Raw genomic sequence first — 57671 nt, forward strand, 5'->3', positions numbered from 1 at the left:
AACTATCTATCAAGTTTAAATATCTTGTGTAGAAATATTAACGCCCATTTGTCGTAAATATTTATACCTTTCTCTCGCTGCTTGTTTAAGGTTTGTATCGCTAGGAACAAAATCAAAAACTTGACTAAATCTGTTTATAAAATCAGGCACTTTAGTTGCCAAATTAATTAAAATTCTTCTATTGCCAACAGGAGTTGAATCACCGATTTCTACCGGAGCCCCATTTGCAGGACCTTCACCTTGAAGGTTATGTGGTACAAAGCTGTTTGCTTCAAAAGACCACAAATACTCATCTATAATGTGAGAGTCGTTTTTATCATTTGTATAAATAAAAACACGCTTTCCTTGCCTAAATTGATCCGCGGCCAAGCGTGCAGCGAGATCAAAATGAGCCGGAATATCTATTTCCTGCTCAGGTTTGTCTAGCGCTTCGTTGTGTTTTAAAACGTAAAAAATAGCGTTCATAACAGTCTTTTTATTTAAGCAATGGCGTATTCTATAAAAACTAATCCCCTATCGCAAAAGCGAAAGGGGATTTATTTTTAAATCTTGATATATTTTTAAGCTTAAAAGTTCAAAAGTAATTAAATTCTAAACTTAAAGCATTGATATCGCAGCTAAGCTTCTGGCGTTTGAACTTCTTCTGCTTTGTTTAATAAATATTGGGCGAGCATAGGAACAGGTCGACCGGTCGCACCCTTGTTTGCGCCACTTTTCCATGCAGTACCTGCGATGTCTAAATGTGCCCAGTTATACTTTTTAGTAAACTTAGATAAGAAACATGCTGCGGTAATTGTGCCAGCGGCTTTGCCACCTAAATTAGTAAAGTCAGCAAACGGGCTTGCAAGTTGTTCTTGGTAATCATCCCATAAAGGTAATTGCCACGCTCTATCACCACTTTGCTCGGATGCTTTTAGAATATCGTGTGCTAATGGATTATGGTTTGCTAAAACGCCAGTTGCATGATGTCCTAATGCAACAATGACAGCACCCGTTAGTGTTGCAACATCAATTACAAGTTCAGGATCAAAACTTTCAACATACGTAAGTGCATCACATAATACTAATCGACCTTCGGCATCTGTATTTAATACTTCTACAGTTTGGCCTGACATCGTTGTTAAAACATCACCAGGACGATAAGCATTTGAGCCAGGCATATTTTCACAGCCAGCAAGTACACCAATTACATTTATAGGTAGGTTCATTTGCGCTAATGTGCGCATAGTACCAATAACACCCGCAGCACCGCCCATATCATATTTCATTTCGTCCATGCCTTCGCCTGGTTTTAATGAAATACCACCTGAGTCAAATGTCAGACCTTTACCAACTAAAACGATTGGCGCTTGATCTTCTGGGGCACCGTTATAATGAATAACAGACATAACAGATTCATTTTCACTACCACGACCTACCGCTAAGTATGAGTTCATACCAAGCTCAGCCATTTCTTTTTCGCCTACTAGATTAACTGTGACTTTATCAAATTCAGCTGCAATTTTTTGCGATTCTTCGCCTAAATATGCTGGATTACAGATATTTGGCGGCATATTAGCGACGTCTTTACATAGCTTCATACCTTCAGCGATTGCAAGACCATGGTCGATTGCATTCTCACCGATTGTCAGTTCACGGCGTGTTGGTACATTAAATACGATTTTACGTAATGGACGTCTGGTATCGCTTTTTTTACTTTTAAGCTGATCAAATGTATATAAGCTGTCTTGTGTTGTCTCAACTGCTTGACGTACTTTCCAGTATGTATCTCTGCCTTTAACATGTTGTTCAGTTAAAAAGCATACAGCTTCCATTGAACCTGTTTCATTTAAAGTACTTATTGTTTTAGAGATGATTTGCTTGTATTGCTTGTCATCTAATTCACGTTCTTTACCACAACCAACAAGTAATATGCGTTCACTCAGTACATTTGGTACATGGTGTAGCAATAACATTTGTCCTGGTTTGCCTTCTAAATCTCCACGGCGTAATAAATTTGAGATATAGCCATCGCTGATGCGATCTAATTGCTCACCAATTGGAGATAAACGTCGCGGTTCGTATACACCTACAACAATACAAGCACTTCTTTGCTTTTCCGGACTTCCGCTTTTTACGCTAAATTCCATAGCGACACCTGCCTTTAATCTGCTTTCTATTGCCGCTGATTACAACTTTTTGTGTACCTTCAGCGCCAATGACATATAATTAACTTCTAAAAATAACAAGTTTACTCGAAATTCCACACTATTCCAGTGAAAAGAGATGTTTATAGGGGCATAGATTGCTAATTTTTCGTTATTTGACTGCTGAGGTACTAAAATCTCAATTTGCAGTCTTCTTTACTTTGATGACTATTTTTGTAAGTGAAAAGTTTGTTCGGATATTAACTTCTGCTTCAGAAGGCGGGATCCCAGGCAAATTAGTGATGTCATTTTTGGCACTTAAGTTACCTCAATTAGCTTCTTTAATTTTACCTTTGAGTATATTTCTCGGTATTATTTTAGCTTATAGTCGGATTTATGCTGATAGTGAAATGACGGTATTAAAGGCGTGTGGCGTAAGTGAGTGGTATGTCACACGAGTGACTTTAGTTTCAAGTTTTATCATGGCGATATTCGCAGGTATTGTCACTTTATATCTGGCGCCCTGGGCTGCAGAACAAGAATATCAGTTAAAGGAGCAAGCTGAGGCAGACGCGGGGTTATCTTCTTTGAGAGCGGGACGTTTTCAACAAACCGAAAATGGTAAAGCGGTTGTTTTTATTCATGATATAAATCAAGGTGGCAGTGAGTTAAATCGTGTTTTTGTCGCACAGTTGCCAGAATCCGAAAACGAAAATGAATTAACACCGATTGATAACAAAAAAGCACAACTTGTTTATGCTGATAAAGGCACTGTTGTTGAAGATGTATCCGGGGAGCAAAAACTCATATTAAGTGATGGTAAAAGATATGAAATTAAAAATAAGAGCCAAGCATTAACCTATACCCAATTTGAAGGTTATCAAGTTCAAATTCAAGAACAAGCAATAGAACACAAAAGACGAAAGCTTAAAGCGGTGCCAAGTCATGATCTTGCTGTTATGGATAATAATGAAGCTAGAGCTGAGTTCCAGTGGCGTATTGCGATCCCATTGTCTATTCCTATTTTAACATTACTAGCAGTACCTTTAAGTGTGGTTAATCCTCGCCAAGGGAAGTTTGCTAAGTTAGTGCCTGCACTTGGTTTATATCTTGGATATTTCATATTTTTAAATGCAGCTAAGTTTGCCTTAGCTGATGGAAAAATACCGCAATCACTTGGTTTGTGGTGGATTCATTTATCAGCGTTATTTATTGGTTCCTTATTGATTTTAAAAGGCAGGCCCATAGGTTCATTTATTTTTTCTAAGTTTAGAAAAACAGCTAGTTGATTGAAAAATTAGTTAATATTAAAAATTAGAATCGTTTATTTTAAGCATTATTAAAAAGGCATGATGAGTTGAAAACACTTGATTGGTATCTAGGTCGTAGCATTATTCAAACCACAGGGTTTGCATTAATGGTGTTAGTTGGTCTCAATACCTTAATTAAATTTATTGATCAGCTACGTTCAGTTGGTCGTGGTACTTATGACTTAGCGGCTGCAGGGCTTTATACTTTATATAGTATGCCTGGTGACTTAGTATTATTTTTTCCTATGGCTGCGCTTATAGGTGGTTTAACGGGTTTAGGGGCGCTTGCGTCTAATAGTGAGCTTGTGGTAATGCAGTCTGCGGGCATGTCACGTTTACAAATTATTATATCGGTAATGAAAACCGCTTTATTTTTAGCGCTGTGTATGATGGCACTAGGTGAGTGGGGCGTACCAGAAGCGCAAAAAAAAGCAAAAGAGCTACGTGCATCGGCCATATCGGGTGGCAGTGTTTTTAATGCTAAAAAAGGCATTTGGGCAAAGGATGGTGATGTATTTATAAATATAGAGAATGTGGATTCATCAGGGCGATTAAATGGCCTTAATATGTATAACTTTGATAAAGAAACTTTAGAGCTAAAGCAGGTTACTCAGGCAAAAACTGCAATACCTCACTCACAAGGTTGGATGTTAAGTGATGTCAACCGCATCAATTTAGGTGAAGATAAAGTTACGTCTGAAAAGCTAGCACAATCACTTTACCACTCGGATTTAACACCAGAAAAACTAGGCGTTGTTTCAGTAAAACCTGAGGCTTTGGCATTTACTGGTTTAGTGTCTTATTTAAATTACTTAAAGCAAAATGATCAAGATACCAGTAATTATGAGTTGGCTTTATGGCGTAAGGTTATGCAACCGGTATCGATTGCTGTGATGTTACTTGTTGCTTTATCCTTCATTTTTGGGCCGTTACGAACAGTCACTATGGGTGCAAGAATCATAATGGGTGTTGTTACAGGCATTGTATTTAACTTAATAGATAAGATTTTTGGACCAATAGTATTGGTTTATGAAATACCTCCAGTGATAGGCGCTATTGTACCAAGCCTTCTATTTATTGCATTTGCCACTTATTTACTTAATAAGAGAAGCTAATTACAGTAATCACCCTCAGGATTTTCTGAGGGTGATGAAAGGTATGCTTAAACCTCTTCTACATTAGCATCTGAAATTAAGTTTATTAACTCATCTTGAAACTCAAACAATTCCGGCTCAATATCTTGTATCGAAGCACCTTTCTTTAGTGATAATTCCATTGTTTCGGCTAGATTTTTAAGTTTTGGCACGCCCGTATAACAGCATGCACCATGAAACTTATGTATAATTTGCAGGATTTTTTCACGCTCTCTATCTATATAGGCTTGCTCTAAGGTTTTTTGTGTTTCAGGGATGCTCAGCATTAACATATTAAGCATTTCATGGGCAAGTTCACTTTTTCCGCCTGCACGCTCTAAAGCTAACTTCCAATCAACAATACTGCTTCTAAAGGGGGCATTGGGTGAGTTTAATATGTGTGAATTTGTTTTAGCTTTAGGTATTTTTAACTGGGCTTTAGGCATGTTATGTTCACCATATTCATGAATTGCTTGGCGTAACATATCTTCATCTAATGGTTTAGTTAAATATCCTCTAAAACCAATCTTTAATAGGTGTTCTTTTTCACTGGCCAGTGCATGGGCTGTAACGGCAATAATCGGGGTATCTTCATTTAAAGAAGAATCTAAAATCATTTTACAGGCGGTAATGCCATCCATAATAGGCATTTGAATATCTAAAAAGATTAAATCATATTTATGAGTTTTAGCTAAACTTAGCGCTTGAGCACCGTTATGTGCGGTATCTAAATTTTCAATTTGCTCTTCTAATAATGTACAGATCAACTTAAGGTTGGCGGCGTTATCATCAACAACTAATGCTTTTAAAGGTAAAATTTTATCGCAGGTGGTCGGAGTATGAATAGATGGATGATCTAACCTGTATGGCGCTGCTAACGTTTCACATAGTTTCTTATGGTTAACAGGTTTACTTAAACAAGCATCAGCACCAATACCAACAAGCGCTTCACGCATATTATGAGAAATAGTATTGACCATTAAATAAAGGTAGTCAGTGTGCTCACGAGTCATACTGACCAAAGTACGTATATCTTTCATAGTATCTGGTGATGCACTATGGCCGATTATTGAGATATCGAAATTAAATTCTTGATTCAATGCAGTTTCAAGCTCATCTATGGTTTTACATGCCTCAACATGAATACCCCAATTTTCTAATATTGTTAAAGTTGCATCATGAGAATGTTCATGTGGTTCAAAATATAAAACCCGTTTCTGTTTTAAACTATTAATTGGTAATATTTCTATATGGTTATGTTCAGGTAGTTCAAACATGGCATTAAATGTAAAGCAGCTGCCTTTACCTAAAGCTGAATTTAATGAAATTCCGCCCTTCATTGCTTCAACAATATGTTTAGTAATAATTAAACCTAAACCTGTACCGCCAAATTTCCTGGTAATGCTTGAATCTGCTTGGCCAAATGCCATAAACAAAGAATCTTGCTTATCGGCACTAATGCCATGACCTGTATCTTTAATCGCAACCAATAAAGAGGTGTGTTTTATATCGAAAAGTCGGCATTCTATATCAACAGTAATGCTGCCTGATTCGGTAAATTTAATTGCATTACTTATCAGGTTTATTAATATTTGTTTAAATCGTGTAGGGTCGCCAATTAAGTTTTCAGGCACTTTATCTTGGATATAAATTGATAACTCTAATGACTTTTCATGGGCGCTTGGTGCTAATAAAGTGAGCACTTCATTTACGGTATCTCGTAATTGAAAATGTATTTTTTCTAATTCCATCGCGCCGGCTTCAAGTTTAGAAAAGTCTAAAATGTCACTAATAATACTTAATAAACTATTAGCAGATAACTCAATAGTATCGAGATAATCAATTTGATTTTTATTTAAAGGAGTTTTATAAAGTTGTCTGGTAAAACCAATTACGCCATTTAATGGTGTTCTAAGTTCATGACTCATTTTTGCTAAAAAGTCGGATTTTACTTTATTGGCATCTTGCGCTTCTTGTTTGGCGATATTTAATTGAATATTTTGTGTTTCATATTGTTCAAATGTTTCTCTATTATCACTGAGCGCTTGATCAATATGTTTTTGCATTTCATCTTTTTGCATCACCATATTATGAGATATGTTATTTAAACCTTGCCTAATTAGTTCAAACTCGCCGCCCATAGGTCTATCTATGGAAATATCTTGATTGCCACTTTTTAATGTATCTATTGCCAATACTATTTTTTTAAGGGGTTGAGATAATCTTTGACTTAACTTTAAGGCAAAGGTTAGCGCAAAAATTAAAGTTGATAAAATAACCAAAAGACTAAAGAACGCTGATTGTTGTTTTGCCATAATGGCTTGATCTTTATTGATTTGGATTGCAACAAACCCAATAATAGGCAAGGCTTGAGTTAAGCTAGAATTATCACTAGAAACATTATGATCAAAAATAGGCGTATGGAAAACGATATAATTATCGTAAAATGTAACAAGAGTACTTTTGCTTGAATTTGTTTTTTGTTCTAGCTGTGAAAAGTGGCGATGGTAGTTACTGGTAACAACTAAGTTATAATCATGATCGAATATGGCGATGCTTTTTATTAAAGGCGATTGTTTATTATGACTATGGCTAATTAAACGATTTAACGTATTTTTATTTTTATTGACTAAGGCATCTTCAGCCGAAATAGCTAAAGGTTCAATGATATTAGTGCCTTGTTCAACTAAAAAGTCATTTAATTCCAAATAACGATTTATAGTAAAATAAGATCCGAGTACTAAACCTATGATCATTGCGGGTACTAAAGTGAGTAATAAAACCCATTCTTTTAAACCTAATTTAGTCATATAAAGTAATTTATTAATATTTTTTTAATTGAATTACTAAGAGTAAAGCTTAAGTTTTGCTTAATCAATCATTGTGCTTTTATTTATTGAATTTAAAGTGCAATTTAGTTTACTGACGACACAATCAAGGCATTATTAATGGCACAATTTTTCAAGCCACAGAAAAAAACAGTTGCAAAAGGAAAGCAGCAATTGACTATCGATACTTTAAACCATGAAGGGGTAGGTATAACGAGAGTAAATAACAAAGTGGGTTTTGTTGAAGGTGCTTTGCCTAGAGAAGTTGTTTTGGCAAGTCCAACACAAACTAAAGCGAAGTTTGAGCGCTTTTCAGTAAGCAAAGTTATTAAGCCAAGTGAGTTCAGAGTTAAACCATTTTGTACTCATTACAATATATGTGGTGGCTGTCAGTTACAGCACTTAGCGCCCGAACAACAGCTAGTAGAAAAACAAAAAGCGGTTAACTCATTATTTGAAAAGTTTTTAGGTGATGCAAATACAGATTTAAATTGGCAATCAGCTATAGATAGCCAACCTTTAACGTATCGCCGTACAGCGCGTATCGCTGTTTTTTACGATAAAAATAAAAAAGAATATTTATTTGGTTATCGTCAAAAAGGTTCAAAAAAGATAATCAACATTAATAACTGCCAAGTTTTAGAGTCATGTTTTAGTAATATATTTGAAGTATTCCATCCACTTCTAAAAAGGCTTAAAACAGGTCAATCAATTACTCACTTACAGTTATATAGAACCCAAGACCAAGCTTTAATTATAATTCGTCATATTAGAGCTTTAAGTGAAAACGATATTAATTTACTGTCATCTGAGGCGGATAAAAATGGCTGGAAAATAGTATTAGAAGGCGAAACTGGTCAATATGAATTTAGTGATAAACATGCAAGTACCCAAGCTGTTATTAATAATAAAAATATTCATCTTCTGCATTATGATATAAATGAATTTAATCTTAAGTTTAATTTTTCATTCGATAACTTTATTCAAGTGAATCATAAAGTTAATGGATTGATGTTAAAACAGGCAATTGATTGGTTAAATTTAAAAAGTGATGAAAAAATACTGGACTTATTTTGTGGTATTGGTAATTTTAGTTTGCCTATGGCTCAAAGAGCAAGCTCGGTGGTTGGCATTGAAGGTGTTGCTTCCTCTGTTGAGATGGCAAAATTTAATGCCAAGAATAATCAAATAGAAAATGCGCGGTTTTTTTGTCAAGACCTCAATGAATCGATGGCAAAGGCAAAATGGTTTAATGAAGAATACGATGTGCTTGTATTAGACCCATCAAGAGCGGGGGCATTCGATATTTTATCTCAGCTTAAACTTAAACGTTTTGCACGTATTTTGTATGTATCTTGCGACCCAGTAACTTTAGCAAGAGATAGTAAATTAATTATAGATGCTGGTTTTAAAATAAGTAAAACTGGTTTAATGAACATGTTTCCGCACACTGGACATGTTGAAACTATGGCGTTGTTTACAAAGTCATAGTAGGTATTAGTCGCTAAAAGGAAGTGTTTTATGGTTTCAATTCGTCAATCACATATAAATGATGATACAGAGACTCATTGGCTAGAATTAATTGATTTGAATGATGAACAGCTAGATGCCATGCGTTTAGCGATTGAGTTTTGTCAGGATTTAGATGAAAACTTACCATTTGAGCAATCAAAGGAAATGGTTGAAATATTAGCTGAGCTTAATATGGATCCTGAAACACTTGCGACCGCCTATTTAACACCTTTTTATTTAAGAAAAGTCATCACTATTGAAGATGTTGAAGAAAAACTAGGAAAGTCTTTAGCAACTTTGCTTAAAGGTGTTTTTCAAATGGCGACAATCAGTACCTTAGCACACCAAAATAAAGGTACAATACAGATAGATAATATCAGACGTATGCTTTTAGCTATGGTGGAAGATGTACGTGCTGTTGTCATTAAACTTGCTGAACAAGTATGTCATTTACGCAGTGTCAAAAATGCCAGTGAAGAAGAGCGTGTAATTGCTGCTAAAGAAACCAGCAGTATTTTTGCACCCTTAGCAAACCGTTTAGGCATTGGTCAAATAAAGTGGGAATTAGAAGATCTTTCTTTTCGTTACTTGCATCCCGAGTATTATAAAAAAATAGCCAAGTTATTAGATGATAAACGTTTAGACCGTGAATCTTATATGACTAATATGGTCGCGTCTATTCAATCTAAATTAGATGAAGCAAATGTAGATGCACAAGTCGAAGGGCGTCCTAAGCATATTTTTAGCATTTATAAAAAAATGTATAAAAAGAATTACGATTTTGAACAGCTATTCGATATTCGCGCAATAAGGGTTGTGGTTGATCATATTCAAGACTGTTATGCCGCTTTAGGGATAGTGCATACCAACTGGCAGCATTTACATAAAGAATTTGATGATTATGTTGCCACGCCTAAACCTAATGGCTATCAATCAATTCATACAGTTGTGCTTGGCCCTGAAGGTAAAACAGTTGAAGTGCAAATTCGAACCCAAGGCATGCATGAAGATGCTGAATTGGGTGTTGCTGCCCATTGGAAATATAAAGAGGGATCATTACCAAGTAAAAAATCAGGGTATGATCAAAAAATAAATTGGTTGCGCTCTTTATTACAATGGCAAGAAGAAGTCGTTGATGATTCAAGTCTTGCCGATGATCAAGAACTTGCTGAAGAGCTAAAAAATCAAGTTATTGAAGACCGTGCTTATGTATTTACCCCTTCTGGTGATATTGTTGATTTACCTATGGGGTCTACGCCACTAGATTTTGCTTATTATATTCATTCTAATGTCGGTCATAGATGTATAGGCGCTAAAATATTTGGCAAAATAGTGCCATTTACGCATCAGTTAGTGACGGGAGATCAAATAGAGATCCTCACTAAAAAAGAGCCTAGCCCAAGTAGAGATTGGTTAAACCCATCACTTGGTTATATCAAGTCATCTAGGGCGCGCGCTAAAATACATCATTGGTTTAAGCAACAAGATAGAGATAAAAACTTAGCTGCAGGCAAAGAGATTGCAGATGCTGAACTGGTAAAACATGATTTAACTATTAAAGAATTAGACGGGGCGGTAAAGCGTTTTAATTTCAATCAAGTTGATGAGTTATTAGTTGCAATTGGTGCGGGTGATGTGCGTTTAGCGCAATTTATAAATTATCTACAAAGCAAACAAATAAAAGATGATATCCCTAAATTTAAACATCATCATAAAGCAGTATCAACGAAAGGTGATAAAAACGGCATTATAGTTGATGGTGTCGGCAGCTTAATGAGTCATGTTGCTGGTTGTTGCCAACCAGTACCAGGTGATGTGATATCAGGCTATATTACCTTAGGTAGAGGCATTGCGGTTCATAGAAGTGACTGTGAGCAATTTGTTCAACTAAGTAACTCAACACCAGAACGTGTCACCGATGTTAGCTGGGCTGCAGATGTGCAAACAAGCTATGCTTTAACAATACGCATAGAGGCTAATGATAGACCTGCACTGATGCGAGATATTAGCTCGGTATTGGCAAATGAAAAAATCAATGTATTAAATATGAGCTTAAATACCCAACCTCAAAAGCAGTTAGCGATATTTGATATGAAGCTTGAAATTACAGATTTATCTACAATGAATCGCGTCTTGACAAAAGTACAGCAAATTGAAGGCGTATATGAAGCCAGACGTCATCATTAATAACAACTAAATAATATGAAAAGGCGAAGTATATCTTCGCCTTTTCCATATCTAGAAGGTAATAAAATTTGAGCCAGTCAATAGAAAATTTAATTAACATCATGCAGAAGCTACGTACTCCTAATACAGGCTGCCCATGGGATTTAAAACAAACCTATCAATCAATTGTACCACATACAATAGAAGAAGCTTATGAAGTTGCCGATGCGATAGAGCAAGGGGATATGGATGAGCTTAAAAAGGAGCTAGGTGACTTGTTATTTCAAGTAGTTTTTTATGCACAATTGGCCACTGAAGATAAGCTTTTTGACTTTAATGATGTTGTTGATGCTGTGTGTGAAAAGCTGACACGTCGCCACCCACATGTTTTTGGTGAAGAAAAATTTGAAGATGAGCATAAAATAAAGCAAAACTGGGAAAATGAGAAAGCCAAAGAAAGACAGATTAAAGCAGGGGAGGCGATTTCTGTTTTAGCTGATATTCCTAAAAACTTACCAGCATTGAGCCAAGCAAATAAAATACAAAAACGTGTTGCCCATATTGGGTTTGATTGGCCTGAAATATCTGGTGCATGGGAAAAAGTAAAAGAAGAAGTCATAGAAGTAGAGGAAGAGTTAGAATTAGATTCAAACTCAGATAAAACTGCTGAAGAAATAGGTGACTTAATGTTTGCTTTGGTAAATGTTGCCAGACATGCAAAACGAGACCCTGAGCAATTATTGCGTCAAGCAAATCAAAAGTTTACTAATAGGTTTATGCAAGTGGAATATCACCTTAATAATCACAAGATTAAATTTGAAGATGCTACATTGGCGCAGATGGAGCAAGCATGGGATCAAGTGAAGATAAATGAGAAAAAGAAATAATCATATTTTTTATAATTCTCATTGAGAAAAGACGAGCTTTTTAGTATAATTTTTTCCCGTCTTGATTTCGTTTTTTCTCACATTTAGGGTTCTCATGAGTACAAAATTTATCTTCGTAACGGGTGGCGTTGTTTCATCTTTGGGTAAAGGTATTGCTGCTGCATCATTAGCTGCAATTTTAGAAGCGCGCGGCTTAAAAGTGACAATTCTAAAACTAGACCCATATATCAATGTTGACCCTGGTACTATGAGTCCAATTCAACATGGTGAGGTTTTTGTTACTGAAGATGGTGCAGAAACAGATCTAGATTTAGGTCACTACGAACGTTTTATTCGCACCAAAATGACTAAGAAAAACAACTTTACACAAGGCCGTGTTTTTGAAGATGTTTTACGTCGTGAGCGTAAAGGTGAGTACTTAGGTGCTACCATCCAAGTGATCCCACATATTACAAATGACATCAAACGTCGCGTAATTGAAGGTGCTGAAGGTTATGATATTGCTATGGTAGAAATTGGCGGTACAGTAGGTGATATTGAATCACTGCCTTTCCTTGAAGCAATTCGTCAATTAGGTACTGAACTTGGTCGTGAATCTGCATTATTCATGCATTTAACACTTTTACCTTACTTAGGTGCTGCTGGTGAACTTAAAACTAAGCCAACGCAACACTCTGTAAAAGAGCTTCGTTCAATAGGTATTCAACCTGACGTATTAGTATGTCGTTCAAATCGCACAATTCCTGCAAATGAACGCGCTAAGATTTCATTATTTACTAATGTTGAAGAAAAAGCGGTTATCTCATTAAAAGATGTACCGAGCATTTACCAAATTCCAGCATTATTAAAATCTCAAGGTTTAGATGATTTAGTATGTCGTCGCTTCCATTTAGATTGCCCAGAAGCAAATCTTGAAGAGTGGGAACAGGTTCTTTATCAAGAGTCTAACCCAACAACAGAATTAACGATTGGTATGGTTGGTAAATACATTGAATTACCAGATGCATATAAATCAGTAAATGAAGCATTAAAACACGCAGGTCTTAAAAACCGTGTCACAGTTAACATTCAATATGTTGACTCTCAAGACGTAGAAAGCAAAGGCGTAGAAGTATTAGCTGGTTTAGACGCGATACTTGTACCAGGTGGTTTTGGCGGCCGAGGTGTTGAAGGTAAAATCCGTACAGCACAATACGCGCGTGAAAATAAAGTACCTTACTTAGGCATCTGTTTAGGTATGCAGGTTGCTTTAATTGAGTACGCTCGTAATGTTGCAGGTCTTGAAGATGCAAACTCAACTGAGTTTGATTCAAACTCTAGCGCACCAGTTGTAGGCCTTATCACAGAATGGTTAGATTCAGAAGGTAAAGTTGAGCAACGTGATGAAGCGTCTGATTTAGGTGGCACGATGCGTTTAGGTTCGCAAAAATGTCATTTAACGCCGGGTTCTAAAGTACGTGAAGTATACGGTTCAGATGAAATATTTGAGCGTCATCGTCATCGTTATGAAGTTAACAATAACTTCATTGAAAAATTAGAAGCGGCTGGTCTTGCTTTCACTGGTTTATCTGAAGATAAAAAATTAGTAGAAATCATTGAAAATAAAGATCATCCTTGGTTTATTGCTGCTCAGTTCCACCCTGAGTTCACTTCAACGCCTCGTGATGGACACCCATTATTTGAAGGTTTTGTTGCAGCAGCCAAAGAATATCAAAAATCATCATTACCATCGTAATGACATAATAGAAGCCGTGCATTGACACGGCTTTTTTATTGCTAAAAATTAATACTGTTCTATTGAATGAGTATTAATATCCACGAATTACTAAAACTATCATTGGGAAGAGGAACTAAAATGTCAAAAATAGTAAAAATCATTGGTCGTGAAATAATGGATTCACGCGGTAATCCAACTGTTGAAGCAGATGTACATTTAGATAACGGTCTTTGGGGCCGTGCATGTGCACCATCTGGCGCATCAACAGGTAGCCGTGAAGCATTAGAATTACGCGATGGTGATAAATCACGTTATTTAGGCAAAGGTGTTCTAACAGCAGTAAATTACATTAATGGCGAACTTGGCCAAGCTTTAATTGGTCAGAATCCAGTTGAGCAAGCTAAAATTGATGCCATTATGATTGAGCTTGATGGTACAGAAAATAAAGAAAAATTTGGCGCAAACTCTATTCTAGCTGTGTCATTAGCAGTTGCTAAAGCTGCAGCACTTGATAAAGGTGTTGAGCTTTACGAACATATCGCTGATTTAAATGGCACTTCAGGCCAATATTCTATGCCAGTACCTATGATGAATATCATCAACGGTGGTGAGCATGCTGATAACAACGTTGATATTCAAGAGTTCATGATCCAGCCAGTAGGCGCATCAACTTTCACTGAAGCTTTACGTATGGGTGCTGAAATTTTCCATACACTTAAAAAAGTATTAAGTGATCGTGGTTTAAGCACTGCAGTTGGTGATGAAGGTGGTTTTGCACCAGATTTAGCATCAAATGAAGAAGCACTTGCTATCATTACTGAAGCTGTAACACTTGCTGGTTACGAAATGAATAAAGATATCACATTAGCATTAGATTGTGCTGCATCTGAATTCTTCGTAGACGGTAAATACGACCTTAAAGGTGAAGGTAAAGTATTTGATTCAGCTGGTTTCGCTGATTACTTAGCGGGTCTTTCTGAGCGCCACCCAATTGTTTCAATTGAAGATGGCTTAGACGAAAGTGATTGGGCTGGTTGGAAAATCTTAACTGATAAAATCGGTGAGAAAGTACAATTAGTAGGTGATGATTTATTTGTTACTAATACTAAAATCCTTAAGCGTGGTATTGATGAAAACATAGGTAACTCTATCTTAATCAAATTCAACCAAATTGGTTCGCTTACTGAAACTTTAGAAGCAATCAAAATGGCTAAAGATGCTGGTTTTACAGTTGTTATTTCACATCGTTCAGGTGAAACTGAAGATGCAACAATTGCTGATTTAGCGGTAGGTACTGCTGCAGGTCAAATCAAAACTGGTTCACTATGTCGTTCTGACCGTGTTTCTAAATATAACCAATTACTTCGTATTGAAGGTACTTTAGGCGATAAAGTTGCTTATAAAGGCCGTAGCGAAATTAAAGGTCAATAATAAATCTGCTCACTAGCATGATTTAAATAAAAGGTTTGGTTTTATACCAAACCTTTTCCATATTTGAAAATAACCTACCTATTAACTCTAAAATAATTCTAACATCTTTAAAAATCACTCAAAGCTTTTCATAACTCATTTATATTAAAGTTAACTATAAGTGATTTTCCGTGGCTATTAAATTAAAAGAACATGAAAATTCAACAACACAAGCACTGACTGAAGTAGCACTTGCTTTATCTATGGCATTTTTTGCACTGCTGATTTTGGCTTTAATATCTATGGGTGTGCCAGCAGAATCAAAACAGGTATCAGAGTTAGCTAAATCAAAAATAATAGAAGTTACTAAAGAAAATACAGACAAAGAAAAGCAAACAAAAGGGGAAGCGCTTAAATATGTGATTTATTATCATGGTCTTTTTTATGATACAGATCTGAATTCAATTAAAGCTAACAGTTTTAACCCTCAAGATAAGCTTATTTTAGCTATCGAAAGTAATTTGCCTATTTCTAAGGTTATTACACTTAAAACACAAATAAACAGCTCAAACCTTTCCATAACAACCTTAAACGAGCAATGGTTGTCACGTCTGGAGGAAATATAATGGTTTCAATAATCAAAATGTGTAATAGGAGCATAAGGAATATAGCTAATATTATTAAAGCCAGTTTTATCTTTATGTTATTACTGTGTGCTACTCATAATGCGCAAGCGTCATATCAATCTGAAAAATTAAAAGTGATGAATACTATCATTGAAAAGTCGATAGCATATGATCTAGACCCAATTTTGGCATTGTCAGTTGCCAAGGTAGAATCTAACTTTGAAGGCGATGCCTTAAGCCATGCTGGGGCGAGAGGTGTGATGCAAATTATGCCTGCAACAGCTATGGGGGAGTTTAATGTATCAGCAGCACAGCTTTATGATATCTCAACTAATATAGATATAGGCATTCGGTATTTAAAGCAGTTAATGAATATGTACGACCAAAGGTTAGATATTGCTTTATCTCATTACAATGGTGGCTCAGCTGTTAGGCAGTATGATGGCAGTTTAAAAGTGATCCCTGTAACACATAAGTATGTACGTAAAGTTATATCAACGAGCAAAAATTTTAAAAACCATGTATTTGTAAATAAACTAATAAAAAAACATATTAATGAATACTTTGCTAAAAAGAGTGACAGCGAAGCGGTATTGGATGAAAGTGATGACTATAAGTATTTATCAGAAGATGAATTAGCTAAATTAAGCCATATAAGAAAGATCAGACGTCACAATTTAACCCGCAATAAAAAATATAGAGCGCCGCAGCAAAGTAAAGAATCAAATATAAATAAACAAAGTAATCATGTTGAAGACATTAGCATGTTGACACGTAAGCAAAAAGTAAGACAATGGGAGTCAATTTACAAACCTAATGGTCAATTATCTAATTAGTGGTAATTTAGTTACTCATAATTGAATAAAGCATAAAAAGGTTAAGGAAAATAGAACAAAATAATGTAGGGCCTACAAATATCAATGAAAACCAAACACTTAAAGTTAAAAGTGAGTTGAGGTTTCTGTATGCAAAAATTATAGATATATTAACACATAAAGGTGAAATCTCCGGTGGTGACAAACAGGAGTTAAACACTTTAGCTCATGTTGCTGGGTTAGACGAAACGGCTTTAATGTGTTTTATTTCTGAGATAGAGCTCAGTATAAGAGAGCAACTAATACCGTTGAAAAATTGGTTAGCTAGCTTAGAAAAGCATATTTCAGTTATTGAAACAGATAATAAATTAAAAAAAGCATTAATTGAATCAGGCAAGGAAATTGGTTTAACGCAGCTACAGATCACTGATTTTTTTAAAGATAAGCTGCAAGAATTGAAATCAAATCCTACAAAACCAAATGAACAGAAAACAAGCAGGAACAACTCTGAAAACATTCAAAAATATTTAAAATCAATCATTCAAGTTTGCCAAGCCTATAAAAATAAAATAATTATAATAATAACCCTAATCGCTTTAACATTCACAGCGATAAGCTGGATTGAACATTTTCAATTAGAAGAAAATGCTTGGGAGAAAGCTAAAGAAACAAATGATATAGATAGTTATGAACGCTTTAGCCAATCTTTCTCTAATGGTGAGTATGATGAATTGGCGCAATCCAGAGCTGATGAAATTATTCATGATAAGTGGACTGCGGCTAAAGTTGAAAATTCAGAATTTGTTTATAAAAACTATATCGAAAAGAATCCTCAAAGCCCTTATCTAAAACAAGCGAAAGATAATTTAAATCAATTAATAACAGATAAAAAAGCTAAGTTTAATCAAGAAGATGATACTGTTTGGCAGCAAGCTAAATTAACTAATACAGAAGCAGCATATAAAAACTACTTATTAAAAATAAAACAAGGTAAGTATGTTAAACAGGCTCAAGATAAATTATCAAACCTCATTTTAACTCGTAAAAATAAAGCGATTGAATCAGATACTAAAGCGTGGGAATTAGCGAGTAAAAACGATACTGAGCAAAGTTATCGTGATTACTTACAAAACCAAGTTCAAGGTGAGTATATCGCTCAAGCATCAGAAAAAATGGCTAAATTAGAAAATAAACGTACATTTTTACACTCTTTTGATGTGCAATTTATAACGATCCCTTCAGGTGACTTTATGATGGGTGTAAAAAATATTTCTAGTTATGAAGTACCTGTGCATAAGGTAAAAGTTGCGACTTTTAAGCTTATGGCTACAGAAGTCACATTTGCATTATGGCAAGCATGTTATCAAGACAAAGCCTGTTTACATAAGCCTAAAGGTTTTATAAATAGTAAAAATAAACCTGTGGTTAATATCAGTTGGAATGAAATAACCAAACAATTTATACCTTGGTTTAATAAAAAAACAGGGCGAAAATATCGTTTACCTAGCGAAGCTGAATGGGAGTATGCAGCAAGAGCGGGAAGTTATGATAAATATACATGGGGCGACCGTATCAATTGCTCACAAGCGCGATTTGGGTATTATTCAAATCAGTGTGAAAAACAAAAGTATCCTGACGATGTTAAAACATATCCTAAAAATAGTTTTGGTTTATATGATATGCACGGTAATGTGAAAGAACTCGTGCAAGACTGTTGGAATGATAATTTTAAGAATGCACCCAATGATGGCTCTGCTTGGTTAACAGGGCGTTGTAGAAAGGCCGTATTAAAAGATGGCTCCTACAAAAGCAAACAAAGCCAATTACGTTTAGGTGTGAGATATCGTCACGATAAAAATGCACGTTTTGATGATGATGGTTTTAGATTAGCGCAAGATTTATAAACAGAGGAAGTGATATTTTGCAAAAAATGACAAGTGTGATCACTAACTTTGGTGTTAGTGATGAGCTGCAAGGCATCTTTTATTCTTTAAGAGAAATGCCGTCATTACATAACAGTGAACAAACAAAATTTAAAAAACATGAAATAGATAGCTTATCGCAAAATATAGTCTGTCGAAATTATGGCAGGCTTTGCTTAGAGTTAAGTTATCTATGTTTTGCTATCATCAATTATCAGGCGCCTGAAAAGAATGAAAATACACGTCGTTTTTCACCATTATTAAGCTACTTTTGGCAAAATGAGTTTTTATCACAAGCACATGTTAAAAATCACTTTCAAAACAAGTTTAGTAGTAATGAATATGAGATATTAATTACTGATAACCTACTGCGTGTAAACCTTAAAAGCACACAATTTGATATATCAATTTCTAGAGTAGGTTTACTCGCTGCACTTTTGGAGTTTATTGTTTATGTAGACCCTAATTTAATCAATGAATTTGAATTAAATTTAGTATCCGCAGACGCATCAAAAATAAAAGAAATCACATCTGACTTACAAAAAAAGATATATCAATTTTTAACGCAACATTTGTCATCAGCGCAAGAGCAGCGACGCTTTCGTTTTATGGCAAGCTTTTTAGATAATCAGACTACTTCAGAAAGTAAACTTGATAGCACGTCATGGCTAACCGATGAATATATTTTAAACTTTTGGTTTAATGCCAGTGAAGAGGGCAATAATTTAGGTTTTAAGTTATTTTCTAGCTGTTTCTATGAGTTGGTTTCATTTCATCATGCTTTATCTGTTTCTTATTCAAAAATAAATGCACGTTCATCTTTATCAATCGGTGAAAACATTGAAGCAGGAGAAGTCTCGGCAGACTTATTAGAGCAAACTTTAGTACAGCTACAACAAGATAAACTAGAGATAGATTGGTTAAATGAAAAACCTAAATTTTTAACAAAAAACCAAACCTTGGCTTTAAAACCCATTATTGAATGCTTTCCTTTTTCTAAAAAGTTAGTACTTACAGTTGCTAGAGTGTATGTATTTGGTAGTTGGCAAGCTGCAATAGTACAAGCTGCTCGAAAAAAAGATAACCAGTTAATCACTCAAAAAATCAATCAACCCCCTGAAACAAACTATCAATTATTCAATGCGTTAATATCTGAGATTTATCAGCAAATTATTGATACTTTGTGGGCTTTATTACATATAAACCATCAGCATAAACAAGTACAAATGTTTACTCTGTTTAATCAGTTAGTAACAGATAAAAAGTTACTAAAAGAATTACAAGCATTATTAGCACAGCAAGTAAGTGGTACTAAGATAAAAAATATCAATGCGCTATTTAATGAAATGGTTCAATGGCAATTAAAGTTACCTGAATTAAATAAAACATTAAAACATGCAAACCGAGTTTTTAATGCGAATAATAAAGCAGGGTTTAATACATTACCGCAATTGCAAGAACTTGATGTTTATCATGAAGGCCAAGACTTATTGCTAAAGTTAAAACAAGAGTTAAACTGCTTTATTGGTCAGTTAGATACATTGTTAAGCGAACAATCTCAGCAAGCTAATTCAAAAGATGAAAATTTTCGCTCAGATACTTTCATATTCTTTAATAAGTTAAATTCACTTTATGGAGTGAGCGATGAATAATGAACAGCAATCTTGTTACAATAGTTTGGCAGAGAAAGTTTATATTGCACATCAGCATCTAAAACAAATACACGAAACACAAAATCACTCAGTTGTTTTATTTGGCGATTTATTTGCTTATATATTTGCCAAAGATAAAGCTAATACATTAAAAATTGAGTTAGCCATCAAACAAAACTTAAATACTCGAAACCAGTATTTAATGCTACTTGAGCAATATCAGTTTTCAATAAGTGGCTATCAAGCAGCTGCAAGCAGTGAACATGATTTAAATGAACGATTTGGAGAAGGTTTTACTTTAAAATTTAAAGCGACTAAAAAACATGTTGATCAAATATATGTCATATTAATGATAGAACACAGTGCTGCGCATCATCAAACGGATGAAATTATTTTACACTGTCAATTAAACGAGCAAGTTAAACGCGTACAATTTCCTAACTTAATTGATGGCAGAAGCCAGCTAATACTCGAACAAGAATCACCAGAATATCAATTATTAAGTAATGCAAATGCAAAAATATTTTTATTATAATGAAAAGTCCTAAATGAAGAGCCATGTTTTTATAGCGACAACACAAGGCTTAGTTGCCGTTCAGGATATAGAGTTAATTGATGACCCTGATGTTATGTCACTTGTATGCCTTAATGGCACCGCGCAATCATTAAATATAAGTAATGCTTATCATAGTTTTGTAAAAAAAGGCTCTGGTATTATTCAAAAAGATTTTAATGGTCAGTCTTATCGCATTGATGTATCGGGCAATATAGATCATGGTAACAGCTGGCAATTAGGGTTTTATATTGCACACTATTTAGAATCAATTGATTTATTAGGAGATGGGGTACCTAATGAAAATGATCACATATTCTGTTTAACTGGCGAAATCAATATAAAAGATAAGTCAGTTAAAAATGTTACTCATATAACAACTAAACTCGCTCTAGCACAAAATCAAATCTCGACTTGGCAAAACTTAGGTTTTGATGTTAAATTTTTATTGCCAGTACAAGATGATTTAACAGAAAAACTAACACCTTATAAAGCATATTGCATTCAAGTTTCTGATTTAGAACAGGCGAAATCACACTTGCCTACAGCTAATAAGGAGGTGACTAGAAATATTCACTTAATTAATAAACCAGTGAACAGTTTAAAAAAAACATCTCCCCAGAACTATATAGCTCACAATAAAAAAGCACTATATTTGATTGTGCTTAGCGTTTTACTTTTATTATTTATTATAAATACACAGACTGCTCAAGATAATGAATCACAACAAAAGGTTGCGCTCTTTGAAGGTGATAACAACTCAGGAAATAAAGTTAATGTGACAAATGTAAACCCATATTTAATTGCACATGTTCGAGAAAAAACGTATTTAAATACCGATAATAAAAAGTGTGATGAGCCACTTTCTACAAATAAATTAGATTTAGTAAATGGTCGATTTAAAACTTTAGCACATGCCAAATTGTGTCAGTTATCATTTATCGCACCAGAAAACACCAAACAAGTGCTCATGTTTACGCGGTATAAAAAAGAACTTATTAATTTAAAACCTGAAAAAAACACTTGGCCGATCACAATACCGAGCAATTTAAATAATGACCTTTATTATTTATTACTGCCTTTATCTACAGCTCTTACTAATGCTCAAATTGTTGCTTTAAACAATGAAATAAAACAGATTAAAGGCCCTATAACAGTCGCTTCCATTTCACCTATTCTAAAACGATTATCAATAAATACGCGTTTACTTCAGCATAAACTAATGATTTTTTAAATTAATTTAAAATTAAATAATAATAAATTAATTATAACCCCCAAAAAATCCCCAAAGCTTTTCATAGTTAATTTCATACCAATAGATTTAATAATTTTGGAGTGAAAATGAAAATGCATCAGTTTATATATTTAACTTTAGCAACAAGCATCTCTTTATTAACGGGTTGTAGCTCAACTACACCTACTAACAAAGAAAGCCAGTCAGTCTCTAACATCACTGTTGTTGATTCCAATGTACAAGAGAAACAGCTTGAGTATGTTCAACCAGTTACTTTAGATGAAGACTGTAAACACAACGCTTTGGCTTTAGATAATGCAGCCAGAACATCAAGTTCAACGGCACAGTATTTAGCTTCAGCACGTTTATTATCAAATTGTATAAGTGACTTTTCGCATAAAGTGCCGTTGCACCTGTCACAAGATGTGATGCAACTGCATGCATTATCGATTTTTAATTACATAAAAGGCGGGGATGTAAGTCAGGCAAAAATGGCTTTTGTGCAATTTAAATCTGCATTTCCAGGGCAAGATTTATATTTCAACGATTACACCTCATTAATTGATACCGCAACGGCATTATTAGAGCCTTCTAAAATCAATGCGCAGCAGGTGGTTTCTTTAAATATTAGCCCGCAATTAAGAGAAGAACTTAAGCGTCGTCAATATTGGTTAAACCACTAAATAAAAATAGAGGAGAAAGTCATGTTATTACATAAAGTAGTTTTCTTATTCATATTAACCAGCTTTAGTTTTTCAGCTATGAGCTCTGCTGATGGTCAAAAGTCTAAAGTGAGTTGGCAACCGGTAGCAAGTGATAAACTGATCCGTTTACCTGTCAATATTATTGAAAAACGTGTTGAGCAAGACTTTAATATGTCGCCTATGGCATCTCGTGTTAGCAATATTGAAAAAGAAATGCTTAATACTGTGAATCAGATGAAAGCCTTAGGTGAGCAATTATCAAATGCGCAAGATGAAGATTTGATAGAACAGCGTCATGCTCTATTACAGCAAAAATCACATTATTTAGACTTGTTACAAGAAAGCCAAAGTTTAAGGCAACGAGCGTTAGCCACTAAACAAGATTTGTATTTAAATATTCTAGATAAAATTACCGCTCAAAATAAGTCAAATTCTAGCAGTTTAGGTTATCAGCTGCGTCAATCACAAAAAGCCGCCAGAGCTCGTATGGAAAAAATGATCACTCGTGTTGATCAGCACTTAGTGAATGGAGGCTATGATGAAGCATCACCGTATGCAACTGAGTATGCCACCAACTTAGATAAAATTAATCAGCTTAAAAACAAAATAAGCAAACATAGCGCAAATAAATCCCCCACATTAAATGGGGTAGAAGTCACGTCACAGGAATATTTGCGTCAATTATTAATTGATGTGTCATCAGAGCAATCACTGTTAGACCAAGAAGGTTTGTTATTAAGTTATATGGCAAGACTCGTTGCCTTAGATGCCAATGAGATGGAATACCAAATGTCTTACGGTGCAGATGAAATGGAAGTTAAAAGGCAAGAAATTACATCACCTTCAAGTGTTGCAGATCTATTTTTATAGGAATTAAGGAGCATATTATGAATACAGTAATGAAAACTAAAACGGTTATTTGTGCTTTATCAATCGGTTTTTTAGCAAGTGTTTTTTCTCTATCAGTAAATGCACAATCAGCTTTAACCCTTGAAAATTTAGAGCGAGAACGTGCTGCAATGTTAAATACATTTACCAGCGATCAAATCACACCTAAACAGCAACAAGTGAGTATGAACTCTAGTTACCGCAGATTAACTGATGTAGAGCGTATGGTGCTACGTGACGATAGATTGTTAAATAATCAGTCAGCAATCGTACAAAGAGCGTTTCAAAACTATGAACTGACATTTTTAATCCACGCGAGTGCAGAGAAAAACCTATTACCTATGGAGCTTTGGTTAAGTGAGCTGAATATTAGCAGTAAGAGTATTTTATCGACTAAAAAAGGGCGCCGCTAATGTCTACTATTGAGGTGAAAAATACATTATTAATGTTGAATTTTAGCCAGAATATAAAAAGCACGTTAGGGCTAATGGTAGGAGTTGGCATTATTTTATTAGCGCTAGTCAGCTTTGTTATGCAAATGAATTTAGCTGACTTATTTGTTTGGCTAGAAAAGGTATTTAGTTGGAGCTTTATCTTTTGTTATAGCGTGTTATTAGTCGTAGGTATATATGCTGGCGCTAAAGTAAAAACGGCCACTAATACTGAATATTGGTATGAAGTGGGTAGTCAAGTTTCAAATGGTATTGCAACTTTAGCATTAACTTTTACCTTACTCGGCATTAGCTTAGGCATTGGCTCTTTAGGGCAGCAGTCATTAACGCCAGAATCGGTTCATTTAGTGATAGGTGAGTTAACAACTCATTTTTCAACGGCATTTATGACAACGGTAATAGGGTTACCAACGGCAAACTTGATCAGAGCTTGGGTATCTTTACGTGCAATTTCTGATACACCAGAGCAAAGTTAAGCACTTTTACTATTGCCATTTTGTTGAATCATTAAGTTTAGATTTTAAAGAGGAAAAAATTATGAAAACACTTATTTGTAGCATTTTTTATTTAAGCGTTATTACTGCGGTTGGTTACCTTGCTTATAGTAATTCAAGCAGTAAAGCATGGTTATCAAGTGTATTTACAACACAAAACCAAGGTAAATCAACGCAAGATATGTTGATGGATATTACACAATCAATCAATACGCAATTTCAAACATTGCAGCAAAAAAATGAAAATCAAAGCAAAACGATTGCTATGTTAGAGAAACAAATGAATGAAATAAAAGCGCAAATGAAAGATATGTCAGATGAAGCAAGAAGAAAAGAGAGTAAACAAGAGCAACAAGTAGTTAAGCAAAATAAAATATCAGTTTCAGATGATACTTTTGGAACTAAAGTACAAACACCCCAAAATACGCAAAAGCAAGATATACAGGCCATAGCACAACGCAAAATGTCGTTAAGAGAGATCGCAGATAAAATGAATATGAAGGCGTTAAATAGCCTTAATCCAGGTTAATTATAGCTATAAAACTGATTTGATTGAGGTGACATTATTATGATTAATTTAAAGTCGAGCATTCAAAAGAAGTGGCTATTAATATTAACAACATCATTATGTTTAATAGCCATTTCATACCTTTTAAATCAGAAAATAATAGAGCAAAATCAAATAAAAGAGTTAGCTAATAAATTACTGCAGCAACAGCCAGAGCAACAAATTCAAAAAGAAAAACAAGCACCAAATACCACAGAGATCAACTTATCAAGTATTGAATTACCTGCACCACCAAAAATAAAAAGGGGTCTAAAAAGGGGTCGGAGTCAATTAAATCAAAATAAGCCAAATAAAATCGCAAATACAAAAAATCAAAACACTCAGAATAAAAGTACCAAAGCGATTAAACATCAAGATACAAAAAATGATAAACCAGTGACAGATCAGCAAGCGATAAAAAACTATCAAGATGTATTAGCTGGAAAAGGGCCTTCAATAGAAGTGGCATGGCCAAATTTAGTCAGTGAACGTGAAATGTTATTTCAGTTATTAACGCAATGCACAGGTATGAGGTTAGGTACCTTAAATAATGGTGATATTAACTTAATTGCCAACAGCCATGTGAAAAACGTAAAACTGAGTGATTTTGTGCGTATTATTAATGGCAAAATGACAAAAAGTGAAAAGTATCAATTTTCAAACACTCAATCGGGCACACCTGTAAGATTATTCCCGTTATCAATCGATATAAACCTAATTAAAAAGTTAAGTGAAACAAAAGCATACTATAAAAGTAAATCGATCACAGGGCAGTACCAAGTTGCTTTAGGCAATATTTGGCTAAAAGACATTACTTATGATGGTAGTAAAGCAAAAGGTCCAAGATTATTATGGCAAAATGATTGTTAACGACCTATTTATTTGGCTTAAATGCTGCATAATATAAAAGTATACTTATTAAGGCGGAAGTCAGAATGCGACTGTGGCACAGCATATTATTTTTGTTATTTAACTTATGTTCCCTAACGCCGGCCTTGGCTGCAGATAAACCCAATATTCTTATAATTGGTGAAGATGCTGCAGGTGATTCGGTACCTAGCGATAGCAGGATTTTCAAACGTGTTTTAGATGCTTTAATTAACCAAATGCATGATCGAGGCTTTGATGTGTATGATCAAGCAATATTGACCTTAGCAAATAAAAATATCGCTAAAATTCGCAGAACTGACCGTGAACTGATAGAAATAGCACGAGCCAGTAAAAGGCCTCCTATTGATATTGTTGTTATTTTTCAAATATATGCCAGCACACAAAATTTAGCTTCTCGCACCAGAATAAATACTTTGCTGATGGGCCGTTTATTAAATGTAAAAACAGGCAAGCACTTAGGTAGCTTTGAAGTCGATAGCGGTAAAAACTTTAACGGACCTGTTGAGTGTACACAAGAATGTATATTGACCGTGGTGGGAGATAAATCGCGGGTATTAGCAAATGACTTAGGTGCAGTATTAGCCGAAAAGCTATTATGGATGAATAATGGTGATGAAATATCAGATCATAATGATTCAAATAGCATGACAACTGAATATGCTCTGATCTTTGATGGTTTTAACGCTAAAGAATATATGGCAATAGAAGAGTATTTAGTGATTTTTTCAGGGTATGCTCATCATAGACCAATCGAAATCAGACATACCCGCAGTGAAATTTGGTACCAATCAACAATCGGCACTGCTAAGTTAGATCGCAACTTAAACAAAATGCTTGCTGAATTAGATATGCAAAGTGTTATTAATTTTGAAGGTAATACTTTTACAGTGAAAAGAATTACCTTTAGAAATAAAAAAGCAAAGGAAAATAATGAAGTTTGGTAAAGTTTATTTTGTTATATTTTTACTATTTTTTTTATTAACCGATAAAGCTTTAGCGCAATCAAACTGGCAACTCGTTGTTATACCACAAGGAAATATAAGTAAAAAACAAAATAATATCGCCCCTAAAGTATACTTAGATATCACAAGTGCACTCTCAACTCAGTTAGTAAATGATAACTTTACTGTATTTGATCAATCATTATTAAACTTAAATAATTGCATAAATAGAACCTGCGACGTGATCTCAGATAATAAATTATTAAGCTTAGCTCAAACCTATAATTATAAATCACAGCAATTAGCAGTTAATTTAGCCATAGTTTATCGAATAGAAATCTTTGATGAAACCATATCTAATGTTAAAGGAATGCGTTTCAATTTTTCAAGCTATTTAGTTGATTTAGACTCAGGCGAAAGAGTTGAATCGTATAGTGACTCTAAAAGGTATAACGATTTAACCGTAAACTGTGAAGGTGCGTGTTTTAAGCACTGGCAGGCAAAAAAAGCTTATGAATTAGCGCAAGATGCTGGTTATATATTAGCTTTAAAGATTAACCGATTACCTAAGCGTTATCGCTATGAGTTAGAGTTTAGTCGTTTTAATTCAAGTGACTTAAAAGCCGTCACTTCATTTTTAAATGCTATTTCAGAAAATAAAACATATATATCTTTGTCTGATTTTACAATAAAAGGGTCGGACTCAAATAATGAAAGTAATAAACTGATTACTTTGGCATCAAGTTATCCTGCTAGCGAGCTAAATCAATTATTGCAAAATGAGTTTGAGCAACACTCTTTAACGGTTTTAATTGATTATAGAAGTAAGTTAAGCAAGTTCACCATAGTCAAAAGTACATCACCTATACCAATACAGTTTTTAAGTGTGCTATTGATAGCTTTATTTTTAGGCGCTTTAATCTATTACTGTTTTTATAAGTTAAATCAAAAATCAGCCGTAAAAAAAGTAAAACAAGCGATTACAGCTAAAGAGTATTACTTAGCTTATTCTCTGTTAGATAAACAATTAAAAAACAAAAATATAAAAAAGTCAGTCGTGAGTGAGTTAGGCTTATTAAGAAAAAAACTTAATGAATATATAGTTTATATACAAGGGAATGTGGTTGCAGATAAGGCCTTGTCAGGCGTGCACTTTTTCATAGATAAACAAATCGATTTATGTAAAGTGAAAGCGGAGCATGACCATTTAACTATAAACAATCATCAGCTCCGTTTTGGTTATCAACATTTAGATGAAGCAGGAAAACAGTGCCAATTTATTTATAAAAACAATCACTTTTATTTGCTAGGGCAAGGCAGTAAATATGGTTGTCAATATAATGACACCCAGTTATTACAAGGCAGGTTAGTGCAAATAGAAGCTGATAGTAGGCTTCTACTTGCCAATGATATCAATCAAGATCTAAAGGCTTGCCAATTAATGCTTAATCTAAGTCAGTATGATTCTTCAGCTTTGATTATCTCTTTAAATTCATTACCTTTACAGTTTTTAGAGTCTAATGATTTAGCTATAGTATGGCCTGATCATGAGCTAGATTTAAATAAAACTTGGGTAATGCTTGGTGAACGACTAGCTTTAGGTACTCAAGATAAAAGCTTGATTGATATTGGCTGTATTAATGGCTCTGAGGCTATTGCTTATTTAAGTTATGATTCAGGTTATTTTATTGAACCTGTGAACAGAAAAGCGACTAAGTTAAAAATGAATAGCCAAGAGATATACGCTAAAGTTCCTATCGATAAAAATGCATTGATCAGCTTAGATGGCTGTGAATTTAGTTTAAATACCAAATTGAGCTTTTAAAATATCTCCAGTGAAATTTGTTTTTAAATAGAAACCTCTAGGTAAAGTCTGAATTATTTTACCATTAGGACCTATGGCATCAGTTAATGCTTTAGAATTAGCTGCTTTAGGTCTAATTTGCAGTACTTGACCTAGTTTTCCGTTGATTTGATCTATTTCACCAAGCGCAATCATTTCAATTTGTTGCTCCCAGTCTTTTTGTAATAATGCTTCTTGGCTTGGTGTAGGTTGCCATAAAAATCCTGAACCAATAATTCTTTGTTCAGGAGCGATATCTCTTTCAGATAAAATAGGTAGCCATAAAACATGATTAAGTTTCTTTTTAACAGGCGACTTTTGCCATGTTAGCCCTTGCAACTCTTTAAGAGGTACAACAGATACAAAAGTTGTTTCAATGGGCTTGCCTGAGTAAGAAATTGGTAGTGTTTTTAATTCAATGCCCAAATTAATAAAGTCAGGTTCAGGTTTAGAGCCTGCCATAGCACCTAATACCCATTCTATTAATTGTCCGATCCAGCCTTTTTCTCTTAATAAGTCTTTAGGTGTTTTAAATTGGTACTGAGACGCTAAATCACCTATTGTTAGCCCTGCAATATCATCAACGCGGCGTAATAATTCATTGATAGATTGTGGTGCACTAGGGCGCATGCTTGTGGACATTTTAAATACCGAACAATTTTAGGAGCTAAATAATAGCAAAAAATTGTTTTTAACCCTACTTTTCTTAATAAAACACTTGATATTTGTTTTAAAATTCAAATTTTTAAATTTAACAGTGTATAACTTTATAATAGTGTGTTTTTTATTCGATTTTATTTTTGTTGTTTTTTTATGACTCTAAAATAGAATTTAAATGAATATCCTTTTGTTTTTAATGTGTTTTTATTTTTTTTTGTTCTTTGTTTTTTTTATGTTTTAATAGTTTGAGCTTTAAAATACAGGAATATAAACACAGTTATCCACAGAATCTGTGGAAAAAGCTGTTTCAGTTATCTCGGTCTGTGGATTTGTTTGCAAAATATACGTATATGTTAAATGTTATGCACAGCTGTAATTATTATAATCATAACCTTGCCGTGGTAGATGCATTATGGAACAATCAACATAGAATATATGATTTTTAAGAGGCACTATAGGTGATTGACGCCGAAGGATTTCGTGCCAATGTTGGAATTGTGATCTGTAATAACCAAGGTCAGGTCTTTTGGGCTAGACGTTACGGTCAACATTCATGGCAATTCCCACAAGGTGGCGTAGATGATGGGGAAACCCCTGAAGAGACTATGTACCGTGAACTTCATGAAGAAGTAGGGCTATTACCTGAAGATGTTGAAATAGTAGCAAGCTCAAAACATTGGTTACGCTATAAGTTACCAAAAAGGCTGATCAGACGAGACTCAAGTCCAGTATGTATTGGTCAAAAACAAAAATGGTTTTTACTTAAGTTAAGATGTAAAGATGAAGATGTTAATCTATTAAAAACAAATCATCCTGAGTTTGATGATTGGCGTTGGGTGAGTTATTGGTATCCGGTACGTCAAGTTGTTTCTTTTAAACGAGATGTTTACCGACGAGTTATGAAAGAATTTGCGCCTATTGCAATGCCTTTTTATAAAAAAGAAACGCATGTAAAAGAGCCTTGGCGCCAACGAGATAAACGATATTAAACTCACAGTCCTTGATTAGGGAGAATAAGGAGTTTAGTTGTGATGCACAGTATATTGAGGCTAGTTTATTAAATGCTAGCCATACTTCGTAAAATTGCACAGGCTGTTTCTCAACAGCCTGATTTGACCAGTGCGCTTGAAACCTTTGTTTCTTTAGTTAAAGAATCAATGAAAACCCAATGCTGCTCAGTATATTTTGCTGATTATAATCAAGAAAACTTTGTATTAATGGCAACTAAAGGACTGAACCCTAAAGCTGTTGGTAAATTTAGAATCGGTTTTACTGAAGGCTTGGTTGGCCTTGTTGCACAACGTGAAGAGCCATTAAATTTAGCATTTGCTCAAGACCACCCTAGATTTATTTATTCCCCTGATGTTGATGAAGATAATTACAATGCTTTTTTAGCTGTGCCTATAGTGCATCAAAAAAAAATATTGGGCGTTATTGTTATTCAGCAAAACTTAGCCCGTGTATTTAGCCAAGATGAAGAATCATTTTTAATTACTTTATCGGCACAGCTTGCTTCACAACTGGCTCATGCTGAAATAAGTGAAATACTCAAGCAAGATGAAAAAGCGCATCAAACCACCTGTTTAAAAGGTGCTTCCGGTGCGCCTGGTATTGCCATAGGCGAAGCTTTTGTTGTAATGCCTAAGCTTTCGTTTGCAAATTTTGAATTGAAAAAAACTGATTTAGCAGTCAGCAGTCATATTGAGCAAATAAAATTATTTAGGCAAGCAGTTGCCGCTACTCGTAATGAATTTTCAACTATGTCACAGGAGTTAAGTGATACCTTACCTAACGAAGCTTTAGCTGTTTTTCAGGTCTATCAGCAGTTATTAGATGCCAAAAGTTTAGGCCAAAAAGTTGAAAAGGAAATAAAGCAAGGTTGGTGTGCTAAAAGTGCTTTAAAACGTGTTATTGAAAGTCTTGTTGGTCAGTTTATGGCGATGCAAGATAACTATATCAAAGAGCGTGCTATTGATGTTCAAGATATCGGTATACGGGTATTACATCATATTGTTGATACGGAATGCGCTTTAAAAACTTATCCAGATAGTATGATTTTGGTAACTGATGTACTTACACCAAGCATGTTAGCGCAAGTGCCAAAAGATAAACTAATGGGTATTATTAGTATTAGTGGTGGTTCAAATTCACATGCATCTATTTTAACTAAAGCATTAGGTATTCCAGCTGTTTGGGGTGTCACTGACTTGCCCTTATTACAAGTTGATGGCAAAGAAATGATTATTGATGCTTATGCATCAAAAGTTTACATTTCACCTTCTAATATTTTAAAACAAGAATATAGCCAGTTTAAAAAGCAAGAAGGCATATTACATGATCAGTTTGAATCTGAATATCAATTAGATGCCTGCACTTTAGATGGCGAGCATATTCAGTTATTGCTCAATGCGGGGCTTGAAGTCTCAACTGAGCTTACCAATGCGCACTTTTGCGACGGTGTTGGTTTATATCGAACAGAAGCTTGGTTTATGCAAAAGTCACAGTTTCCAACACAGTTAGAGCAAGAAAACTGGTATAGAGAAGTGCTCACTAGCTATCATCCATCACCTGTGATCATGAGAACACTCGATATAGGTGGAGATAAGGTTTTAAGCTATTTTGATGTTGAAGAAGAAAACCCATTTTTGGGTTGGCGGGGTATTAGATTTAGTTTAGATCACCCTGAGTTATTTTTAGAGCAGTTAAAAGCGATGCTTAAAGCCAATGCGGGTTTAGGTAATTTAAAAATATTATTGCCTATGGTTACTAATGTGACAGAGGTAGAAGAAGCGCAACGTTTATTAAAACAAGCTTACTTTGAACTAGAAGATGAATGGGCTGATCAATTCTATAAAATAGAGCAGCCAGAAGTTGGCGTTATGTTAGAAGTGCCTTCTAGTATATTTTTACTGCCTGAGTGGGCTAAAAAAGTAGATTTTTGTTCGGTAGGTAGTAATGACTTGACGCAATATTTACTTGCCGTAGATCGTACAAATTCGCAAGTTTCAGAATTGTTTGATCCTTATCATCCTTCAGTTTTAAGGGCGTTAAATCAAATTGCACAAAATTGCATGCAGCATGAATTACCATTTAGCTTATGTGGCGAGTTGGCTGCTGATCCTGAAGGTGCGATATTATTAGTTGCTATGGGTTATAGGAGTTTAAGCATGAACCCAAGTTCGATTAATAAAGTAAAATGGGTATTAAGAAGATTAAAAATTACAGACATGGAAGATTTACTCAAATCTTGTTTAGGGCAATCGTCAGCTATTGAAGTACATAGAATAATTCGCAACTTTATTATCTTAAATGGATTGAGCCAGTTACTTTATAAAGTTAAAGAAGCTTAAGTTGATATTTCTGTCGGATTAAGACATTGAGTATATAAAGTTAAAGCCGCATAAAGTAAAATACAAAAATAATAAAGATCGAATAATTTTTTAGCTTAGGACACGTATGAGTGATTTGTTGTGGGTTGTACTAAGCTGTGCACTTTTAGGATGCTTAGTTGGTTTTTTAGCTGGGTTGTTAGGTATAGGTGGTGGGTTAATTATCGTGCCATTTTTAAGTGCTATTTTAGTACACTTTAACTTGGTTGCATTTGATCAGGTTATGGTAATCGCAATTGCAACATCATTAGCATCAATCATTTTTACATCAAGCTCTTCTGCTATTGCTCATCATAAACACAACAATATTCCTAGGGATATCACACCTTGGATTATGGGAGGAGTCGCAGTAGGCGCATTAATAAGTGGCTTTATAGCAGGCTCAATTCCCTCAAAAATATTGAAAATTATTTTTGCTATTTGTGTTACATTTATCGCATTAAGAATGTTGATTAATTCAAAGCAAAAAACTCACAGAAAACTACCGAAAAAACCCGTTCTCACAGCTATGACAGCTTCTCTTGGAGGACTCTCAGGATTGTTAGGTATCGGTGGCGGTGCATTGCTAGTGCCTTTATTGACACATTTTTCAGTTAATATGAAAAAAGCCATAGGTTGTTCAGCTGCCTGCGGCATTGTGATTGCGATATTTGGTACTTTTGGTTATGTCTCGTCTGGTTGGTCTGTTACTCAGGTTAATCAAGGATTCGTAGGTTATGTGTATTTGCCTGCATTGTTGGCAATAGTGAGCACATCGGCAATTTTTGCCCAATTGGGGGCAAAAGCGACACAACATTTGCCGGTCAAGATTATTAAAAAGATTTTTGCAGTTATTTTAAGCATTATAGCTGTACGTATGTTATTAGTTTAAAAATTTATTTTATTTACTCAAAAGAATAAAAGTACTTTATAGGTATAAAAAATGAAGCAATATTTAGATTTAATGCGCCATGTAAAAGAACAAGGCACTAAAAAAGAAGATAGAACAGGCACAGGTACTATTAGCGTATTTGGCTATCAAATGCGTTTTAATTTAAGTGATGGCTTTCCATTAGTAACAACAAAAAAATGTCATTTAAAGTCTATTATTCATGAGCTTTTATGGTTTTTGCAAGGCGATACTAATATTAAATATCTTAAAGATAATGGTGTTAATATTTGGAATGGTTGGGCGACAGATGAAGGCGAGTTAGGTCCTGTTTACGGTAAACAATGGCGTAGTTGGGTAGGTCACGATGGTCAGGTAATAGATCAAATATCTGAACTAGTTGAGCAAATTAAAACTAATCCAGATTCACGACGTTTAATTATAAGCGCATGGAATCCGGCAGTTTTACCTGATACAGATTATTCACCAGCCGAAAACGCAGCTATGGGTAAACAGGCTTTGCCGCCATGTCATACATTGTTTCAATTTTATGTTTTAGATGGCAAATTATCATGTCAGTTATATCAAAGAAGTGCGGATATTTTACTGGGCGTTCCATTTAATATAGCAAGTTATGCTTTATTAACTATGATGTTGGCACAAGTATGTGATTTAGAAGTTGGTGACTTTGTTCATACATTTGGCGATGCGCATTTATATTTAAACCATATGGAACAAGTGGAAGAGCAATTATCACGTAAACCACACGCGCTACCAACGATGGCTATTAATCCTGAAGTAAAAGATATATTTGGTTTTAAATTTGAAGATTTTGAATTGAAAAACTATGAGTCTCATCCCGCTATTAAAGCGCCAATCGCAATTTAATTGATATAAAGGAATATAAAGTAAAATGTCTAAAGTATTAAAAGCAGTGATCCCAGTTGCAGGCCTTGGAACACGTATGTTACCTGCAACAAAAGCAATTCCAAAAGAAATGCTACCAATTGTAGATAAACCTTTAATTCAATATGTCGTGAATGAAGCGATATCGGCAGGGATAAAAGAAATTGTATTGGTTACACATAGCAGTAAAAATGCCATTGAAAACCATTTTGATACCAGCTTTGAACTAGAAGCAACTCTTGAAAAACGTGTGAAACGTCAGTTACTTGACGATATTCAATCAATTTGCCCTAAAGATGTAACAATTATTCATGTGCGCCAAGGCGTAGCTAAAGGTTTAGGCCATGCGATTGCGTGCGCCCATCCTATCATTGGCGATAGCCCATTTGTGGTAATTTTACCTGATGTCATTATGGATGATTTTAGTGCCGATCTTAAAAAAGATAATCTAGCACATATGCTTAAAATATTTGATGAAACTCAAAAAAGCCAAATTATGGTTGAACATGTGCCACACCATCAAGTAGATCAATTTGGTATTGTAGATATCAATGGTGTAGAGCTTGCACCTGGAAATGCAGCCGAAATCAAAGCTATGGTAGAAAAGCCACCTGTAGATGAAGCGCCATCAGATTTAGCGGTAGTAGGACGTTATGTTTTAAGTGAAAATATTTGGCCACTACTAAAACGCACAGCACCTGGTGCAGGTGATGAAATTCAATTAACAGATTCAATCGCCATGCTAATGGAAAACGAAGCTGTTGAAGCATATTACATGAAAGGCAAAAGCCATGACTGTGGTAGTAAAATAGGCTACATGAAAGCCAATATTGAATTTGCATTAAGACGCGATGATATGAAAGAAGAATTATCAGAGTTTATTAAAACGTTAGTATAAAAATTGTAATGAAAAAGTGCCTGCTGGCACTTTTTTTGCATTTGTTCTACTGTTTAGTTCAATTTTGGTAGAAATTAATGCGTTTCATAATTATAACATTAGCCATTTATTTGTCGGCTTGTTCGGTTCTTACTGATGATGACAACTTAGATTTACAAAATAAAGATATAAACCACTTTTCTAAACCACATATGTCAGAGTTTAGTGCCCATCATTATAGTGAGCAAATAGCTTTAGAGCTGCTTCAGCAATTTCGTCCAATAAAACCAAATACTTCAATTGCTGTAGGAACTTTAGTCCCTGTTAATACATTAACATCAATCTCAGAAAAAGGGCCTTCCAAATTAATTGGTTTGCAAATGCAAGAAGGTTTAACGACAGCTGTTGCTCAGTTAGGGTTTAAAGTAATAGAGTATAAAACTTTACCTAAAATTATTTTAAAACCAGGACAAGATAGCATGTTATCGAGAGATGTTAGTCAGTTAAACGAGAAACATAAAATTGACTATTTTATTACTGGTACTTTGACTGAGGTTCAAGATCAATATATTGTAAATGTGAAGCTTATAGATAGCCGTAGTAATGTGATTCATGGCGCAGCTACAAAAACAGTCCCACTCAATGCTTTTTGGTCTCAGGAGAAAGTGCAGTTGAGAGATGGTTCTTTAATTCGTAATCATTATTAATGGAGAGTTCAATGCGTTTTAATTACTTAATTATAGCGGCTGGGTTAAGTTTATCTGCTTGTAGTATGTTTAACACCCAAGAAATAAGTGAGCCTTTTGATGATAAAAGTAAATCATCAGATAACAACTTTCAGTCATATTCAGGTAAAAGTGTATTGGCTGCTTCTAAAAACACCAGTAACTTTAGAACAGTAAAAAACATTAACCATTATGTTAGAGGAATAATGCATGGGCTTATTGATAATATTCAGTATGTGAATAGTCAAACTCCAATAGGTGTTACTAGCTTTGTTTTTTTAGATGGGGATTATGAAAAAGCCCCGTTAATTGGTAATCAATTGTCAGAAAGTTTTATGCATGAGGTTCATAAGTTTGGTATTCCAGTTATAGATTTTAAAACTACAGATTATATTCGTGTAGCGCCTAGTGGCGACTATATATTTAGCCGAGATTTTTTGGAGTTAAAAGGTAATTTACCTATAAAATATGTATTAGGTGGCACATTAGTAAAACTTGATTCAGGTTATATGGTAAATGCAAGAATAGTGGGTGTTAAATCGAAGGCGATAGTGGCTTCATCTCAAGGTTTTATTCCCTCTCATGCGGTTGATGCATTAATTTCAAGTTCACTTGAAGATGGTATTCCTTTAGTTCAAGGTGAAGAGTCTTAGCGCTTAAAGAGTGAATTATGAATATTTTAAAGCTTATTTTTCTAACTTTTATTTTTATATTATTAACTGCTTGTACTTCAACTAGTGAAAATAGAGACAATAAATGTGAACTTGATTTAGTTGATAGTTATTGTGATGAAGTAGAAGTTGAGGTTAATAAAGATGCTTTAGTATTTAAAACAAAAGCAGATTATGTCATTAATAATACCAAGCTTTTGAGTGAATACGTGGAGCAAATGGCTATGGGGCTTATGGATAGTTTTCAAGCTTATGCCCCAGATACAAAAATTGCTGTAACTTCCTTTGTTGATCTTAATGGTAATTTACAAAGTACAAATATGTTAGGAAATCAGATTTCAGAAAGCTTTATTCATGAAGTACAACAATATGGCATACCTGTAGTTGATTTTAAAGTGATGCAGTATATTGAAGTGAACAATAGAGGCGACTTTGTTTTTTCACGTAATAATCAAAAATTAGCGGAGTCTCTAGAAGCAGATTACATCTTATCAGGTACATTAGTTTATACAGCGTCTGGTGTTGTTGTAAATGCCAGAATAGTTAATATGTCGTCTAAAGTAATTATTGCTTCAACTAAAGGCTTGATACCTACATTTATATTAGAATCTACACTATCACCTAAATTGACGAGTGAAGACACTAATGGCTAAGGGCTTAAAATGAAATATATTTTGTTTATATTAGTATTCGTGATAGTAGGTTGTAGTATCTTTGAAAATAATGATACAGAAAAAAAACGAAAGCAAAAACCTGCAACACAAGTGGTAATTAAAGGTGAAACTCAATTAGAAAAATACGCACGGCTGCGAGCTGAAAATAATAAAAACTTAAAAAGTAACTTACCTTCAGAACAAGCTAAAAAAATAAAAAATGAGGTCAAGAGAATAACACTTAAGCTATTAAGTAAATTAGATGTATTAGATGGTAATAAATCAATTATTATTGAACCAATTACAATAGCGGACAAAATGCCTTCTAAATTCACAGAAGTGAGAAATCAAATAGAGTTTCTGTTAATAAATGAGATGTTTGAATTTGGTATACCAGTTATGGATTACTCTAGAAAAAATAAAGGCTCAGACCTTATCCTCCAGAGTCATTTAAGCTTGTATCAAGAAAGCTATATACTAAGCACATTTGTTAAGAGTAGAGCCTCTGGTGAAATTAAATCAGCAGCTCAAATCCCATTAGATAATAATTTATTAGAGCAGCTAAAAGATGGGGTTAGAGTTTTAAAGTAACCAAAGCTAGGTGTTCACATCGGTTACTTATTGGTTTAATATGAGTTTATATTTATAAGGTCTCATTAGCTCAGCTGGATAGAGCGGTCCCCTCCTAAGGGATAGGTCAGAGGTTCGAATCCTCTATGGGACGCCATTAATTTAAGTATTTCTCTAGCGCTTCTGAACCACCAATATGCTTACCAGCTATAAATACTTGCGGTACAGTATCATTACCAGTAATTGCTTTTAAGCTGGTAAATGATGCATCTTGTCCTAAAACAATTTCCTCAAAACTCACGCTTTTTTCTGTTAGTAAGTCTTTTGCTTTTTGACAGAACTGACAGCCAGGTTTTGTAAACATTGATACCGCTTCAACAGACTTTTGATTTGGATTGATATAATTTAACATAGTATCGGCATCTGATACTTCAAATGGGTCGCCTGGTACGTCTGCTTCTATAAACATTTTATCAATTACACCATCTTTCACTAGCATAGAATAGCGCCAGCTGCGCTTACCAAAGCCGATATCTGATTTATCAACTAACATGCCCATGCCTTCGCTGAATTGGCCATTACCATCTGGAATTAACTGAATATTGTCAGCTTCTTGACTCGCAGCCCAAGCATTCATAACAAAAGTATCGTTCACTGAGATACACACAATGTCATCTACGCCATTTTCTTTAAATACAGATGCCAGTTCGTTAAAGCGTGGTAAATGTGTTGATGAACATGTTGGTGTGAAAGCTCCTGGTAGCGAAAATACAACAACCGTTTTGCCTTTAAAAATCTCACTTGTAGATAATTGAATCCAGTCATCATTTTTACGCATAGGGAATGTGACGTTTGGAACTGTTTGACCTTCGATATTTTTAAGCATTATAAGTCCTGTTATTTTGTATGATTTGTTTCGTTTGTATGAGCTTAGTATTACTCAGATTGTTAAATAGGTCTAATTGATTGTAGTTATTACTATGATTGGTAAAATCGATTGGTTTGTTTTAAATATTTACTTTTATGAATGTTTTCAGGTATACAATGTTTTAGCTGACTTAACTTGAAATCAAAAACAGATCTTAGATAAAACAATTCGAAGATGACGGGGGAGATTATGCGTGTAATAGACCTTAGATAATACAATTTGGTTATGAGTGATTAATGACTCTGTAAAATATTTCAATAAATGCGCTTCTCAGCGCATTTAATTCAGCTTTATAGTTCAGGCTCTTCAACTTCTATTAATAATACGATATCGCTAGTTTGAATATTAGCTAATAGTTCATCGCCAATGCTATTAGCTATAGCGCTACGGTTATAAACTTGATTAACTCTGACTTGGTTAGCACTTGTAATGATATAAGGCTGTTGAACTCCTTGCTCATCAGTAAAAAAAGATTGATATGCAATAGCAAAAGATTGGCCTTTTTTAACGCCATGCTGTTTGCCTAAATTAAAGGTAACAGTATTGTCTTTAATATGTTTTATTTTTCCTTGGATTGGTAAGCAAGATAATTTTTCTTGTAAATCTAGACTAATTTGATTTGATAGTTCATTTAAAGCTTGTCCATATTCTGAATGCCAAAAAGTATTGCTTTTAGTATCAACTTTTACGGTTTTATCAAAACGCCAAATGCCGCTTGTAGCATAATCTTGTTGTAAAATAACTTCTTGTGTAACGGCATTAAAAAGAATGAGTTCAAAATCAAAAAATCGCTCAAAACTGTTTGATTGCCAAAACATGATGTCAGAATTTTGCTGTGAGCCCATAGATATATCTTTGATCTTAGAGATTAAAACATATTGACTGTCACTATTTTGTGCGATCTGTTCAATAAGCCTAGAGTCAAAATTATACTGTTGATTAAAAAAATCGATCACTGGAATTGCTTGTTGATAGTAGGCTCTAGGTGTAATTGATTCTGCTGATTTAATGCTTTTGAATATTTTTGCGCTAAAGGTTTTATTAATGTCAAAAATTTGGCCATTTCGAGCCTGTTCTTGATTAGGCATTTGTGTTTGTGTAATCGCTAAGCTCTTTTTAAACTCAGATGCAAAACATTGTTTTTCATCTGCAAAAATATCTAAACGTAAGGTGACAGAAACTGAATCGTTTGAATAAACTTCATCGACTAACTCAATATTTTGTATTTCGCCATGGGAGCTGACATGGGTTTGTTCTTGTGTCATTAAACCATTAGCAACAGTCTGCACGCTAGTGACAGATGCACCCGCGAATATAAGAGCTTGTTTAATTGCATCTTCTATGGCTCTTGTTTTTGCACTTTGAGTATCACCGTCTCTTATTTGAGATTGCCCAGTAGATTCATACCATTGAGCGTACGAGGGAAGTGTTATGCACAATAAAAATAGGAAAAAGTACTTATTCATAAATCGCTCTTTAATTTGTAAAACATTACATTTTCAATCATAAAGATAGTAAATAAAGCAAATCCTATACCAATCCAGCCAAACTATTTCTATTAATACAAAATGGGCATATAACATGCATAGATAAGATATCAAAAATAACTTTCATCGGATGTAAGTCGACATTATGAATAAGCTAATAATAGGTACCTGTATCGCATCACTCTTAGGTGGATGTTCAAGTATGTTTAATAAACATGTTGAATATGATTACCTGCAACCGGACTCTTTTCCTATTTTAAAAGCGGTTGGTTATGCGCCTATTAGTTTACAGCCTGGTAAAAACCAGCAGCAAAAAGAGATTTTAGCGATTAAAGCATCAAAGCTAGAAGCTTATAGAGAACTTGCTGAGCAAGTATACGGCCAACAAATTACAGCTAACTCATCTGTTCGCGGCATGATCACAACCAATGATACGTTAAACTCTAAAGTTCAAGGCGCTGTTAGAGGCGCTAAAGTGATTAAAAGTTATGCGATTGGCGATAGTTATGCTACAGAATTAGAGCTTGATATGAAGTTAGTTCATGATTTGTATATAGGTCAAGTTAAACCAAGAACTGTAAAAAAGATCACATATTATTAAATTAAGCCGAGTGATTAGGCTTTTATACCTTTGCTTAATAATGTGCCCGCTTGCGACTTACCTTTATTATCATAAGTAAGAGACTTGATTGAACCAAGTAGTATATCGGTTACTTTTTTTACGGCGATGTGCGTTTGGTGGGCAGCATGAGCGTTTGTATCATTTTGTTGCTTACAATTATTTAATTGCTCATTTATTGCGTTAATATCTTCTTTTATTGAAGGCACCACTTCTTTTATTTGCTCAAGAGAAGAGTTGGTTAACTTTTTATCTAAAGTTGATATTTTATTTAATAATATGACTTTTTCTTTTGCTGTACTTTCTAAAGCATTACCATTTCTGGCATTGATTGCTTCTAATTCATTTTGTAAAATTAGCCATAAAGCATCTAAGTTTTGCTTTTGCTCAATTAAAGACTGCTGAATATTTTGTACTGCATTTTGTTCAATCATTTTATTAACCGTATAAATCGAATTCGAAGCCAGCTATTTTTTCAGCTAGTTTTTCTGCATTCACTTGATAACTACCTTCACTAATCGCTTTTTTAAGTTCGTTTACCTTTTTGCTATCAAAACCTTGCGATTGTTCAGCCTTTTCGTGTAAGCCTCGAAGTTGTTGTGCTTGAGGTGTTAAACTTACAGAGTCAGTAGCTGCTTTAGCTGTCGCTGCGGGCTGATTTTGTACTGGTGTCGTTGAATTGTCTTTACTGACATTCAGCTGCTTTGAATTTGTATAGGCAACATTTTGTTGATTGCCTTTATTTACTTGGTTAACCATGAGATATCTCGCATTAAAATTTCACTACTTTTAGTATCGGCCAATTTTAGAAATAGTTTAACATATATCTTAAATACTTACTTTAACTTGATCAACACCTAGTACTTTAGCATGTAACTTCTTACCAGACTTAGAGTTTTTAACAGAAATATTTTGGCCAATAATTCCATCTTGTAGCGCAAATCCTGCTGTTTTTATCCTTAATCCACGTACACCTGCAAAAATAGTGACCTTATCTCCCTTACAAACCATACAAACTTGCTTATAAGTGATTGCTGATCCACTTCTTAAATTCCGTTTACTACGACTTCCTAATAGAGTAGTGCTTTGTGTTTCATTTAAATATTGTGTTCTGATTAAATGTTTTTGCATTTGTTTTATACTGAGATGTTCTTTTGTAATAACTTCGCCTTTATTTAGGTTTTGATTGACAACAACAACAGGGGCAAGCTCCATAATTTTGACCTGAACATATAAATTCCACTTTTTTTCATCTAAACACTTAATTTGTATCGTACTCTGCCGATTACTTCTTTGTACTTTTGCTGAATTGATTAATAATTCAGTATCACAATTTTTATCGGGTATTCTTGGATCAATGGCAAGCGCTGATAGTTTTCGCGTACCACTAGTCAAACCTTGTAAATCTTGTTCTAAATAATTTATAGCAAGCTGCTCTAATTGCGCTTTTGAATAGCTTACTGCTGTGACGTTATTGGATAATAATGTCAAAAATATAAAAAAAATTAACTTATGATGATTTTTATTAAACAAACTCATTATGTTTCTACTATGCTTTATGTTGAAAACAGGGTATAAATATTTTGCGTCAATAATCAGACGCTTGCTGTATATAAATTTACTTATACTTTTTATGAAAGCAATATTCATTCCTAATATTTAGCTTTTCATTCAGGAGATTGAAATGGCGGGCATTTTAGACTCGGTCAACCAAAGAACACAGTTAGTAGGTCAAAATAGACTAGAGCTTTTGTTATTTAAACTTAGAGGCCGTCAGCGCTTTGGTATAAACGTGTTTAAAGTGAGGGAGGTTTTACAATGCCCACGACTAACTTCGTTACCAAAATCGAATTCGTATATTAGAGGTGTGGCACATATACGTGGTCAAACTATTTCTGTAATTGACTTATCTATGGCAATAGGTGGTAATCCCATTGATGATATTGAAAATGGCTTTATTATCATTGCTGAATATAACCGTTCTGTGCAAGGCTTTTTAGTTGGATCAGTTGAGCGTATAGTGAATATGAATTGGGAGTCTATTTTACCTCCTCCATCAGGCTCTGGTAGAAATTCATATCTTACAGCCGTGACTGAAATAGAAAAAGAACTTGTAGAAATCCTTGATGTTGAAAAAATATTAAGTGATATTTGCCCTGTTGATACAGAGGTTAGCTCTGAGATTGTAGATGACGGCGAAATTCAAAAAGATTTAGGAGAGCGTATTATTTTTATAGCGGATGATTCTGCTGTTGCCCGTAATCAAATAAAAAGAGCGCTTGAACCTCTGGGTATTCAAACCGAACTTGCTAAAAATGGTAAAGAAGCACTTATTAGGCTCAGAGAAATTGCAGAAAAAGAATGTACAACAGATATAACCGAAAGAATTGGTTTGTTAATTTCAGATGTAGAAATGCCTGAAATGGATGGTTATACATTAACTGCAGAAATAAAAGCTGATCCTCGATTAGCACCTTTGCATGTTATATTACATACTTCATTAAGTGGGGTTTTCAATCAAGCTATGATTGAAAAAGTAGGTGCAGATGATTTTATTGCTAAATTTAACCCCGATGAATTGGCTGCAGCAGTTAAAAAATGGGTTCACTGTGATTAATATTCACTTTAACTTAATATATAGGTATATCAAATTTGGCTAATAAAAACTTAGAGCAGCATGAATATAATCAATTTCGCACTTTTTTAGAACAGCAGTGCGGAATTGTTTTGGGTGATAATAAGTTGTATCTAGTAAAAAGCCGTTTAGCACCTTTAATGGGGCGCTTTGAAGTTGAATCATTATCTGAATTGGTAAGTAAAACTTTAAGCCCTAGAGAGCGGCAATTGCGTGCCGCGGTTGTTGATGCAATGACAACCAACGAGACTTTATGGTTTAGAGATCAATATCCATTTGAGCTTTTAAAAAGTAAAATATTCCCAGAATTTAAAAATTTACGCCGTCCAGTTAAAATTTGGTCAGCTGCAAGCTCATCAGGGCAAGAGCCTTACTCAATAGCCATGACAACAGCTGAATATCAGGCAAAAAATTTAGGTTCCTTTACTTCTGGAGCACAAATAGTAGGTACTGATATTTCAAATACGATGTTAGACCTGTGTAAAAATGCAGAGTATGACTCTTTAGCATTAGCGAGAGGGCTTTCTCCTGAAAGACGTAAAAAGTTTTTTACAGATAGTGGTCATGGCATGGCAAAAGTTGTTGAGCCGGTAAGAAAAATGGCAACATTTAGGCATTTAAACCTGCTTGATTCTTATGCTTTAATGGGCAAGTTTGATATTATTTTTTGCCGAAATGTACTTATTTATTTCTCTCCTGAAATTAAATCTAAAATAATTGGTCAGTTTGCGCAGGCTTTAAATCCAAAGGGATATTTATTTTTAGGCGCATCAGAATCTATGACGGGATTGAATGATGATTTTGAGATGATCCGCTGTAACCCTGGCATTATTTATCAAAAAAAATAATTTTTAATGGACTTGAAATAAACATGAGGTTTATTTTAAGTCTTTGTTTTTATTTGTTTTAAATTTTATCTTTTTTACCCTCACTCCTTATTTATTAATCCTTCGCAATATGGTCTAACCTTTGCAGTAACTCTCTAAAGTCAAAAATTTGGAGGGGTTATGGCGATCAGTTTTGAAAAAGCTTTTGGCATACATCCAGGCGCTATGACAGCAAGGTCACAGCGTGCAGAAATTATAGCAACAAACATAGCTAATGCAGATACACCTGGTTATAAGGCCAAAGATATAGATTTTGCCGCAGTATTAAATCAAGCTAAATCTAAGCAATCGGGTTCTATGACGCGAACTCATGATAAACACTTTAATCTTAATGCTAATTCTATCAATGCTAACGCGCAATTTCGTAACCCTTTACAGCCAGATACAGGCGATGGAAATTCAGTTGATGTACAAGTGGAACGAAACTTGTATGTACAAAACTCTATAGAGTATCAGGCAAGTTTAAGATTTCTAACAGGTAAGATCCAAGGGCTTAAAAAAGCGTTGAGCGGGCAATAAAGCATGAGAGGTAATTTATGAGTTTATTTAATGTATTTGATATAGCTGGTACGGGTATGAGCGCGCAATCAGTGCGTCTAAATACAACAGCAAGTAACCTTTCAAATGCCAATTCAGTCAGTTCTAGTGTTGATGAAACATATAGAGCGAGGCATCCAGTATTTGCCGCAGAATTGACAAAAGCTGCCGCTGCTCAAGGTGGTGAATCTGTTGGAGTTAAAGTCTTAGGCATTGTTGAAAGTGATAAACCTTTGAATGTTGAATATAACCCAGGACACCCTATGGCTGACAAAGAAGGTTATATATATCGCCCTAATGTAAATACGGTTGAAGAAATGGCAAATATGATTTCAGCATCTCGGGCATATCAAACAAATGTACAAATAGCGGATGCAGCAAAAACAATGTTAAGTAAAACAATTTTACTTGGTCAACGTTAATAGGAGCCTAAAATGATAAATCCAATTAATGGTAGCCAAAGCAGTAGTTATGTCGATAGCTTGCGAAAAAATGAAGAGAAGGAACCAGACTCAGTACCTCAAGGTGAACTGACTCAAGAAGATTTTTTCACGCTAATGACAAAACAATTGGCAATGCAAGACCCTTCGAATCCAACAGACAATGAAGCCATGATGCAGCAGATGACAAATATGTCGATGGCGGAAGGTATAACCAATATGTCGACTAAGTTTGATGAGTTTGCTGAGTCAATGTCATCGAACCAAGCGTTGCAAGCTTCAAGTTTAGTCGGTCGAGATGTTTTAGTTGATACGCATTATGTAACAAATACTGCCGGCGAAGAAATGTCAGGACGTATACCTCTAGAGTATCCTGCTTCAGATATTAAAATTCGTATTGAAGATGAAAGCGGCGCTGTTGTAGGGGAAGTTCCTATGGCCGCATCTAACGGTGGTAACTTAGAATTTAAATGGGATGGAAAAGACTCTCAAGGAAATCCAGTTCCAGATGGTAAGTATAAAATAAGGGCTGTTGGTTTAGTACAAAATGTGCCAGATGAAAATGGTGTTTTAAAAGCGCAGCATATTGAATTACCGGTTCAGATGCGTACTCGTGTTGATAGCGTGAGTATGGGGCAAAATGGAACTGGATTAACACTCAACTTCAAAGATTTAGGTAGTGTGAAGTTTGAAGATGTGATTGAAGTTAGTTAATAAGGTAGGAATTATATATGTCATTTAACATAGCATTAAGCGGCTTAACAGCGGCACAAAAAGACTTAGATACCACTGCAAATAATATTGCAAACGTAAATACTTATGGTTTTAAAGAATCAAGAGCTGAATTTGCGGATGTATTTTCAACTTCATTATTTTCTAATTCTAAAACACAAAATGGGGGTGGTGTTTTAACACAAGATGTTGCTCAGCAATTCCATCAAGGTAGTTTATTATTCACATCTAACTCATTAGATATGGCTGTAAGTGGTAATGGTTTTTTTGTAACTACAGATGGGCCGTTAAGTCGTGACTTTACATATACTCGTGCCGGCGCTTTTAAGCTGGACTCTGAAAATCGCATTGTGACTTCAAATGGTGATTTTTTACAAGGTTTACCTGTTAATGATGATGGTTCTGTTAAATCAGTTAGTTTAAGTACCACAGCACCAATCCAAATTCCAGATAGTGCCGGTGCACCAGCTCAAACTTCACAAATAGATTTAAGTTTTAATCTTGATTCAAATGCTACAAGCCTAAACCCAGCTGCTTTTGATCCTTCAGATACAAATACATTTACCTCATCTACTTCTACAGTGGTTTATGATTCTTTAGGTAATAGCCGTATTTCATCTGTTTATTATGTTAAAACGACTAATCCTGCAGCTTTAGGTGCTGGTGCTGGCGCCGCTCCAGGTACTCCAGGTGTAATTCCTGCTTCTGCAGATACAAATAATAATAGTTGGGTCATGTTTAGCACATTAACCGATGATGCAGGTAATGTAGTTCCTGTTGATTTACAACAAGATCCTAATGCTACAGTCCCAGCTGGTCATACTCCTTTAGAATATCAAGCAACAACAGGTCAAAGAGGAATGGTATTACAGTTTGATACTTCCGGAGCTGTTGTACCGGGCTCCTTTCCTACACCTATCACTGAGCCATTAGGTGCTGTGGGTAGTATTACAGCCCCTGTACCTGCGATACCGCATGATGGTGCTGGTGCTATTACCAATGGAGCTAATTCAGATCAAACCTTTAATTTTGTAATGACTAATCTTACACAGTTTTCTACCCCTTTCGAAGTATCAGCATTAAGCCAAGATGGTCAAACTGTGGGGCGTTTAACGGGGATTTCTATCGGTACAGATGGTTTAATTGAAGCTAAATACTCAAATGGAGACTCACAAGCGATCAGTAAAGTGGCGCTTGTGCGTTTTCCAAATGACCAAGGTTTGACTCAAATCGGTAATACAAGTTGGACTTCAAGCCAAACCTCAGGTGATCCGCTTGCAGGCGAGCCTGACTCTGGCACTTTCGGTTCTATTCGTTCGGGTACACTTGAGCAATCTAATGTAAATTTAACCGGTGAGCTTGTTGATTTGATCACTGCACAAAGAAATTTCCAAGCTAACTCTAGAGCACTTGAAGTAAATAACTCAATATCTCAAACAATATTGCAAATCAGATAATAAAGCTGCTTCGCACTTTTATTAAGGCCACTGCGTGGCATGGTTTTAAATTAATTATCAAAAATCATTATTGGTCGTTAATTTAAAACCTTTTTATTACATATATCACCAATGCTTCCGTTAATTATAAACCTTCATATTATTAATTTTTAGTATCACTACCTCCTCTAGCTAACAAATAAATCATGTGCGATATGCATTGGCATCAAAATTGCTGTATCTATGTAAGTATCATTTTTTTGGCGTTTTACAATGGATAAATTGTTATATGTTTCGATGAGTGGCGCAAAGCAGAACCTCATTGGAACGGCTGTAAGTGCCAATAATTTGGCTAACGCAAAAACAACCGGTTTTAAATCTGATTTTGAACAAGCGCGTTCCATGCAAGCCTTTGGTGAAGGCATGCCTTCGAGGGTATTTGCTATGACTGAAAGGCCTGGCTCAAATATGAGTTTAGGACCTATCGCTACAACGGGACGCAATTTAGATATTGCAGTATCCGGTGGTGGTTGGTTAAGTATTCAAGATAAAGAAGGCAATGAAGCTTATACCAGAGAAGGTAACTTACATGTTTCAGCAACTGGAGAGTTATTAACTGCCAGAGGAAGTACCGTGATAGGTTCTGGTGGTCCAATCATATTACCTGTTCCAGTTGAAAAAATAGAGATTAGCAGTGATGGTACGATACAAGTTAGACCTCAAGGTGCGCCTGCTAATTTTATGGAAGAAGTTGATCAATTAAAAATCATAAAGCCAGAGAATAATAATCAATTAGAAAAAGGTTTAGATGGTTTGTTTAGGCCAAAAGATGCACAAATTGCAGGTGAGTTATGTGGCTTTTGTGATTTAGATCCTGGTGTGAGTGTACTAAGTGGGGCACTTGAAATGTCAAACGTGAACCCGGTAGAAGAAATGGTGGGTATGATCTCACATCAACGTCAATTTGAGTTACAGGTCAAAATGATGAAAACAGCAGAGAAGATGGATGAAAGTCAATCTTCTTTACTTAGAATAGTTTAGGCAGGAGATAGATAATGAACCCAGCATTGTGGATCAGTAAAACAGGGCTTGATGCTCAACAGACAGATATATCTGTTATTTCAAATAACTTGGCGAATGCCAGCACGGTTGGTTATAAAAAGAGCCGTGCAGTATTTGAAGATTTGTTATATCAAAATATCAATCAACCAGGTGGTCGCTCTTCTCAAGATACTGAATTGCCTTCAGGTTTAATGTTAGGTGCGGGTACTAAAGTTGTAGCAACTCAAAAAAACTTTTCACAAGGTAATTTATTAACCACAGACAATTCAATGGACTGGATGATTCAAGGGCAAGGTTTCTTTGAAGTGTTAATGCCAGATGGCAGTCAAGCTTACACACGAGCGGGCCAGTTTACGACAGATGGTGATGGAAGAGTTGTGACCTCAGGTGCGGGCTTTCCAGTGCAACCTGAAATGAATGTACCTGATGATGCACAATCGCTAACCGTTTCGCAAGATGGTGAAGTATCAGTTCATATTCGTGGGCAGGCTGAAAACGTGGTAATTGGTCAGTTAACGATTTCTGACTTTATTAACCCAGCAGGGCTTGAACCGACTGGTCAAAACTTATTTACTGAGACTGCAGTAAGTGGTGCGCCTGTTCAGGGTAATCCAGGTGTACAAGGTTTAGGTATTATAGTGCAAGGCGCGCTCGAGACTTCTAATGTAAATACGACGGAAGAACTTGTTAACTTAATTGAAACACAAAGGGTTTATGAAATGAACTCTAAAGTGATTTCAGCTGTTGATGAAATGATGAGCTTTATTAACCAGCAACTATAAGTATTTTAGGAGATAGGGTTATGTCTAGATTAACGCGTGTTTTTAAACCTACAGTTAGTTTTGTTGTTTGTGTTTTACTTGCCGGCTGTGTATCGACTGCAAATCGACAAGTTGTTTCAAATGACCCTTATTACACTCCCATAGCTCCTGCTGCTGAGGCGAAAAATATCGTTCCAACAGGGTCATTATTCAATGCAATCAGCACTAATGACATGTACTCAGATAAAAAAGCGGTCAGAGTAGGCGATATTATTACTGTGATGCTTAAAGAGTCAACTCAAGCATCAAAAAGCGCAAAAACAGAAACAGATAAAGAGTCTGATTACAACTTAGACCCAATCGTAGGTTTGGGCGGAAAAAATGTAAATATTGGTGGTCAGAGTATCCAGTTAGGAATGAAGTCAGGCGGTTCATTTACTGGAGAAGGCAAATCTAATCAATCAAATAGTTTAAGCGGTAATATAACTGTGAACGTAATGCGGGTATTAGCAAATGGTAATTTAATGATCCGTGGTGAAAAATGGCTAACCTTAAATACTGGAGAGGAGTTTATTAGAGTTGAAGGTATTGTAAGAGCGATTGATGTCAGTGCAGAAAATACAGTTGAATCAAACAGAATCGCAAATGCACGCATTCAATATTCAGGTAAAGGTGATTTGCAAGAAACACAAAGTGCAGGTTGGTTATCAGGTTTCTTTATGAGCGTATTATCTCCTTTTTAGGAGAGGCAATATTATGAATATTACATATTTTTTAAAGGTACTTTTATTTTTGTCCTTATCTGCTTTTTCCATGAAAGCATTTGCAGAGCGTATTAAAGATGTTGCTATGGTAGAAGGCATACGCTCTAACCAATTATTAGGTTATGGTTTAGTGGTAGGTTTACCTGGAACAGGTGAAAAAACGCTTTATACTGAGCAAACATTTAAAGCTATGCTAAAAAGTTTTGGTATTACCTTGCCTGAAAGTGCAAGGCCAAAAATTAAAAATGTAGCTGTTGTTGCCGTGCATGCTGATTTACCTGCTTTTGCAAAGCCAGGACAACGAATTGATTTAACGGCTTCTTCAATAGGAAGTGCGGGAAGTTTACGTGGTGGTACGCTACTTCAAACTTTTTTAAAGGGTGTTGATGGTAATGTTTATGCAATTGCTCAAGGTAGTTTAATAGTAAGTGGATTAGGTGCTGAAGGGTTAGATGGCAGTAGTGTCTTAATCAATACCCCTACAGTAGGGCGAATTCCAAACGGTGCGACAGTAGAGCGTTCAGTTCCTAGCCCATTTGGAAAAGGCGATTACATTACTTTTAATTTGAATAATCCTGATTTTACATCAGCAAAGCGCCTAGCTGATTCAATTAATGACTTAGTCGGACCTAATACGGCTCGCCCCATGGATGCAACTTCAATTAGAGTGACAGCTCCTCGAGATGTTTCGCAGCGTGTTGCCTATTTAGCAACTTTAGAGAACCTTGAATTTAAGCCCGCAGATACAGGCGCTAAAATTATTGTTAACTCAAGAACAGGTACAATTGTAATCGGTAAAGATGTAAAATTGCAACCAGCCGCAATTACTCATGGCGGTTTGACAGTCACTATAGCTGAGCAACAGAAAGTTGATCAACCAGACCCTTTTTCTGAAGGCCAAACAGTTGTTACTACACAAAGTATCGTAGATGTGTCTCGTGATGATACTCGCGCTTTTGTTTTTGACCCTGGTGTCAGTTTAGATGATTTAGTCAGAGCGATTAATGAAGTTGGTGCAGCACCAGGTGATTTAATGGCAATACTTGAAGCGCTAAAAGAAGCTGGCGCATTAAGTGGGCAGTTAATCGTAATATAAAATAGCGATATATATTTAAAAATTACCAAGCGCCTCGTTAGGGTGCTTTGTAATTATATGATGTTGTTTCCCCTTTCATTTCTTACTCTCATTTACCCTTCTAAATTAATACTTTTTAGCGTATTTGTTAAGGTAACTAAAGCTTAAATAATAAAATTAATATTCTGGCTTAATAGTTGCATTTTCCTTAATATTAATCAGTTCAGTGTCAATAAATTGTTATGAATGAAGTCAACCAACAAATGCCAAGCAACTACTTTGATCTTAATAGTCTGAATGAATTAAGACATGATGCTACCAGTAGTAATGGTAATGATAGAGAGGCTTTAAAAAAAGCGGCTCAGCATTTTGAAGGTATATTCATGAATATGTTGATGCAAAGTATGCGTAAAGCAAATGAAGCTTTTGAATCAGATAGTCCTATGAATAGCAGTTCAACAAAGTTCTATGAAGGCATGTTTGATCAGCAATTAACATCAGATCTTTCTCAAAATGGATCATTAGGATTAGCTGATTTGATTGTTCAGCAATTAAGTCCTGATTACCAAACTTATAAACCGGCTTCAGTTTTACGATCTGATGCAAGCTTTAATAACGAATCATCAAAAGTAGGACAAGTGAATAGTTTTGTTTTACAAAATTCGAACTCTCATAGCCTACCTGAAAAAGAAACTACTCCCCAATGGATAACGGATAGATTTAAGCAGCAGCAAGCAGAGTTTTTAGCAGGTAAACCGCAAGAAAAAGCGCCAGTTGAAAATACTGTAGAGCCTAAGTTTGAAACTCCAAAAGACTTCATTAATTCAATGTGGCAATTTGCTAAAAAAGCAGCGGAAAAAATTAACCTAGATCCTGCCGTTATGGTTGCACAAGCAGCGCTTGAAACCGGTTGGGGCAAACATATTATTAATCAGCCAACGGGAGCATCAAGCAATAATCTATTTAATATTAAAGCTGATAATAGTTGGCAGGGCGAGAGTGTCAAAAAATCAACTTTAGAGTTTGAAGATGGCGTTGCAGTTAAGAAAAATGCAGCTTTCAGAGCTTATAAAACCATAGAAGACAGCTTTAATGACTTTACTAATTTTTTGAGTTCAGGACCCCGTTATCAAGAAACACTTTCTAAATCGTCAGACTCGGAACAGTTTTTGCATTCATTACAAAAAGCTGGTTACGCCACAGATCCTAATTACGCCGACAAAATTATAGATATATTAAAAAGCGAGCGTTTTACTCAAGGTCTAAAGCAAGTGGTAGGTAACTAATATCAAATAATTTTGGAGTTTTAGGTTATGGGTTTTGGTATTTTAGGAACAGGGGTATCTGGATTAGCGGCTGCACAAAAAGGCTTAGATACTACTGGGCATAATATTGCAAATGCAAATACTAAAGGCTTTAATAGGCAGACCGTTGAGCAACAATCTACAGTAGGTATTCCATTTGGTGGTGTTTTTTTAGGAAATGGTACACAAATATCGTCAATTTCCCGCGCTTTTAATGAATTTTCCTTTTCCGAAGTACTTTATAATCAGAGCCAATACAATTTAAATAATTCAATGACGGTAAACGCAAGTCGTTTAGATAATTTTTTGGCTGACACTGATACAGGTATCACTAAAAGCATTGAAGATATGTTTGATGCTGTAAATGGTGTTACTGAAGAGCCAACAATTGTATCTGCTAGGAATGTATTTTTAAGTACCGCAGAATCTACTGCTAAACGTTTTAATAATATGTTCACAGAAGTAGAACAACAACACCTTGGTAATATTAATCAAGAAATAGAAACAACAGTTTCTGCTATGAATGAACTTAGTAGTCGAATAGCACAGTTAAATGGAGAGATAGCTGTTGCAACATCTGTTTCTGGTAGTGGCTTTCCGCCAAATGATTTATTAGATAAAAGAGATTTATTAGTAAGCCAATTAAGTGAATATGCTGAGGTTAATACATTAGAGTTACCAGATGGTACTATTAACTTGACTATCGGTACAGGTTTAACATTAATCACAGGCACATTTGCGATACCATTGTCTGTAGAAAGGAATGAATTTGATACTAGTACATTAGAAATTGGCATTTCTGCAACACCTGGTGCGCCAAATAAATCGATCGTAACAGACCAAATACAAGGTGGCTCCTTAGGGGGGGTAATAAAAATAAGAGATGACCTTTTATTACCTTCAATAAGAGATATGGGAAAAATGTCTATTGCTTATGCTGATACATTTAACCGTCAGCAATCTTTAGGCCGAGATTTAAATGGCGATGAAGGGGTGAACTTATATAAGGATATAAACGACCCACAATTAGCTTTATCTCGTACCTTAAATTCAACGAACAACCCAACTGTTACAGATTTTTCAGTTAATATTAATAATACTTCTCTATTAACTAATCAAGACTATTCAATGGTAGTCGATTCTAGTGGTAATTTGGTTGTAACAGATCAAGATAACAATACATTAGTGACTTTTACTCCAGCTGATATTACAGCCATGTCACCTCCTACTAATACAAGAATGGAGATTCCAGGTACGGGGATTGATATCAACATACCTAATAATAATCTTGCCGTTGGAGATAAATTCCTTATTAGACCAACTTACACTGGTGCCAGGGATATAAATTTAGAAATTGAAGATCCAAACTTAGTTGCTGCTGCTGATAATTATTTAGAAACGGCTTCAGTTAATAACCCTGGTAATGTTGAAGTTAATTTATATGAAATATCAAATATAGCAGATACTAACTTTCCAAATGCAGCAAACTTCCCTATTCCTTTAGACCCTCAAATTAGAGTGGTAGTTGACCCAACAGGTACACAATACAGTATTCAAAACTCAGCAGGTGTTGCATTAGGCGCTCCAGCTGGTGGTCCATTCAATATACCTGCGGATCAAATAATAGATGTGCCAGGTATGCGAGTAGAGCTAAAAGGTAACTTAGCCGGAAATGAAGTTTTTACGATTACAAATCAAGATGGTGCTCCTCCGTTTGATAATAAGAAATTTGGTCAAGGTGATAATACAAATGCTTTGACTATGTTGAATTATCAAAACAAAAAGACATTAGATGGCGGCACAAATACTTTTTCTGAATCATATGCTGAGCTTGTTACTTATGTTGGAGTAATTACACAAAGTGGGAAAATCAGTGCCGATTCATTTCAAACACTGTTAGCTGGAGCTGAAGAAAGAATGGCAGCGGTTTCTGGCGTAAATTTGGATGAAGAAGCTGCTAACTTAATTCGTTATCAACAGGCTTATGCCGCTTCAGCAAGAATAATCACTGTTGCAAGTGAAACCTTTGATACTTTATTACAAGCGGTTAGATAGGAAATAAATTATGCGAATTGGTACACAAAACTTTTATGACCGTAGTTTATTTAGTATGCAGACTAGACAAGCTGATTTAGATCGTGCTCAAGAAGAATTATCTACAGGCAAGCAAATTTTAAGGCCTTCGGATGATCCCGTTGCTTCAAACTCAATTATAAAGTTAAAAAAAGAGATTGATGTTTCTGAGCGTTATATTAAAACGCAAGATACAGCTGAACGCTTTAATGTTTCAGGTGAGTCAAATTTACAATCTATGACAAATGTACTTTATCGTATTGAAGAGTTGTTAGTGCAATCTGTTAATGGTGCTTTAGATAGTAATTCTCTACAAGCAATAGGAGAGGAGCTACAAGTTAAATATGATGAGTTACTTTCATTAACCAACTCAAGAAATGCCAACGGTGATTACTTTTATTCAGGTTTTCAAACAGATCAAATTCCTTATGAAGAAGATGTTTTCGGTTATGCACAATATCAAGGCGATGACGGTCAAAGAGAAGTATTGATCGCTGCGTCATATCAAGTACCAGTAAATGATTCCGGCAGTAGTTTTATTGATAATGTGTCTTCAAAGTATGGCAATTTTACAGCTGCTGCACCAGGAGTAAGTGGTGCACAAGTATCAGTTGGTTTAATTACAGATCCAACTGAATTTTCACAGCCAACGGCTCCAGCTAGTACTTTTGATTTACAGTTTGTAGGTGCACCATTAACTTGGCAGGCTGTTGATACACAGTCTGGCACTGTTGTTGAGGGACCTCATACTTATAGCGCAGGTGATGAAATAACTTTTCAAGGGATTTCTGTAAAAACAGATGTTAATAATCCGCCGGTTGCTGGTGATCAATTTGTTATGTCACAAGACTCCACTACAGCCCCTGAAAAAAATATGATGTGGGTTATTCAGCAAGCTATTGATGCAACAAAGATATTGGGTACGACTTATACAGGTTCGGCCAATGCTGGTTCCTTAATAGGAGTTGGGGGAGGGGAAATTAAAAATCCTGAAAATCATAATCTTGCCGATTTCCAAATTTCTTTTCCTGCTGCTGGTCAGATCCAAATAGATGAAGTTGATAGATCTACGATCCCTGTAACTGTAATAGCAAATGCGGTACCTGCTCAAGCTTATAATCCTGCAGGTACATCAATAGAGTTTAATGGAATAGAAATCACAGTGGCAGGAGCTGAAGTTGTAGGTGAAACAGTTCGACTCGATAGGCCTGAAAATACACGAAGAGCTGAAATGCTTGGTACATTACAAGATGAGTTGAAAAATGTATTTACTAATGTTGATAATATTCGTTCACAAATTGGTGCGAGGTTAAATACGATATCAAATGAAGCGCTTGCAGTTGAACAATTTAAAGATGTGTTAACTAAAAATTTATCAATATTAGAAGATGTTGATATTTATGAAGCGATGAATAACCTTCAAACCTCGATTACAGGGCTTCAAGCAAGCCAACAAAGTTTTGCTAAAATTCAGAATTTGAGCTTATTTAATTATTTATAGAATTAAATTTTAAAAGTGACTAACCGGTCACTTTTTTATTCCCAAACTCCTTAAGTGACCACCCAATTTTTATATTAAAAAAACCTCTAAAGACTACTTTTATTTCAGAAAATTACAAGCGGCAATAATTTGTAATAATCGGCAAGGCTTAACCGTCAAAAATTAATTATGGACAAAATAGATTTTTTTATAATCATTTAGAGTATGTTTTAAATTGTTTACCTTGTTTTATCCTACTGATTTATATTGAATTAAACTTGTTTCTTGTTTTTTTTATTACCTCGTTTATTTTGAAATTCAATTGTTGGCATACAGGTTGCTTTAACCATGGTAGGACCAAAAAGAGGATTTCTAATCATGGCTTTAAGTGTAAATACAAATGTTGCGTCGCTAAATGGCCAGCGTAACTTAAATAAATCGACCGATATGTTGCAAACATCTATGCAACGTTTGTCATCAGGCTTAAGAATTAATAGTGCAAAAGATGATGCTGCAGGCCTTCAAATTTCAAATCGTTTGACCTCACAAATTAACGGGTTAAATGTAGCTGTAAGAAATGCAAATGATGGTATTTCTATGGCACAAACAGCTGAAGGTGCACTACAAGAAAGTACAAACATATTGCATCGTATGCGTGATTTAGCTTTACAATCTGCAAATGGTACATATTCAAATTCAGATCGTGCAGCAATTCAAGAAGAAGTAAGTCAATTACAAGCAGAATTGGACCGTATATCAGAAACAACATCATTTGGTGATCGTAAATTATTAGATGGTTCATTTGGCTCTGAAAGTTTTCAAGTAGGTGCTAAGTCATTTGAAACTATTAATGTAAGTATGGGTTCTTTTGCATCGGAAGATATTGGTGCACAGTCATTTTCTATGAATGCAGGGCAAAGCCTTGGTTCAACTGCTGGTGCAACAGGTCTAGGTGGTATTGCTTTCTCAGGCGCAGCTACACAGCATGCATTTCTGGGTTCAGCTGGTACGGTTCAAACTGTAAGCATATTAGGAACTCAAGGTTCTGCTACTGCAACATTTTCAGGTTCAGGTACAGCTGTAGACGTTCAGGATGCAATTAATCGTGCAACAACTACAACAGGTGTAATTGCTGATGCACGTACTGTCGTTTCTCTAGATTTTGCTTCAGGGAATGCAACAGGGAATGTATCAGGTGAAACAACAATTACTTTTGCTTTAAGGGGTAGTAATACCGATGAAACTAAGGCAGCTCCTACAATAAAAGCATCATTTACTAATACAGAAGATTTAAGCACTCTAGCTATTGCAGTCAACAATAGTGCTAATGAAACTGGTATTTCAGCGAAATTATCAGCTGAAGGGGCATTAGTTTTAACCAGTGAAAATGGTGATAATATCCAAATTTCTGATGTTACTATTTCTGGAGGTGGAGCTCAAAATGTTTCTAGCTTAACTGTTTCTGCTACCTCTCATGATTA

At 35.1% G+C, this 57671-nt stretch carries 54 protein-coding genes and 1 tRNA gene (1 of these 55 cut by a window edge); 46 read left to right on the top strand and 9 right to left on the bottom strand.

All coding sequences use genetic code 11. The features are described 5' to 3' along the window. Positions 1-15 precede the first annotated feature (15 nt). Both KO527_RS09840 and pepA read right to left on the bottom strand, forming a co-directional pair. Positions 16-465, bottom strand: a complete 450-nt coding sequence (locus tag KO527_RS09840) for a DNA polymerase III subunit chi (protein ID WP_216040138.1) — start codon at positions 463-465, stop codon at positions 16-18. A 152-nt stretch (positions 466-617) separates the two neighbouring features. After that, positions 618-2129, bottom strand: coding sequence for a leucyl aminopeptidase (gene pepA, locus KO527_RS09845; protein ID WP_216040139.1), 1512 nt, complete (start codon positions 2127-2129; stop codon positions 618-620). 155 nt (positions 2130-2284) lie between these two features. Between pepA and lptF the strand changes: the two genes are divergently transcribed. Together lptF and lptG are read left to right on the top strand one after the other, a co-directional pair. Next, positions 2285-3415, top strand: a complete 1131-nt coding sequence (lptF, locus tag KO527_RS09850; RefSeq protein ID WP_216040140.1) for an LPS export ABC transporter permease LptF — start codon at positions 2285-2287, stop codon at positions 3413-3415. 68 nt (positions 3416-3483) lie between these two features. Then, positions 3484-4551 carry an LPS export ABC transporter permease LptG gene (lptG, locus tag KO527_RS09855; protein WP_216040141.1) on the top strand — a complete coding sequence of 356 codons (1068 nt, stop codon included), beginning with the start codon at positions 3484-3486 and terminating at the stop codon, positions 4549-4551. A 47-nt stretch (positions 4552-4598) separates the two neighbouring features. On the opposite strand, the gene barA is transcribed toward lptG, so the two are convergent. Further along, positions 4599-7379, bottom strand: coding sequence for a two-component sensor histidine kinase BarA (gene barA / locus KO527_RS09860; protein WP_216040142.1), 2781 nt, complete (start codon positions 7377-7379; stop codon positions 4599-4601). Between the two features lie 138 nt (positions 7380-7517). Between barA and rlmD the strand changes: the two genes are divergently transcribed. The 19 genes from rlmD to KO527_RS09955 all read left to right on the top strand — a co-directional run bounded on the left by rlmD (position 7518) and on the right by KO527_RS09955 (position 28633). Next, complete coding sequence (rlmD, locus tag KO527_RS09865) at positions 7518-8888, top strand: 23S rRNA (uracil(1939)-C(5))-methyltransferase RlmD (RefSeq protein ID WP_216040143.1); 1371 nt, start codon at positions 7518-7520, stop codon at positions 8886-8888. 30 nt (positions 8889-8918) lie between these two features. Then, complete coding sequence (relA, locus tag KO527_RS09870; protein ID WP_216040144.1) at positions 8919-11096, top strand: GTP diphosphokinase; 2178 nt, start codon at positions 8919-8921, stop codon at positions 11094-11096. 68 nt (positions 11097-11164) lie between these two features. Further along, a complete protein-coding gene (gene mazG / locus KO527_RS09875) occupies positions 11165-11962 on the top strand; it encodes a nucleoside triphosphate pyrophosphohydrolase (RefSeq protein WP_289847682.1) in 798 nt (265 codons plus the stop codon). A gap of 94 nt (positions 11963-12056) precedes the next feature. Then, entirely contained in the window at positions 12057-13697 is a 1641-nt protein-coding gene (locus tag KO527_RS09880; protein WP_042143093.1) for a CTP synthase, read from the top strand. Between the two features lie 120 nt (positions 13698-13817). Then, entirely contained in the window at positions 13818-15110 is a 1293-nt protein-coding gene (gene eno / locus KO527_RS09885) for a phosphopyruvate hydratase (protein ID WP_216040145.1), read from the top strand. 170 nt (positions 15111-15280) lie between these two features. Next, positions 15281-15715 (top strand): hypothetical protein, encoded by a 435-nt coding sequence (locus tag KO527_RS09890; RefSeq protein ID WP_216040146.1) that lies wholly within the window; start codon positions 15281-15283, stop codon positions 15713-15715. Further along, positions 15715-16551, top strand: coding sequence for a lytic transglycosylase domain-containing protein (locus tag KO527_RS09895; protein ID WP_216040147.1), 837 nt, complete (start codon positions 15715-15717; stop codon positions 16549-16551). Before KO527_RS09890 ends, KO527_RS09895 begins: the two co-directional genes overlap by 1 nt. 116 nt (positions 16552-16667) lie before the next feature. Further along, entirely contained in the window at positions 16668-18434 is a 1767-nt protein-coding gene (locus KO527_RS09900; protein WP_216040148.1) for a formylglycine-generating enzyme family protein, read from the top strand. Positions 18435-18451: 17 nt separating this feature from the next. After that, positions 18452-20104 (top strand): hypothetical protein, encoded by a 1653-nt coding sequence (locus KO527_RS09905; RefSeq protein WP_216040149.1) that lies wholly within the window; start codon positions 18452-18454, stop codon positions 20102-20104. Next, on the top strand, positions 20097-20639 hold the full coding sequence (locus tag KO527_RS09910) for a hypothetical protein (protein ID WP_216040150.1): 543 nt from the start codon (positions 20097-20099) through the stop codon (positions 20637-20639). Before KO527_RS09905 ends, KO527_RS09910 begins: the two co-directional genes overlap by 8 nt. A gap of 13 nt (positions 20640-20652) precedes the next feature. Continuing rightward, on the top strand, positions 20653-21891 hold the full coding sequence (locus KO527_RS09915) for a hypothetical protein (protein WP_216040151.1): 1239 nt from the start codon (positions 20653-20655) through the stop codon (positions 21889-21891). 107 nt (positions 21892-21998) lie between these two features. Continuing rightward, the gene (locus KO527_RS09920) at positions 21999-22574 is read left to right on the top strand and encodes a hypothetical protein (RefSeq protein ID WP_216040152.1); all 576 of its coding nucleotides are present in this window, start codon (positions 21999-22001) and stop codon (positions 22572-22574) included. Positions 22575-22595: 21 nt separating this feature from the next. Then, on the top strand, positions 22596-23465 hold the full coding sequence (locus KO527_RS09925) for a hypothetical protein (RefSeq protein ID WP_252733599.1): 870 nt from the start codon (positions 22596-22598) through the stop codon (positions 23463-23465). Between the two features lie 17 nt (positions 23466-23482). After that, positions 23483-23896, top strand: coding sequence for a hypothetical protein (locus tag KO527_RS09930; RefSeq protein WP_216040153.1), 414 nt, complete (start codon positions 23483-23485; stop codon positions 23894-23896). After that, positions 23896-24411 carry a hypothetical protein gene (locus tag KO527_RS09935; RefSeq protein WP_252733601.1) on the top strand — a complete coding sequence of 172 codons (516 nt, stop codon included), beginning with the start codon at positions 23896-23898 and terminating at the stop codon, positions 24409-24411. Before KO527_RS09930 ends, KO527_RS09935 begins: the two co-directional genes overlap by 1 nt. A gap of 61 nt (positions 24412-24472) precedes the next feature. Beyond that, entirely contained in the window at positions 24473-24958 is a 486-nt protein-coding gene (locus tag KO527_RS09940; RefSeq protein ID WP_216040154.1) for a hypothetical protein, read from the top strand. A 39-nt stretch (positions 24959-24997) separates the two neighbouring features. Then, positions 24998-25846, top strand: a complete 849-nt coding sequence (locus KO527_RS09945; RefSeq protein WP_216040155.1) for a hypothetical protein — start codon at positions 24998-25000, stop codon at positions 25844-25846. A gap of 65 nt (positions 25847-25911) precedes the next feature. Then, the gene (locus KO527_RS09950; protein WP_216040156.1) at positions 25912-26811 is read left to right on the top strand and encodes a hypothetical protein; all 900 of its coding nucleotides are present in this window, start codon (positions 25912-25914) and stop codon (positions 26809-26811) included. Next, a complete protein-coding gene (locus KO527_RS09955) occupies positions 26798-28633 on the top strand; it encodes a hypothetical protein (protein ID WP_216040157.1) in 1836 nt (611 codons plus the stop codon). The genes KO527_RS09950 and KO527_RS09955 overlap by 14 nt, the downstream gene beginning before the upstream one ends. Here the strand turns inward: KO527_RS09955 and mutH are convergent. Continuing rightward, positions 28610-29281 (bottom strand): DNA mismatch repair endonuclease MutH, encoded by a 672-nt coding sequence (mutH, locus tag KO527_RS09960; protein WP_216040193.1) that lies wholly within the window; start codon positions 29279-29281, stop codon positions 28610-28612. The two genes, KO527_RS09955 and mutH, sit on opposite strands and share 24 nt — an antisense overlap. A gap of 488 nt (positions 29282-29769) precedes the next feature. On the opposite strand from mutH, the gene rppH reads away from it, so the two are divergent. The 10 genes from rppH (at position 29770) to KO527_RS10010 (ending at position 38127) form a co-directional block, all read left to right on the top strand. Then, positions 29770-30300, top strand: coding sequence for an RNA pyrophosphohydrolase (gene rppH, locus KO527_RS09965; protein ID WP_216040158.1), 531 nt, complete (start codon positions 29770-29772; stop codon positions 30298-30300). Positions 30301-30372: 72 nt separating this feature from the next. Continuing rightward, complete coding sequence (gene ptsP, locus KO527_RS09970) at positions 30373-32661, top strand: phosphoenolpyruvate--protein phosphotransferase (protein ID WP_216040159.1); 2289 nt, start codon at positions 30373-30375, stop codon at positions 32659-32661. Positions 32662-32767: 106 nt separating this feature from the next. Next, on the top strand, positions 32768-33571 hold the full coding sequence (locus KO527_RS09975; protein ID WP_216040160.1) for a sulfite exporter TauE/SafE family protein: 804 nt from the start codon (positions 32768-32770) through the stop codon (positions 33569-33571). Between the two features lie 51 nt (positions 33572-33622). Beyond that, positions 33623-34456 (top strand): thymidylate synthase, encoded by an 834-nt coding sequence (locus KO527_RS09980; RefSeq protein ID WP_216040161.1) that lies wholly within the window; start codon positions 33623-33625, stop codon positions 34454-34456. 25 nt (positions 34457-34481) lie between these two features. Further along, positions 34482-35372 carry a UTP--glucose-1-phosphate uridylyltransferase GalU gene (galU, locus tag KO527_RS09985; protein WP_216040162.1) on the top strand — a complete coding sequence of 297 codons (891 nt, stop codon included), beginning with the start codon at positions 34482-34484 and terminating at the stop codon, positions 35370-35372. Positions 35373-35449: 77 nt separating this feature from the next. Beyond that, complete coding sequence (locus tag KO527_RS09990; protein WP_216040163.1) at positions 35450-36058, top strand: FlgO family outer membrane protein; 609 nt, start codon at positions 35450-35452, stop codon at positions 36056-36058. Positions 36059-36069: 11 nt separating this feature from the next. Next, a complete protein-coding gene (locus KO527_RS09995; RefSeq protein ID WP_252733602.1) occupies positions 36070-36729 on the top strand; it encodes a FlgO family outer membrane protein in 660 nt (219 codons plus the stop codon). Positions 36730-36746: 17 nt separating this feature from the next. After that, complete coding sequence (locus KO527_RS10000) at positions 36747-37400, top strand: FlgO family outer membrane protein (protein WP_216040165.1); 654 nt, start codon at positions 36747-36749, stop codon at positions 37398-37400. Between the two features lie 9 nt (positions 37401-37409). Then, positions 37410-37991: a hypothetical protein gene (locus tag KO527_RS10005; protein WP_216040166.1), complete on the top strand. Its 582-nt coding sequence runs from the start codon at positions 37410-37412 to the stop codon at positions 37989-37991. A 59-nt stretch (positions 37992-38050) separates the two neighbouring features. Continuing rightward, positions 38051-38127 (top strand) — tRNA-Arg (locus KO527_RS10010). On the opposite strand, the gene KO527_RS10015 is transcribed toward KO527_RS10010, so the two are convergent. Both KO527_RS10015 and KO527_RS10020 read right to left on the bottom strand, forming a co-directional pair. After that, positions 38128-38856: a glutathione peroxidase gene (locus tag KO527_RS10015; protein ID WP_216040167.1), complete on the bottom strand. Its 729-nt coding sequence runs from the start codon at positions 38854-38856 to the stop codon at positions 38128-38130. It lies immediately after the preceding tRNA gene. Positions 38857-39188: 332 nt separating this feature from the next. Beyond that, the gene (locus KO527_RS10020; protein ID WP_216040168.1) at positions 39189-40364 is read right to left on the bottom strand and encodes a flagella assembly protein FlgT; all 1176 of its coding nucleotides are present in this window, start codon (positions 40362-40364) and stop codon (positions 39189-39191) included. 166 nt (positions 40365-40530) lie between these two features. Between KO527_RS10020 and KO527_RS10025 the strand changes: the two genes are divergently transcribed. Then, positions 40531-40986 (top strand): LPP20 family lipoprotein, encoded by a 456-nt coding sequence (locus KO527_RS10025; protein WP_216040169.1) that lies wholly within the window; start codon positions 40531-40533, stop codon positions 40984-40986. A gap of 14 nt (positions 40987-41000) precedes the next feature. On the opposite strand, the gene flgN is transcribed toward KO527_RS10025, so the two are convergent. The 3 genes from flgN to flgA all read right to left on the bottom strand — a co-directional run bounded on the left by flgN (position 41001) and on the right by flgA (position 42654). Continuing rightward, on the bottom strand, positions 41001-41438 hold the full coding sequence (gene flgN / locus KO527_RS10030) for a flagellar export chaperone FlgN (protein ID WP_216040170.1): 438 nt from the start codon (positions 41436-41438) through the stop codon (positions 41001-41003). A 4-nt stretch (positions 41439-41442) separates the two neighbouring features. Beyond that, positions 41443-41763, bottom strand: a complete 321-nt coding sequence (gene flgM, locus KO527_RS10035; RefSeq protein WP_216040171.1) for a flagellar biosynthesis anti-sigma factor FlgM — start codon at positions 41761-41763, stop codon at positions 41443-41445. 69 nt (positions 41764-41832) lie between these two features. Next, positions 41833-42654, bottom strand: coding sequence for a flagellar basal body P-ring formation chaperone FlgA (gene flgA / locus KO527_RS10040; protein ID WP_252733604.1), 822 nt, complete (start codon positions 42652-42654; stop codon positions 41833-41835). Positions 42655-42688: 34 nt separating this feature from the next. On the opposite strand from flgA, the gene KO527_RS10045 reads away from it, so the two are divergent. The 14 genes from KO527_RS10045 to KO527_RS10110 form a co-directional block, all read left to right on the top strand. Then, complete coding sequence (locus KO527_RS10045) at positions 42689-43621, top strand: chemotaxis protein CheV (RefSeq protein WP_216040172.1); 933 nt, start codon at positions 42689-42691, stop codon at positions 43619-43621. Positions 43622-43656: 35 nt separating this feature from the next. Further along, positions 43657-44487 carry a protein-glutamate O-methyltransferase CheR gene (locus tag KO527_RS10050; RefSeq protein WP_216040173.1) on the top strand — a complete coding sequence of 277 codons (831 nt, stop codon included), beginning with the start codon at positions 43657-43659 and terminating at the stop codon, positions 44485-44487. A 159-nt stretch (positions 44488-44646) separates the two neighbouring features. Further along, positions 44647-45045: a flagellar basal body rod protein FlgB gene (gene flgB / locus KO527_RS10055; RefSeq protein ID WP_216040174.1), complete on the top strand. Its 399-nt coding sequence runs from the start codon at positions 44647-44649 to the stop codon at positions 45043-45045. Positions 45046-45062: 17 nt separating this feature from the next. Beyond that, on the top strand, positions 45063-45485 hold the full coding sequence (gene flgC, locus KO527_RS10060; protein WP_042143035.1) for a flagellar basal body rod protein FlgC: 423 nt from the start codon (positions 45063-45065) through the stop codon (positions 45483-45485). Between the two features lie 12 nt (positions 45486-45497). Then, the gene (locus KO527_RS10065; RefSeq protein ID WP_216040175.1) at positions 45498-46217 is read left to right on the top strand and encodes a flagellar hook assembly protein FlgD; all 720 of its coding nucleotides are present in this window, start codon (positions 45498-45500) and stop codon (positions 46215-46217) included. A 17-nt stretch (positions 46218-46234) separates the two neighbouring features. Further along, a complete protein-coding gene (gene flgE / locus KO527_RS10070; protein WP_216040176.1) occupies positions 46235-47692 on the top strand; it encodes a flagellar hook protein FlgE in 1458 nt (485 codons plus the stop codon). A gap of 252 nt (positions 47693-47944) precedes the next feature. Continuing rightward, on the top strand, positions 47945-48712 hold the full coding sequence (locus KO527_RS10075; RefSeq protein ID WP_216040177.1) for a flagellar basal body rod protein FlgF: 768 nt from the start codon (positions 47945-47947) through the stop codon (positions 48710-48712). A gap of 14 nt (positions 48713-48726) precedes the next feature. After that, entirely contained in the window at positions 48727-49515 is a 789-nt protein-coding gene (gene flgG / locus KO527_RS10080) for a flagellar basal-body rod protein FlgG (RefSeq protein WP_042143029.1), read from the top strand. A 20-nt stretch (positions 49516-49535) separates the two neighbouring features. After that, the gene (flgH, locus tag KO527_RS10085; RefSeq protein WP_216040178.1) at positions 49536-50237 is read left to right on the top strand and encodes a flagellar basal body L-ring protein FlgH; all 702 of its coding nucleotides are present in this window, start codon (positions 49536-49538) and stop codon (positions 50235-50237) included. A gap of 13 nt (positions 50238-50250) precedes the next feature. Further along, positions 50251-51354: a flagellar basal body P-ring protein FlgI gene (locus tag KO527_RS10090; RefSeq protein WP_216040179.1), complete on the top strand. Its 1104-nt coding sequence runs from the start codon at positions 50251-50253 to the stop codon at positions 51352-51354. 221 nt (positions 51355-51575) lie between these two features. Continuing rightward, positions 51576-52619, top strand: a complete 1044-nt coding sequence (gene flgJ / locus KO527_RS10095; RefSeq protein ID WP_216040180.1) for a flagellar assembly peptidoglycan hydrolase FlgJ — start codon at positions 51576-51578, stop codon at positions 52617-52619. 27 nt (positions 52620-52646) lie between these two features. Then, positions 52647-54692: a flagellar hook-associated protein FlgK gene (gene flgK, locus KO527_RS10100; protein WP_216040181.1), complete on the top strand. Its 2046-nt coding sequence runs from the start codon at positions 52647-52649 to the stop codon at positions 54690-54692. Positions 54693-54702: 10 nt separating this feature from the next. Then, positions 54703-56211 carry a flagellar hook-associated protein FlgL gene (flgL, locus tag KO527_RS10105; RefSeq protein ID WP_216040182.1) on the top strand — a complete coding sequence of 503 codons (1509 nt, stop codon included), beginning with the start codon at positions 54703-54705 and terminating at the stop codon, positions 56209-56211. 357 nt (positions 56212-56568) lie between these two features. Next, positions 56569-57671 carry the 5' portion of a flagellin gene (locus KO527_RS10110; RefSeq protein ID WP_216040183.1) on the top strand. 514 nt of this gene lie beyond the right edge of the window, so the window shows 1103 of its 1617 coding nt (coding positions 1-1103); its start codon is at positions 56569-56571; its stop codon lies off the right edge, out of view.

It is taken from the genome of Pseudoalteromonas sp. C2R02 (assembly GCF_018860845.1).
Classification (GTDB): Bacteria; Pseudomonadota; Gammaproteobacteria; order Enterobacterales; family Alteromonadaceae; genus Pseudoalteromonas.

What these genes read in the sequence shown, in the direction of transcription:
- flgL (WP_216040182.1), top strand. Translation starts at nt 54,703, where the DNA reads ATGCGAATTGGTACACAAAACTTTTATGACCGTAGTTTATTTAGTATG.
- KO527_RS09955 (WP_216040157.1), top strand. Translation starts at nt 26,798, where the DNA reads ATGAAGTTTGGTAAAGTTTATTTTGTTATATTTTTACTATTTTTTTTA.
- flgA (WP_252733604.1), bottom strand. Translation starts at nt 42,654, where the DNA reads ATGAATATTGCTTTCATAAAAAGTATAAGTAAATTTATATACAGCAAG.
- KO527_RS10020 (WP_216040168.1), bottom strand. Translation starts at nt 40,364, where the DNA reads ATGAATAAGTACTTTTTCCTATTTTTATTGTGCATAACACTTCCCTCG.
- mutH (WP_216040193.1), bottom strand. Translation starts at nt 29,281, where the DNA reads ATGCGCCCTAGTGCACCACAATCTATCAATGAATTATTACGCCGCGTT.
- KO527_RS10025 (WP_216040169.1), top strand. Translation starts at nt 40,531, where the DNA reads ATGAATAAGCTAATAATAGGTACCTGTATCGCATCACTCTTAGGTGGA.
- KO527_RS09975 (WP_216040160.1), top strand. Translation starts at nt 32,768, where the DNA reads ATGAGTGATTTGTTGTGGGTTGTACTAAGCTGTGCACTTTTAGGATGC.
- KO527_RS09895 (WP_216040147.1), top strand. Translation starts at nt 15,715, where the DNA reads ATGGTTTCAATAATCAAAATGTGTAATAGGAGCATAAGGAATATAGCT.
- KO527_RS09910 (WP_216040150.1), top strand. Translation starts at nt 20,097, where the DNA reads ATGAATAATGAACAGCAATCTTGTTACAATAGTTTGGCAGAGAAAGTT.
- KO527_RS09940 (WP_216040154.1), top strand. Translation starts at nt 24,473, where the DNA reads ATGAAAACACTTATTTGTAGCATTTTTTATTTAAGCGTTATTACTGCG.
- KO527_RS09840 (WP_216040138.1), bottom strand. Translation starts at nt 465, where the DNA reads ATGAACGCTATTTTTTACGTTTTAAAACACAACGAAGCGCTAGACAAA.
- flgE (WP_216040176.1), top strand. Translation starts at nt 46,235, where the DNA reads ATGTCATTTAACATAGCATTAAGCGGCTTAACAGCGGCACAAAAAGAC.
- KO527_RS10045 (WP_216040172.1), top strand. Translation starts at nt 42,689, where the DNA reads ATGGCGGGCATTTTAGACTCGGTCAACCAAAGAACACAGTTAGTAGGT.
- galU (WP_216040162.1), top strand. Translation starts at nt 34,482, where the DNA reads ATGTCTAAAGTATTAAAAGCAGTGATCCCAGTTGCAGGCCTTGGAACA.
- relA (WP_216040144.1), top strand. Translation starts at nt 8,919, where the DNA reads ATGGTTTCAATTCGTCAATCACATATAAATGATGATACAGAGACTCAT.
- KO527_RS09920 (WP_216040152.1), top strand. Translation starts at nt 21,999, where the DNA reads ATGAAAATGCATCAGTTTATATATTTAACTTTAGCAACAAGCATCTCT.
- barA (WP_216040142.1), bottom strand. Translation starts at nt 7,379, where the DNA reads ATGACTAAATTAGGTTTAAAAGAATGGGTTTTATTACTCACTTTAGTA.
- KO527_RS09980 (WP_216040161.1), top strand. Translation starts at nt 33,623, where the DNA reads ATGAAGCAATATTTAGATTTAATGCGCCATGTAAAAGAACAAGGCACT.
- flgG (WP_042143029.1), top strand. Translation starts at nt 48,727, where the DNA reads ATGAACCCAGCATTGTGGATCAGTAAAACAGGGCTTGATGCTCAACAG.
- KO527_RS09995 (WP_252733602.1), top strand. Translation starts at nt 36,070, where the DNA reads ATGCGTTTTAATTACTTAATTATAGCGGCTGGGTTAAGTTTATCTGCT.
- eno (WP_216040145.1), top strand. Translation starts at nt 13,818, where the DNA reads ATGTCAAAAATAGTAAAAATCATTGGTCGTGAAATAATGGATTCACGC.
- flgJ (WP_216040180.1), top strand. Translation starts at nt 51,576, where the DNA reads ATGAATGAAGTCAACCAACAAATGCCAAGCAACTACTTTGATCTTAAT.
- flgC (WP_042143035.1), top strand. Translation starts at nt 45,063, where the DNA reads ATGAGTTTATTTAATGTATTTGATATAGCTGGTACGGGTATGAGCGCG.
- KO527_RS09925 (WP_252733599.1), top strand. Translation starts at nt 22,596, where the DNA reads ATGTTATTACATAAAGTAGTTTTCTTATTCATATTAACCAGCTTTAGT.
- KO527_RS10065 (WP_216040175.1), top strand. Translation starts at nt 45,498, where the DNA reads ATGATAAATCCAATTAATGGTAGCCAAAGCAGTAGTTATGTCGATAGC.
- pepA (WP_216040139.1), bottom strand. Translation starts at nt 2,129, where the DNA reads ATGGAATTTAGCGTAAAAAGCGGAAGTCCGGAAAAGCAAAGAAGTGCT.
- KO527_RS09990 (WP_216040163.1), top strand. Translation starts at nt 35,450, where the DNA reads ATGCGTTTCATAATTATAACATTAGCCATTTATTTGTCGGCTTGTTCG.
- KO527_RS10005 (WP_216040166.1), top strand. Translation starts at nt 37,410, where the DNA reads ATGAAATATATTTTGTTTATATTAGTATTCGTGATAGTAGGTTGTAGT.
- KO527_RS09950 (WP_216040156.1), top strand. Translation starts at nt 25,912, where the DNA reads ATGCGACTGTGGCACAGCATATTATTTTTGTTATTTAACTTATGTTCC.
- KO527_RS10090 (WP_216040179.1), top strand. Translation starts at nt 50,251, where the DNA reads ATGAATATTACATATTTTTTAAAGGTACTTTTATTTTTGTCCTTATCT.
- KO527_RS09880 (WP_042143093.1), top strand. Translation starts at nt 12,057, where the DNA reads ATGAGTACAAAATTTATCTTCGTAACGGGTGGCGTTGTTTCATCTTTG.
- flgB (WP_216040174.1), top strand. Translation starts at nt 44,647, where the DNA reads ATGGCGATCAGTTTTGAAAAAGCTTTTGGCATACATCCAGGCGCTATG.
- KO527_RS10015 (WP_216040167.1), bottom strand. Translation starts at nt 38,856, where the DNA reads ATGCTTAAAAATATCGAAGGTCAAACAGTTCCAAACGTCACATTCCCT.
- flgK (WP_216040181.1), top strand. Translation starts at nt 52,647, where the DNA reads ATGGGTTTTGGTATTTTAGGAACAGGGGTATCTGGATTAGCGGCTGCA.
- flgN (WP_216040170.1), bottom strand. Translation starts at nt 41,438, where the DNA reads ATGATTGAACAAAATGCAGTACAAAATATTCAGCAGTCTTTAATTGAG.
- KO527_RS10000 (WP_216040165.1), top strand. Translation starts at nt 36,747, where the DNA reads ATGAATATTTTAAAGCTTATTTTTCTAACTTTTATTTTTATATTATTA.
- flgM (WP_216040171.1), bottom strand. Translation starts at nt 41,763, where the DNA reads ATGGTTAACCAAGTAAATAAAGGCAATCAACAAAATGTTGCCTATACA.
- ptsP (WP_216040159.1), top strand. Translation starts at nt 30,373, where the DNA reads ATGCTAGCCATACTTCGTAAAATTGCACAGGCTGTTTCTCAACAGCCT.
- KO527_RS09945 (WP_216040155.1), top strand. Translation starts at nt 24,998, where the DNA reads ATGATTAATTTAAAGTCGAGCATTCAAAAGAAGTGGCTATTAATATTA.
- KO527_RS10075 (WP_216040177.1), top strand. Translation starts at nt 47,945, where the DNA reads ATGGATAAATTGTTATATGTTTCGATGAGTGGCGCAAAGCAGAACCTC.
- KO527_RS09915 (WP_216040151.1), top strand. Translation starts at nt 20,653, where the DNA reads ATGAAGAGCCATGTTTTTATAGCGACAACACAAGGCTTAGTTGCCGTT.
- rlmD (WP_216040143.1), top strand. Translation starts at nt 7,518, where the DNA reads ATGGCACAATTTTTCAAGCCACAGAAAAAAACAGTTGCAAAAGGAAAG.
- KO527_RS09935 (WP_252733601.1), top strand. Translation starts at nt 23,896, where the DNA reads ATGTCTACTATTGAGGTGAAAAATACATTATTAATGTTGAATTTTAGC.
- KO527_RS09930 (WP_216040153.1), top strand. Translation starts at nt 23,483, where the DNA reads ATGAATACAGTAATGAAAACTAAAACGGTTATTTGTGCTTTATCAATC.
- flgH (WP_216040178.1), top strand. Translation starts at nt 49,536, where the DNA reads ATGTCTAGATTAACGCGTGTTTTTAAACCTACAGTTAGTTTTGTTGTT.